Below are 57,671 nucleotides of genomic sequence, written 5' to 3'. Positions count from 1 at the left end.
TGAGTGAAATGAAGGATCGATGAGAGAGTCTTCACTTCCCCAAGAATGACATTTTATCCCCTACTTAGGGGTTTGATTAGTTGTGACCATAGGGATCTCGACAGCCTGTATAAGCGACTTGTAGTTCTTCTGCGGCATCTTCCGCTAAACCTTGCTGTCGTTGAAGAACTTGTTCTCTAAAGCGTCTAGCGCCAGCACGAGTGGTTGCACCTGTACTATCGAGTACCCAAGCTTGATCGCCGATTTTGTACTTGAAATAACAGACAATATCTTGTTCTGTGACTCGAATGGCTAGGGCGGGTAAACTCAGGTTTAATCCTACAAAAACCAGTGCAATACAACTGATTAACTTGTTCATGGTGTTCTCTCTCAAAGGATTAGCTGATCTTTAACCAATAAACTATTATTAATCTTAAGTTAACCTTAGCATAATCTAATATTTTTTTAAAATAGTTTTATATTGATTTCTTGAAAAGTTAAATTTTAGTCAACGATCTTTATTTTTTATATAAATTAAATTTGATATAAATTTATAGTAAAAACTTAGAGTTCAATTATTTTAAGTGTAATTGAATACCAAAAATACAAAATAAGCTTACCCAATTGAGTAAACTCATCTTTAAACACTCTAATTCAAAGAAAAAACTGTATAAAATCAATCAAAAACCATTTTTAATCAATTAATTTTGACCCCAAGGATCACGACACCCTAAATGAACAATTTCTAACTCTGATCCCGTTGACTCGGCTTGACTTTGGATACCCTCAATGATTTTGTTTCGTGTCTTTTTAGCATCCAAACGGGTTGTTCCACTAGCATCACCCATCATCCAATCTTCATTAGCGAACTTATAGTTAAATCGACAAAAACATCATTTTCTACCCCAGTTTGGGGATATTGAGCATTTGCAGGTTGGCTCGGAAACAGACTGATACCGATTGCAGCCAGTGCGACTAAACTAAATCGCTTTTTCATGGTTTTCTTGAGGATAAATATCTCTCTTGTACTGTTCAATTCTTACTTTAAGAGAAGATTATGAGAACAGATTAAACCTGAAGTGAACTGAGATTGAGGTAAAGATTAATTTTGACTGAATTTTACCAACGGTCCGTGCCGTCTCCGTCGTTTTACGGTGAACCAGTGCGGTAAGCGCGGTTACGCCTGCGTGGAGCAACTGGTGAACCCGAAGGGCGGAGTAATCTGTGACTGAGATTGTTTTCAGAATTTTGAATTGGTGTTAAAAAAAATTTAGAGAAGTATAGATCTATACGGACAATCAACCGACTCAACTGCTACCATATAACTAACCTAGCAATACCGAGCATAATATTACACTTAGCTCGCTCCTTGGGGTGGGCTTTTAATAATTTGGGTTATGACTCTAGAGCAACAAATCTGATAGAATAATTTTGGTAAAATTCGGATTCAAACATGAAATCAGACGCTCAAAGTACCCAAGGTGCAGATGCAGTAGATCGAGCGATCGCCCAGGGAATTGATTTAGATGGAACTCCTATTCCTCAAGACAAATTGAATCTCTACAATCAAGTCATGGGGTTAGAAGCTGGACGTCAGCGTAGTGGAGTATCGAATACAATGCGATCGCGGATTGTGCGGATCGGTGCGAAACACATCTCTCAAGAAGAACTCAATCAAATGCTAACTGAAGCGGGGTTTGAAGGGCTGAAACCCAAAGAAATAGCATTTTATTATGCAGCGAAGTCTTAATCTAAAATTCTCGAAATTTAGGGCGCAAACTGAACGCGCCCCTAGAAATTGTAGCCTATTCAAGCTGAATGAGTGGCTGTTTTACAGGGAGTTTCCGCGTGGGAACGAGGACAAGTTTCTAAGTCTTCTGAAATCGGAGTTGTGGAATTTAAACCAATCCAACTTTCGATCACATCGGGATCAAAGCCGACTCGATAAATTTCTTCCACTAAAATTAAAGGACGACGAATTAACAAAGGATCAGCGATCATTAAATTTAAGGCGGCTTCTTCATTGAGTTGACTGGGATCAACTTCGCCAGATTTAATCCGAGGTGCGCTGCTATTAAACCAGTCTGTTACAGGTAAATCACCGAAGAAAGGACGTAGTTTTTGGGGTGTCCAAGATTCAGTTAAGAGGTTACGAGCGTCTAAATTGTGGCCGGCTGATTGTAGTAAGGCTTTTTGCTTCGTGTTATTTTTACATCCGGGTTTTTCATAGAAAATAACATTAGCCATAATTCATACTCCTGGCATTTATCTATAATTTACAATTTGTTCTTTCCTCGCACTATCAAATTCGATACAGATTTAGCTTTATATTAACTTTGACGCTTAAATTAACTAACTTTAGATATTGACAAAATTGATATTTTGTGGATAAATCTGACTCCCAGAGGAATAAAAACAGCTTATTCAAGCAGGCTTATGAGTATATTTCAAAACTCGCTATGATTGCATCAACCAAAAGACTAACTTTATGTATTGGCGAGGGAGTCTTGAGCTTGCCATATTGGTATTGTGACTGGTTTTGTTGAGGTGAACTGGCTGATGTTGAAATATTCACGCTGCCAGTTCTATTTCTATATATCCTCCGCCTCTTGCTAACCCGACATCACTTACTGATTAGATTAATGGAACCGCTCAACTCATACATTCAGCTTTCTGCTGTGTTTGAGGTCTTCGTTAATCTTCTAAGTACCCAGACATAAATAAACAGCTTTGTATCAAGAAAGATTAAAAAGTGCTGAAATCCTTTACTGTTGCTTGTCTGTAGCAAGATTGCCTGACTTCACAGTTAACTTTAATTTTGTCCGACTACTTTATAAGTGCTTTATTTCTAGTGAGATGACTGAATAACCTTCCTAATAGAGTTTTCTAGAGAAATGTTACAGCAATGATTACCTAAAGAGTGAAAACTATTCTCAGACCTAAGACCCAAAAACTAAAATTAATATGAGATGCGGCTATACTGGATTGAGAGGCACATTATAGAGCTAGTAATTGGGAATGGGTGTTAAAAAACTTGTAGAGCTGACCGATACTTTAGTGAGTGGTCGGACAGGAAACCCTTTGAGCTATATCCATAAAATGATCCTGACCGAATCGTTGCAGGAGACCCGGAAGACCTATGATCAAATCGCCCTTGAAAATGGCTACTCTCCAAGCTACCTCAAAAATGGAGCCGCTCCGAAGTTATGGAATCTGTTGTCAGATCTCCTGGGTGAAAAAGTCACCAAAATCAACTGTCGTTTTCTACTCGAAAAAAAATTAATTCATTCAGTTGCTTTTAAGGATAAAAACTTCAATAAAATCTCAGATAGAGTCAGTCTAGAATTCCCAGAAGGACAAGTACCACTCGCCTCTGAATTTTATATTGAGCGATCGCCAATAGAGTCTATTTGTTATCAAGAAATTCAAAAACCTCGCTCTCTCATTCGCATCAAAGCACCGCGAAAAATGGGTAAAAGCTCGCTGATGGTGAGAATCCTGACTTTTGCAAAAAACCAGGGATTTAAAACGATAAAAATTAGCCTCAACCGTGCCGAAAGCAAAGTTTTCTCCTCAACCGAAAAATTTCTCCGCTGGTTGTGTGCCAATACCGCCCGACAACTCGGATTAGATCCCCAACTTGATGAATATTGGGATAAAGATCTGGGGGCTTTAGTCAGTTGTACTCTCTATTTTCAGGGATATTTACTCGAACAAGTTGACCGTCCGATTCTATTAGCTCTTGATGAAGTCAATCAGCTTTTTGAATATCCATTTTTGGTGCGAGATATCCTGGTACTGTTGCGATCTTGGCATGAAGAAACTAGAGATATTAGGGAGTGGGAAAAACTTCGCTTACTTTTGGTCAACTCAATAGAAGTGTATATTCCACTTGACCTTAACAAATTACCCTTAAATATTGGTTACTCGGTCGAGTTACCCCCTTTTACCTCGGAACAAGTTTTTGATTTAGCACAACGTCATGGACTGTATCTTTATACTGAGGAGTTATCACAATTAATGAACTTAGTCGGGGGATTTCCTTATCTGGTGAGATTAGCTCTCTATCAAAGTGTCTCTCAACAAATTGATCTAAAACAACTCCTTAAAACTGCAACCAGTGATAGCGGAATTTATAGCCTCCACCTCCACAATCAAGCTTGGTATCTCCAACAACATCCCGAGTTGACAATTTCCTTTCAAAAAATTCTGATGTCTCAAACGCCTATCTCCCTTGATCAAATCGAAGCCTTTAAACTCAAGAGTATCGGGCTAATTCATCTAGAGGGTGATCAAGCAAGAGTAAGCTGTGAACTCTATCGCCAATATTTTCAGTCGAGATGGGAACCTGCACTGGCAATGCACTCTAGAAGTTTTCACTGAGGAGATCTCAAGATTGCATAAGTTCGCTGGACTCAGAGATAGGTTGGGGTAGGTGTTCATCGGGGGTTTGAAACCCCTACCTCTATGTTTGAAACTCAAGTCGATTTTGCTCAAGTGCATCTCCTAGATCCAACAACTGGTGCTGAAATCCTCGATAGTACCCAATGGAGTGGATATTCTGAGCCTTTGGTTCCCTCAATTCTAGACTCATTTCTTCTAGAACCAACAATTATTACTGAGACTTCTGACTTTAGCCTAGACAACAACTCAAATCTGATCGCCACTGATCCCTTGACCGGAGACAGCCTCACCAATACCTTTTTGCTTCCAGTGGTGGATGATACTCTCACGACAGCTCAAGATTTAGGCACAATAGAAGGGACTCAAACGGTAAGTGATTCTGTCGGAATCGATGATTTAAACGACTATTATCGCATTCAGCTTAATAGTGCTAGCAATCTCAATCTCTCTCTCGATGGTTTAACAGCAGATGCAGATTTAGAATTAATCGCCGATTACAATAGTGATGGTTTTGCTGACTACAGTGAAGTGATTGATTCCTCCTATCGCGCAGGAACCTTTTCCGACAATATTTCAGCTCGTTTACCTGCGGGAACTTATTTTATTAACGTTGAACAATATAGCGGTTCTACGCCTTACACTCTGACTGTCTCTGCAACCCCTACAACTGTTGTTGAGTCTGTTTCTGATTTTGATTCGACTCAGGGGTACGGTTTAATTAATGCTTCTGATGCGGTTAGTCGTGCAATTGGTTCTCCGGTTTCTTTTGCAGATGTTCCTGATACTTATTATCCCAATTGGGGACTCAATACAATTAACGTCGCGCAAGTTTGGAGTCAGGGTTATACAGGCGAAGGCGTGGTTGTGGCGGTACTCGATACAGGAGTTGACTACACTCACCCCGATCTTGATGGTAGAATCTGGCAAAATATTGATGAAATTCCCAATAATGGGATTGATGATGATGGGAATGGTTATGCCGATGATGTCATCGGTTGGGATTTTATTTATAATGATGCTGATCCGATGGACTTTTTTAATCACGGAACTCATGTCGCCGGAATTGTCGCCGCAGAAGCGAATGAATTTGGGGTAACTGGAGTTGCTCCCAATGCTCAAATTATGCCTGTACAAGTCATGACTGACTATTTGGGTGGAGTTGAAAGCGTGGCTTCCGGGATTTACTACGCGGTTAATAACGGTGCGGATGTGATTAATATGAGTTTGGGTTTTGAGGATAGCTTCTACAATGACCTGACTCCGCTCCAAGAAGCTGTTCAATTTGCCGCCGAGAATGGAGTGGTCGTGGTATCATCGTCTGGAAACCAAGATTGGCCTTCTCCTTTATACCCGGCTCAATACGCCACAGACTGGGGAATTGCAGTAGGCGCTTCAAACTTTTACAATTCTGTAGCAGATTTCTCCAATGATGCTGGGTTTACGCCCTTAGATTATGTGGTTGCTCCCGGTGTTGGTATTTATTCTACGACACCGAACAACAATTATGAGTATTTCGATGGAACTTCGATGGCGGCGCCTCATGTAGCGGGTGTTGCGGCGTTGATGTTGAGTGCAAACCCCAATTTAACGGTTGCGGAAGTTGAGCAAATTTTGACAGAAACCGCCAATGACTCTGTTTTGATTGCGTGAATCTGAGCGACTTGTTAAACTCAGACGCAGAGTGCATAGGCTCAAAACTTCCAGAAATAAGTATTTGTGAAGGGGAAAACCACTCCGAGTTCAACCCAATCTCTCTTACGGTGAAATAATGAATTAAATCTTTCAGTCTGTTCTCATTCACTATCGCCAACTCAAACTTAAATCTCAATGGGTACTGCGTCAAAATACTGGAAATTGGTTAAACTCACAAGTTCAGGACAGCGGAAAATCTCTGAAATTCCGTCAGCTCAGGCATTTTTTCAGTCAGCACTAACCGAGGGGGCGACTCGTACAGAAGTCTCAGATGTAGCCATTCAGCAAAAATTGACTCAATGGTATCGAGAACCGAAAACGCTTCCTGATTCTCATTTAAGTTCAACTGATGCTCAACTGTGTCTTTTGTGTTTTATTTCTTGGGAAATTGAACAAACCTGCTTATATCTAGAAGCTAAATTTGGGACAGAACATGGGTTTAGTCGTCAAGATTTATTTCCTTTAGTTCTGGATGAATCGGGAGAAATAAACCCCAAAAATAGCTCTTATCAGTCTTTAGCTCGACAAATTCTAGAGAGTTTTGATCCCCAAAAAAGTAGTTTAGCAACCTGGACGAATCGCCGAGTTAAATACCATCCCGAACTGAACACATTTCTGCTCGAACGGGGAATTTATATGGTGAGTAATTGGGCAATATTGAACGATACTCGACCTAAACAACTAGAGCGAATTTTGAGCGAAGTTTATCAACTAACTCCCCTAGAAGTTCAACGCAGTAGCCAGATTTTATCCAGTTATCACAATGTCTATCGTCGTCAACGACTCCAACAACGGAGCAGTGGATTTAAAAGGCGATGTCAACCTCCAACTCCTGAACAATATGAACAAATGGCTAATGTTTTAAACGCTCAATATTATCTCTCAATTCCGACTAAAATGATTGCTCAAAACCTCCAAGAAATTGCGACTCAATTAAGAGATTATCGGATTTATAGTCGAGGCGGACAGTTTCCCACTCAATCTCTAGATAGTTCAAACTCCGAAGGGTTAGAACAATTGACGGCGACTGAACCAACAGAAGACAACGATAATACTCAAGCAGAGTTTTTAGAGCAGTACCGTCAGCAGTTTATGTCTTGTTTAGATCTGAGTTTATTAGAGGTTGTAGAGCAACGGTTGAGTAAATTAAAACGTCGCAACCCCGAAAAGTCAGAACAGTTTTTAAAAGCATTAAGTCTATTTCATTGTCGGGAAGAATCAATGGGAGAAATTGCTAAAAAACTCGGACTGAAAGCCCAATATCAAGTGACTCGTTTGTTAAACTTAAAAGAATTTAGAGCGGATGTCCGACAAAAACTATTGATTCAATTGCGTGACCGTATTCTTGATTTTGCTAAAAGTTATACCGATGTTCAACGCCTGCAAACTCTCGATCACCAACTCGATGAAGCTCTTAATGAAGAAATTGATAAGTTGATGAAAGAAGCGGAATCAGAATCTCACAACTCTCAAGAAAGTTCAACTAAAAGTTTATTTTCTCAACGACTTTGTGAGCAGATAGATTGTCAGTTTAACTGCTAAAAAAATTTATCTTTAATCTCTATGCTATCTAAATGTACTACAATAGAATCTTGCATCAAACCTGACTCATCCTTAACAAGAATAACTAGGAGAAACCATAATGAATAACTCATCTTTACTAACTGAAATTTCACTGGGCTTTGAATCTTTCTCAACTTCATCGATTGCTTTATCAGATGAACATATTAATCAAGCAATAGAACTCAGTCATCCCCTTCAGGATGAATCTCGAAAATGGTTTACTTATTTGAATGCTTTAGCTTTATTTGGTTTTGAAAGCTGGTTAGAAGAACGGGGCGATGATTTCACTGTAAATCGGGAAAATTGCTCTATTTTTCATCCAGAAGTAGCGAATACTATTGAAGCGGTTTGTAATTTATATGTTAATCAATTTAAAGTTTGTCTCGTTACCGTTGGAAGTTTATCTGATGAAATCGTTAGTATTCCTCAAGCGGTATTAGACTTACCCGAATATGCGGCTCAATTATATGTTTTAGTGGAAGTTCAAGAAGAACTTGAAACCGTTGTTGTCTCTCGTTTTATTTCCTATCCAGACCTGATCGCCGCCAAAAATAAGGCAAATTTAGAACCGGATTTAGATTGGACTTATCAAGTTCCCCTCCACTGGTTTGAACCCGAAATAGATCAGTTAATTCTATATTTTCGTTGTTTAGAAACCACAGCAATTTCTTTGCCCGAAACTCCCTCTCGTAAAACTTTACTCTCTACTCAACAAGCACAACTCAAGACTATTTTACCTCAACTTTCGACTCAAAACTCACAGTCAACTCCCCAATTGTGGAATCTATTAAACTGGGAACAAGGAATAGCAATATTCACAAATCCTGATTTGTTGCGATGGGTTTATCAGGTGCAAAATACAACTGATTTAGAACCTGAAATGAGCCAGTCAGAATTTATTCAAACTCAAAATAATTATCTTTCTGATCTGCTCACACTCTTAGGCAAACCCGCCATGAATTTAGGGCGTTGGTTACACGATGAACTTGATAATTTAGCAACAGAATTCTCCTGGGTTCTGATTCCAGAATTCTCGACAGCTACAGGGATGAGAAGTTTGAGATGGGCTTCCGAAGAATTTGAAGCCATTGTAGGAGAACTCAACAGAAAAGGAGAAGAAATTCCGACTCAAGCCAAAGCAGGTTCTCGCGATTTACAACTAGCAGAAACCACTTTACGCTTGTATGCTTTAACTTGGGAATTAGAGTCAGATACCGTTCGAGAATGGAAACTTTTACTGATTTTAGGAACACCTTCTCAGATGAGTTTACCCCATCAAGTTCGGTTAAGAGTAAGTGATGCGACTGGAATTTTAGTTGAAAAAGGATTAAATCCCGATGATGATTATTCTTATATTTTTACTGCGGTTATCGGAAGCTTAGACGAAAAATTTATCGTTACCGCGAGTCTTGGTTCTGAAATTCAAGAAACTTTACCTCCTTTTGGATTTAACCCCGAATCGTAAAATAACTATATCAACAGACAAGATTTAATTTGCATAGGAGGTTAACCTTCAGAGGTATATACGAGTAGAACACTCACCATCTGATCTTATTGAATTTTACCTCTAGATGTTGTTACATGAGAGATGAAATATTTTAGATCTTAAGACTAGGGTTTTTTAGATTATACTACAGGTGTGCATCATGAATATTTGTTTTTCTGAAACTAATCCTCCGCCTTCATTCAACCCAAAACAACAGAACTCAGAAGATCAAACGCTCAAACTTCTAGATCCTATTTCTCGACTTTTAAACACAAGAAATGGTAAAAATAGTCATCTTGTCAAAGCAAACTTACAGCAAGCGGAACTGACTGGAGTCAATTTAGCAGGGGCTGATTTAGAAGAAGCCAACCTCCAAGAAGCAAATCTTGTTAACGCGAATTTAAGAAATGCGAATTTAAAAAAAGCAAACCTCCAAAATGCTAACTTGAGTGGAAGTGATTTGCGGGGTGCTGATTTAAGTTTTGCGATACTCAAAGGTAGTAACTTAACTCGGGCGAACTTAGAAAATGCGGATCTAAAATCAGCCGATTTGGGGTGTTTTTATTCTCAACAAACTCTACTCAATCACGCTAATCTGAAAAATGCTAACTTTGCTCAAGCTAATTTACAAGGAATCTCTCTACAAGCGGCTAATCTCACGGGAGCAAATCTCAAAGAAGTGAATTTGAATCCATATTTATATGAAGACAATACTTCAAAAGTGACAATTGTGAGTGATTTAACAGCTGCAAATTTAAGTAACGCCAATCTCAGAAAAGCCCAACTTAACTCTGCGATTCTAGAGAGTACAAATTGTGAAAACGCCAACTTTAAACAAGCTCAACTTCAGCACACTATTTTCCGCAAAGCTAATTTAATGAATACTGACTTAAGTGAAGTGAATCTAAGTTTTGCTGATTTTACCCAGGCAAATCTTCGAGGTGCGAATTTGAGAATGAGTAATCTAGAAAGAGGCTGTTTAGTAGACGCAACCTTAATCAATGCTAAGTTAGAATTTGCTCGTTTAATTTATCTTGATATGAGTGGAGCGAACTTTAAAGGTGCTAGTTGGAGTCGTGCTGAATTGTCTCATAATATCATGGAAAATGTTACCTTACCCGACGGAACACAATATCATAAATTAACGGATAAAGAATAGAAGATGAACGAAAATCTAATCCTCTTAGTTTTAATCTTTTTGGCTAGATTTTCTTTAATCATATTTTCAACTCTGCTCATCTCAGAACAAAAGGGCGTAAGCTTTGCGCCCCTAAAGTTCACCCCCTCTGATTCAATAGAAATGGCTTAAAGTTTAGCCACAGATTCTCTTTCTATTACCCAAATTAAACGTATATCAATCTATCTTTAGGCTTATCTCGATAGCAAGATGTATTCAATTAAGCATTCATTTAAACTAGCTTTAATAACTATAGTTCAAGTTTAATTGATGGATAATAGTGGATTTTTAAGTAGCTACAGCGATGCAGTTATAACTTCTCTCAGCTTTTTCTGGAAGGCATTATGGGCATTTGTTTTAGGTTATATTATTAGTAGTGCTATCCAGGTGTTTGTTACCCGTGAACGCATGAAACAGACGATGGGAGAAGCGGGAAAAAAGAGTATTGCTCTCGGTACATTTTTTGGGTTTATTTCTAGTTCTTGTAGTTTTGCGGCACTTGCTACCACTAAATCTTTATTTAAAAAAGGAGCGGGTTTTGTGCCTTCTCTGGCTTTTTTGCTGGCTTCTACAAACTTAGTGATTGAACTGGGTTTTATTATTGCGATTTTCTTGGGTTGGCAGTTTGTAGTCGGGGAATATTTGGGCGGAATTATTTTGATTTTATTGATGTGGCAAATTGTTCGTTTAACTCGTCCAAAAAAGTTAATTAAAAAAGCTAGAAGAAGACTCAACGAACAAGAGGGACATGAAGACGAAAATCAAGAAGTTCCTGACTGGAAAGAAAAAATCCAAACTCAAAAAGCCTGGATACAGGTTGCCCATAAATATTTTATGGAATGGGGAATGGTTTGGAAAGATGTCACCTTTGGGTTTACAGTTGCGGGAATTATTTCGGCATTTGTTCCTCGTTCCTTTTTTCAGACTTTATTCATCGGTTCGGGTCAAAATACCTCTCCGGGTTTTTTCGCCATTTTAGAACATACGATTGTCGGCCCTGTGGCGGCTTTTTTCACGTTTATCGGTTCGATGGGAAATATTCCCCTTGCTTCGATTCTTTACAGTAATGGGGTGAGTTTTGCCGGGGTGATGGCGTTTATTTTTAGTGATTTGGTGGTGTTTCCAGTGATTCGGATTAATGCTAAATATTATGGTTGGAAACTCGCATCATATATTATCGCTGTCTTTTTGGCGGCTTTGGTGGGAACATCTCTGATGTTACATTATGGCTTTTCTTTGTTGAATTTACTCCCGGAAACAGGAGGTCAGAGTGCAGCCCAAAGTGAACGTTTTGCGATTGATTATACCTTTTGGCTGAATCTGGTTTTTCTGGGGCTTACAGGGGTTCTGGCTTGGTTAAATTATGGTAAAGATCAAGAAGATGAGGGTAAACATCACGGTCATAGTCACGGTAGCAAAAAAGGAATTATTGAAAATCTTTTATTTTATCTAGCAATTGCAAGTATTATTTGGCTTGTGGGGGGGTTAATCGTTTCGTTAATTGTTTGATTTTGGAGTTGAAAATTTGGATTAAATATTGTATAATATTTAAACTAAGATTAGTATCTTTTTTGGGCTAAACGCTAGCTTAAATTGAAAAAAATATCGAGTATAAAGTTGCACCCTGCCGGGTTTTCACATCAGATTGAGCAACTCTAATACCGAGTTGCTGGGAGAAAGTTGAGTGTAACAAACAGAAAATTGAGTATAATTTAATCCATTTTAGAACCATCTTCGATCACTTTTACCCGTCCTCGAGCCACAGAACGTAATAGTCTATCAATGGAACGTCTTTCTTCTTCGTTGAGAGACTCATCGAGTAAAGCCGCCATCAGTCCATAACGATCAGCTTGGGTTAGACAGTGGTGATCGGTGACAGAAGCGATGATTTCATTAATTGCGCCAGGGAGGAGATTGAGTTGATACATGAGAAATATAGACTCGACCCTATAATTGTCTCATTCCTTTGTAATTATAGGGGTGATACCCTTCAAGGAATTCTTGTGAACTCAACCCCAAAGGCTGGGTGATCTTGATCACTAAGTTGGATCAGTAAAGTTTTATTGAGAGGAAAGTGGCTTTTCATCGATCTTTGATAAGTTTTGTTCTAGGGCGATCGCTTCTGAGTATTCGAGAATTTCCGAGAGAGGTGCCAGAGTTTTTGCAACTTTAGTTTGTTGTTCTAACTGATCGGTATAGGCGAGAATATTCCCTAACCCATTGATAATTTCCCGTAAATTTTCACGAACTTTGGGATCACCAATAAGATCATCAACATCAGAAGTTAATTTTTCAACATTTTGGAGGGTTGTGCGAGCGGAGTCTAGGGTTTGTTGGAGTAAAATCAACGTTTCGGGATCATTAACCGCTTTAGATAAATCTAATAAATTTCCAGAAGCTTCTGCTGCATTCGCCGATAAGACTTCCAAGTTATTTAATAACTGTCCTTGTTGAATTTGATTGAGGATAGGGTTTAGACTGGCAACCGTAGAACTGAGTTCTCCTGTAATCGATTCGATATTATTGAGCGTTGTCGATAAACTCGAACGGTTACTCGCAATTAAAATCTGAACCTCATTACTAATGGTACTCACTTCATTGGCCGCACGTTGTACAGAATTTGCAGATTCAATCGCGGCGCGAGTGACTTCATTGGTTGAGTTTTGTAAGGTCGCCGAAATCGAACTTAATTCAGTTGAAAACGAGCCAATTCCCTGATCCACTGAATTACTAACACTTCCCAATTCCGTGCGAGCAATTTCAACTAACTCCGTCATTTTTGTACTAACTTTGGAGACTTCATCGGCGGCTAATGCGGTACGGGCTGCGGCTTGATTGAGATTTTGAAACAGTTCAGGATTGGTATAAAGTTCACTAAATTCGACCATCGAGGCCATTAATCGTTCTAAACTAACCCCACTTTCTCCAGAGAGGATGATCTCATCACAAATTACAGTTTCTGGACAGTCTGAACTGAGGGGATTAACCTCTTTCATTTCTTCCAATAGAGGAGATTTCGGAATAATATCAACAAAATTGTCACTCAATAATCCACTTTGGATAGAGCGAATCATCACATCCCGAGGAATGACTAAATCTGAGGAATCAATCTCTAATTGAACTTCAACTAAATTAGAAGTGGGCTTAATATTAGTGACTCGACCGACTTTTACGCCCCGATAGCGCACCGGAGTTCCGGGCTGCATTCCTGACGCATCAGGAAACTCGACCCGCAGTTGATAGCCTGTGTTATCAAGACGTAAACCTTGCACCCAAAAAGCAACTGCTCCAAACAAACTTAAGCCCAATAAAGTTAATAATCCAACTGAACCTTCTCGAACTGCTCGCGATCGCATGAGACTTTCCTTTTTAATATAATGGCTTTCAAACTGTCTTCAGACTAGAATTTGATCTCTATCCGTTCTTGAATTTTAGCGATTTTGGGAAAAACTTGGAGTCAAAAAACAATTCTCGTCGTTTTCCATCATTGTTTTAGGATGTTTTGACATGACAAGCCGTGCAAATTGTTACATAAATAGTGAATAAATCCTTAATTTAAAATTTTAATCGGTCCGTCTACGCTCCCACTAAAAAACTGTCGGACGATTGCATTGTCTGTACTGTAGGTTTGCTCAACATCACCCGACCATTTAATTTTACCTTGGTACAGAAAAATCACTTCATCTGCTGTCCGTCGAATCGTGCTATCTTGATGAGTTACCATCACATAAGTTTTGCATCCTCCTCCATTATTTTGGAGGTCACGAATTAAATCTTCAATCACTGTCGATGCAATCGGATCTAAACCGGCGGTGGGTTCGTCATAGAGGATAATTTCGGGATTATGAGCGGGATTTTCAGGGTTCGGTAAAATCGCCCTCGCAAAACTCACCCGTTTTCGCATTCCCCCGGAAAGTTCAGCCGGAAAGCGATCGCCAATTCCGGGTAATCCGACCATTTCCAACTTTTCATCAACTAATTTTTGAATGGTGCGAGCAGGCAATTTGCTATGTTGATAAAGTGAAAATCCGACATTTTCCCGAACCGTCAGGGAGTCAAATAAAGCGGCATTTTGAAACACCATCCCAATCCCAATCGGATCACGAATATCATCAACCCAGCCTTTGCGTTTTAGACCGTTAATATAAACCTCACCCGCATCGGGGATCAGGAGTCCGGCAAGAATTCGCAGGATTGTGGATTTACCCGTTCCCGAAGGGCCGATAATCGCCATGGCTTGTCCTTGATGAATATTCAAGTCAATGCCATCGAGAATGAGATTATTTCCAAAGGACTTGCTAATCCCTCGTAGCTCAATTAAAGTTTCAAAATCATGGGGCATAGAATATTCTGCACAAAAAACCACAGAATCACTTTGATGATCTATTGTACAGAGTGATCACAATACGCAATGCGTCTAGGACTACCAAACAGTGATGGGGTGCAGGGGGAGGTGGGGAGGTTGGGAGGTTGGGAGGAGAGGTTGCCTTTTGCCTTCTAATTGTTCTGTTGTCAGGGTCAAGGATAGTCGGAGTTGTATGAGAAGATAGATTCAGCATGGGGGTGCTAACATCACGCACGGGAGGGGACTGACACGGTTGAATAACTTCAGCCTTCCGTAATCTTGATTAAATCGGTTGTTCTAAGCTTGTTGATACCTCAGAGGTTTTCATCCATGTCAAATGGTTCATTGAAACATAACCTACGCAAGTTAGCAAAATCTCGACATTTTCTCAGTTGGTCGAATCGTTCTCCCCGTCGTGTACGACAGTGGTTTAAATGGTTAGCCCCCGGACTTTTGGTTAAACGCTGGTTACTCATCAGTGCGGCGGGAATGTTCCTCACCAGTTTGGGGTTAGCAGTGTGGACGGGAATGACACCCATTTTTTACCTGCTGCAACTGCTCAAAGATATTTTAGGGTTTATTACCACCGTTGTTCCCAATTTTATCTCCGGGCCTTTGGCGATTATTATCGGTCTATTGTTAATCTTTTGGGGTCAAACTCGCACCTTAAATTCGATTACTCAGGTGTTGATGCCTGAAGGCGATGAACAACTTGTGGATCGGTTGCTGGCCCATCGTCGTTTGCATCGTGGCCCGAAAATTGTCACCGTCGGCGGGGGAACGGGTTTATCGACGCTGTTACGGGGTTTAAAACAATACAGCGCTAATATTACAGCGATTGTCACCGTTGCTGATGATGGCGGGTCTTCTGGACGCTTACGCCGGGAAATTGGGGTGTTGCCTCCGGGAGATATTCGTAACTGTATCGCTGCTTTGGCTGATGAAGAACAGCTTTTAACAGAACTGTTTCAATACCGTTTTAAGGCGGGTGATGGCTTAAATGGTCACAGTTTTGGAAATTTGTTTTTAACGGTGATGAGCGACATTACAGGTGATTTAGAACGGGCAATTGCGGCGAGTTCTAAGGTTTTAGCGATTCGCGGTCAAGTGTTACCCGCAACGTTGAGTGATGTCCATTTGTGGGCAAAATTAGCGGATGGTCGGCGGATTTATGGCGAGTCGAGTATTACCGAAGCTAAAGGCAAAATTGTTAAAATTGGCTGCATTCCTGCCGATCCTCCGGCTTTACCGAAAGTGATTCAAGCGATCGTCGAATCAGATTTAATTATTATTGGGCCGGGAAGTTTGTATACGAGTGTGATTCCCAATTTGTTGGTGCCTGAAATTGCGACAGCGATCGCCAACGCCAATGTGCCTCGGATTTATGTTTGTAATGCCATGACCCAACCAGGAGAAACGGATAATTATACAGTAGCGGATCATATTTTAGCGATTGATAATGCTTGTGGTTGTCGTTTATTTGATGCGGTTTTAGTTCAGGGAAAAGTGCCGTTAGCGCAATCTTTAATTAAATATGCTCAAGAAGGGTCTTATCCGGTAGTTTTAGATCGGGATGTGGTGAAACAGTTAGGGCGAAGAATTGTATTAACCAATGTGATCGAAGTCGATGAAACAACGGGTTATATTCGTCATAATTCCGAACGGTTAGCTCAGGTATTGCTCCGTTGGTATTCTCGCACTTAAGCTTAAGATTGACAACAAATTACGCTTGATAATGTCTAGCAAGCTCACGATTTCTTTGGCTGATTCTCCAGCGACTTATCATTTAGGTCAGCGTTTAGGAGCATTACTTTCTCCCGGTTCTATCATTTTATTAGAAGGTGATTTGGGTGCCGGAAAAACAACGCTGGTTCAAGGTTTGGGCGCCGGATTAGAAATTCCTGAAAATATTGAAAGTCCTACTTTTACTTTAATTAATGAATATCATTCTGGGCGTATTCCCCTCTATCATCTGGATTTATATCGTTTAGAACCCTCGGAAGTTGAACAGTTAAATATTGAATTGTATTGGGAAGGAATAGAAGTTACACCTGGAATTACGGCGATAGAATGGGCGGAACGTTTGCCCTATCAACCCGATGATTTTATTAAAATTGGTTTAAAACATCAAGATGATGGGAGTCGTTTGGCGGAGATTATTTATCCCGAATCTTTACAATTAAAATTGTAAGGGGAAAATTCACCACAAAGACACGAAGATTCGCTCTTGTTGTTTTCTCTGTCGAGCGTGGTTTTTATTCATTCAATTTTTCTGTGAACTCCATAAAAACATTTATAGGAGTGTACCATTCGGCATGATTGTATTTGCAAAAATTGCTTCTTTCAAATGCTTTTCTGTAAGACCTAAAGCACCCGTTAAATTAGCACCCGTTAAATCAGCACCCGTTAGATTAGCACCCGTTAGATTAGCACCCGTTAGATTAGCACCCGTTAGATTAGCACCCCTTAAATTAGCATCGGTTAAATCAGCACCCGTTAGATTAGCATCTCTTAAATTAGCATCCGTTAAATTAGCATCTCTTAAATTAGCATCTCTTAAATTAGCACCCGTTAAATTAACTTTGCTGAAATTAAGATAAATAAGCTGACGATTTTGTAAATCAATACCACTAAGATCTAATCCGGGTTTTAGTATAATTGCTCCTAACTCCGAAGGATCAACTGTCTTAGGAAAGTATCGAAAAGAATCACTATCGAGAACAGCGCCCTCCCAACTCACTCCAGTCAAGTCACAGGAAAAAGAATCACTACCAAATGATACACCTGAAAGATTAGCGTTGCGAAAAGTTGACTGACTGAGATTACATTCATCAAAATACGCATCATAAAGATTGGCATTCGTGAAATTAACTTGGCGCAAATCAAGTAGAGGCTGACCGCTCCTATCTGGCCCCCACGAAACCTGAGAAAAACGAGCGTTACTAAAATTAGCTCCTGTAAAACAGCAATTCTCAAACCTAACTTCGTACCAATTTGTATCGCTCAAGTTTGCTTCACGTAAATCACAATCATCAAAATTAGCAGCCCAATTCCCTCCGGTATGACTGAGATTAGCTCTTTGAAAGTCTACCCCTTCAAAATCGAACTCTAATCTCGCATGGCTAAGATTTGCTCCTTGTAAACAAACATTTTTAAGGTTGCTTATCTCGCTGTAGCTGAGGTCGGCTCCTTCTAACAATACATTTTCTAGATACTCTATAAGGCTATGGCTGAGATCAACACCTGTGAGATCAATATCTTCGAGATCGCGAAATGTTCGTTGTCCAGCTTGATAAGCATCTATTACGTCTTGTCGGTTCATCGTCGTACTACATCATGTATTCTGATGATAGCACATTTAAAAGATCACAAGAGGTTTCAACTTGATGGGTTATGCTCACGCTAACCCATCCTGCTTTTTAATTAGTGTAAGAAATGACGCATTCCAGTTAATACCATAATCACGCCTAACTCGTTGGCGGCTTTAATAGAATCTTCATCTCTTACACTTCCCCCCGGTTGAACAATAGCGGTAATTCCGGCGTCTGCTGCGGTTCTCACTGAGTCATCAAACGGGAAAAATCCATCGCTGGCTAAATATCCCCCTTTGGCGTTTTCTCCGGCTTGTTCTAGGGCAATTTTAACCGAACCAACCCGGTTCATTTGTCCGGCGCCAACCCCCAACGTTGTCCGGTTTTTGGTGACAACAATGGCGTTAGATTTAACGTGTTTAACCACTTTCCAGGCTAACAACAATTCTGCCAATTGTTCAGGGGTGGGTTGTTTTTCTGTTACCACTTTCCAGTCTTGGGGATTTTCCACCGCATCGTCGGAAGTTTGCACCAAAAATCCCCCCGCAATTACTTTAACGGTTTCCGATGGCCCCCGGATTAAATCGGGTAAAATTAACACTCTCAGTTTGGACTTTTTCTGAAGAATTTCTTCGGCTTCGGGCGTACAACCGGGGGCGACAATACATTCTAAAAAGGTTGTTGTTAATGCGGTGGCGGTATCGGCATCGATAGGACGATTTAACGCGACAATTCCCCCAAAAGCGGAAACAGAATCGGCTGCAAAGGCTTTTTTATAGGCTTCTGAAAGACTATTTCCCATCGCCACGCCGCAGGGGTTTGTATGTTTTAAAACGGCTGCTGCGGGTTCGTCTGGAAACTCGGAAATAATCCGCCTAGCTGCTTCTAAATCAACTAAATTATTGTAACTTAACGGTTTACCTTGTAGGATTTTTCCGGCCGCCCATCCCGTCGCAACGGTTCCGGTTTGATACCAGGTTGCGGGTTGGTGGGGATTTTCACCGTAACGCAGGCTTTGTAATTCGGTACCGCTGAGGCTATAAAGTGCGGGGAGGGGCGTATCTTTCGGGGTTTCTTGTTGTTGTAAATAAGCGGAAATTGCCTGATCATAAGTGGCGGTATGACGAAAGGCTTTTAACGCACAATTTTGACGAAATTCTAAAGAGATATCGCCTTGATTTTGACGGAATTGTTCTAAATATTGGGGATATTGTTCGGGATTACATAATACCGTTAAATGGGCGTAATTTTTTGCCGATGCCCTCAACAAAGTCGGCCCGCCAATATCAATATTTTCAATCGCTTCTGCTAAAGTTACGCCTTCTTTTGCTATCGTTTGTTCAAAGGGATAAAGATTCACAACCACTAAATCAATCGGGCGAATTTCATGAGTTTCTAACTCTTTTAAATCTTCGGGAACATCTCGACGCGCTAAAATTCCCCCATGAATACGCGGATGTAAGGTTTTGACTCGTCCCCCCAAAATTTCCGGAAATCCTGTATAATCAGAGACTTTAGTAACCGATAAACCTGCTTCTTTCAAGACTTTTGCAGTGCCACCACTACTGATTAAATCAAACTCAAACTCTTTTACTAACGTTTGGGCAAATTCAATCAATCCCGTTTTATCGGATGTACTCAACAGAGCCAAACGTGCCATGATGCAAACTCCAAACTAGCAGACAACTTAACTATTTTGCCATTGATTCTGCTTTATACCTCATCTATTTCGCAAGTTAGATTCAAACGCCGCTAACATAGGAAATAATCGAAAGTTACCTGCTGCGGTTTTCGCACCTTCTGTTATGCCTGTATCTCGCTTTCTGCTTCTGATTTTCGGCTTCTGTCTGATTCTGGGGTTGATGATTTGGTTGGTGACTTCCATTTCTGGATTATACAGTCAAATCGCTTGGTCTGCTCATCCCATCTTCGCCAATTTGTTTTTGCTGTTGATTTTTGTGTTGTTGGGGCTGTTAATTTTTGCCTTCTTTTATTATACCGGATTATTCAAAAAAAATCGAAAATCTCGCAAAAGACGGGCTGCAAATTTGCGGGTTCCGGTTGATAAAACAGAAGCGGCTGAAGAATCTTTAAAAACCATTCGCCAACAGGTTCATCAAATTCAAGATGAAGTCGCCCGTCAAGCGATTATTAATCGAACAGATGAAATCGAAGAATTTCTATCTCGGGGTAATATTAAAGTTGTGATTTTTGGGACGGGTTCGGCCGGAAAAACCTCTATTGTAAATGCGTTAATGGGGCGGATGGTTGGTAAAGTGAATGCACCAATGGGAACAACAGAAGTAGGGGAAACGTATCATTTACAATTTAAAGGTTTAGAACGAGAGATTTTAATTACCGATACACCGGGAATTTTAGAAGCAGGGGAAGCCGGTTCTCATCGGGGAACATTAGCACGAACGTTAGCAACCGAAGCGGATTTATTATTATTTGTAGTCGATAACGATTTGCGACAATCGGAATATCAACCTCTTTATAGTTTAGCAGAAATTGGTAAGCGATCGCTATTAGTTTTTAATAAAATTGATCGGTATACTGAAGATGACCAAAATATTATTCTTTCTCGTTTAGAAGAACGGGTAAAAACGTTTATTTCATCAGAAGATATTGTTAGGGTGGCGGCTAATCCTCAAGCCGTTATTTTGGATACGGGAGAACCGTTTAAACCCGAACCCGATATCATGCCGTTAATCCGTCGAATGGCGAAAGTTTTACGGGCAGAAGGGGAAGATTTAATCGCGGATAATATCTTATTACAATCTCAACGTTTGGGTGAAGAAGCCCGGAATGTATTAGATACTCAACGCCGTCGCCAAGCCAATAAAGTTGTTGAACGGTTTCAATGGATAGGGGCCGGAGTGATTGCAGTAACGCCTTTACCTGTGGTTGACTTGTTAGCAACTGCGGCAGTTAACGCGCAAATGGTGGTAGAAATTGGCAAGATTTATGGCTGTGAATTAAATTTAGAAAGAGGACGAGAATTAGCACTTTCTTTAGCAAAAACCTTAGCGAGTTTGGGTGTGGTTCAAGGGGCGACTCAATTGGTGGCAACCGCCCTACAATTTCATTTTGGAACGATTGTGATTGGAAAGGGAATTCAAGCGGTAACGGCTGCTTATTTAACTCGAATTGCGGGAAGAAGTTTTATTGAATATTTCCGCCAAGATCAAGATTGGGGAGATGGGGGAATAGCGGAAGTCGTACAACGACAGTTTAAACTGACTCGAAAAGATGAGTTTGTTAAAAGTTTTATTCAAGATGCTATTGCCCGTGTGATTGAACCCTTAAACTTGAATTCATCACGAATAGAGGAAGATGATGATGATGATTATGAAGATGAATCGCAACCGGAATATCAACCCTCAGTTCAACTCAAAAAGGTTAATCCCTTTGAAAATGATTGGCATGATCGAGATTACAAGCGAGAGGATTGGTAAGTCTTGAATCATCTGCTTTTCTCGAATATAATTCATTTTCTATTTGAACTATGCTCCGAGCAAAGATAATACTATAACCGACTAAATTTAGTATTTATTGCATCATTTTTAAGCTCGCAGTAACATCATCTTGATCAAATATGTCCTTTTCTTTTTGTAAAGGACATTCAGTATTTTTTTGTGTTAAATTCGGTTAATAATCGTCTAGGTGAGTTAACGTTTTTTGATCTTTATGTTAAACTATCCTTAGACAGAACCTCTTGTTCAGCTTGTTCGTTCATGAGATGTTGTTGGGTTCTTACTGCTTTTTCGTGAGCAATTTCGCCTGTTAAATCATTTCGACGGGAATCAAGTTCTAATAAAGCCGTCTTACGACCATAAAGAATGAGCAAGTCAAAAGAACGAATATAAGTCGATCCATTCGGCGCACCCACATAGGTTTTATCCTCTCGTTCAATTCCGAGAACCATCACACCTTCTGATTTTAACCGCAGTTGATGAAGTTGTTTATTAGCCAGCCAATCGGAAGGATTAACTAGCAATTCCATAACCCGATATTCTCCTTTTAGATGCAGTAAATTTGCATAATCTCGCACATCTAAATTCGTCCAATTTCGCAATGCCCATCTCACCAGTCGATTAAGATATCGGTTAAATCCTCGATGTTGAATGACTAAAGAAAGCAAAGCTAATCCTAAGAATAATAGCATAAATCTTAAGAACCATTGATCAGAGCGAGCGGTGGTCACAAAAGTCAGAACAACAGAAGAAATAACGGTAATAATTCCCGCATTTCCTAAGAACATTAACCACATAATAATTCGTCGTCGTACCGGATGATTTACGACTCGTTCAGACTCCTGAGTTGTAAAACCGGAACCTGTAAACGCTGAACGAGCTTGAAATCGAGCAGACTGCCGAGACAAGCCTGTGAGGGTTAGTGCTTCGGAAGCAATTCGAGTTACCAATAAAGATAATGTCACTGCAACAAATAATGAAACAATTGCTGGCAATTTTCTTCTTCCTTCAGTTCTTCAACATAGAAGTATAAAGTAAAATCCCTGATATCTCAAACTCAACATGATCAAAGCTTGAAAGATTAATTGTCTATCTATTCAATTGACTTGAGATTCAGATATCGCACTCAAATTCAAACTCAAAGCAGAATCTCTCAAATGATAGATGTTAAACTATAGTATTTTTATTTAACCTAGTGAAACTAAAACTAGAGGTAAATATGAGCGAGAATAATCAAAGATTACCTAATCATCTAAAATCAGAAAATCTGACTAAATTATAAATGGCAACATTAATGGTGGCTCAGGGAATGTTAGCTAATCCAGCTTCTGACAAACGAGTAGACAAAGAAAAGTTTGCTGAAGATGCAACTGCTTTTGCTCTGTTACTTTTACAAGCTGCTCAAGCGGTATCTATAGAATTAGAGAATAATCAATAAATTTTTTTGAGGTCAGCAATCAAGCTAGATTTCCATAATATAAAAAAATATGATTAACCTATTTACCTTTTATCCAAATAATAGGTAAATTTTTTTATATAAGTTCGTAAAAAGTACAGCAGTAAAATTATAAGTTAAAATTGATCTAGTGTTAAGAATGCAATATTGATTTTAATCCTGATTTAATCCGTAATTCGATAATCTAAAATCAAAACATCTATATTACTTTCATTCTTTTCTGTTTGACTTTTATCCACAGATTCACTGCTCTTTGATTGGATTTTTAATCCCGGCAATCCTTCTAATTTTTGAGGCTGTTCTGAGGAAAACTTATCCGGAACAATTACAGCTAATTTACGAGGAATACACTCTAGTTCAATCGGTGTTTCTCCAATAATTTCTCCATCTAAAACCACTTTTTGAGGGGGATGTGTAGTGATTTTAATTCGTTGAGTTCGTAGATAACCAATATCATCCCGTTCGGCACCATCTTCGTGAATGGCAGACTGGAGTAAATGATAGGATGCAGCTACCGCACTACGGCGATTTGTTGGAGCAATAATTGTCACATCAAAAAGGCCGTCATCCATCACAATACCTGCTGGGCCTTGAGCTAAAATAGAAGAAGCAGGGGCTACATTTGCAACAGTAATTGCGGCTGCATCAACTTCAATAATCTGATCATCTGTTTCCAATGTAGCTTGAAAAATTTCAAATTTTTGCAACTGTTTAAAGGCAGAGAAAAAGTAAGCTAGCATTCCTAAACGATCTTTAGCTTCTCGGTCTGCATCCTCAACCAGTTCCGCTTCTACACCTACACCTGCGAGTAGTGTCATGGTTTTTCCGGCGCATTTTCCAAGATCAACAACTCGTCGTTTTCCTCCTAAGATTGTTTTGCAAGCATCTTCAATATTTTGGGGAATATTAAGAGCATTTGCAAAGGCATTAGCCGTTCCTCGGGCAATAATTCCTAAAGGAACATCGCTTTCCGCTAAAACTCCCGCCACCTGAGAAACAGTACCATCTCCTCCTGAAGCAATCAAACATTCTGCATTTCGTTCCAGGGCTTCACGAGCTAATTGTTGAGCCGATATTTCTTCGGTGGTAAATTGAATCTCTAAATTAAGATGAGGCTCTAAATGACGCTTAATTTCTGATAGATCCTGCTCGGAATCACTCTGACCTGCGACCGGATTAAAAATTAAACAAGCCGAAGAAAACATAAAAATTTACTCCTGTCTTTTAATAAAATTAAACAATATAATATCAGATCTTATTTTTCAAGTTTTAAGTTTGTGTCTAATCATAGCAAAAAAATGACACTCTGAAGAAGTAAAATCTAATTGATATCGTTAGAATAAACAATCTATCTCAGGAAATAGAAAGAAATTCAAGAAATTCAGCCAATGGGTAGAGGATAATTTGAAGATTACTAAGATAGGATGAGAGTTAGGATTTAATTGAGTTTAGTAATCTTTGGAGTAAATTATATGAGCTGGTTAGGTAGATTATTTGGTAGAGACGAAGAAGAAAAAGCCCGGAAGTCAAAAACGACAAAAACATCAGTTGCTCAAGCTCCTGCATCTACAGGTGGCGGATCAATTCCCTCCGAACGAGTGGGTTTGAATGGAGAATATGATGAAAGTGGTTTAGCCAAACGAGTTGCTTATGCGTTTGATCAAGACTCGGCAATTGATGATATTGAAACGCTTTGGGTTGCTCAGACAGGTAGCAAGGTGGTTCTGAAAGGAACAGTTCCCAGTCAAGATGTTTTAGATCAAGTGGTTTCTGTGGCTAAAAAAGTTGATGGTGCGGGTAGCGTTGACACTTCTCAAGTTACCGTTAGTTAACAAGATTTATCAAAAAACTAGGCACTGTCGTAGTAAGTTGGCTCGATAGTGCTATTCTATTTTTAAAAGTAGATAGGTTATATTGACGATTTTGTCTTGATTCTTCTATCATTCAAATTGGCTAATCTATAAGCTTTAAATACTCTAGAAAATTATCAATCCAAATGACCATGGCAGAATCCAAACAAACTTCATCTGATCGCTCTCAAAATGCAGCGTCTTCTCACTCCGATCTTGGAACTTGTATTTATGAAACGACATCAGATTTAAGGAAGGTAATTGATACCACGATAGAGACAGCAAATCAAGTCGCTAAAGCCGGGGCAGATCAGGCTCAAAACCTTCTTGAAATGGTTTTTCAAGGAACAGGAGATACGATGGCAGCGATCGCAGAAAATCCCCTCGTTAAATCGATTACAAAACTATTAGGGGCGGACTGGTTAAAAGTAATGTTGGGTCAAGTCAATATTGAAGAAGCCCAACGTAATGTGGAAAAATTGCGGCAAAAATACCCCAATGAAACTGCTGCTGAAATTGCTCACCGCATTATGGTAGAAAAGTCAGTACAAGGTGCAGGAATTGGATTAGCAACTAACTTTATTCCTCCTTTGGCTGCCGTACTTTTTGCGATCGATTTAGCCACAACAACTCGACTGCAAGCGGAAATGATTTATGAAATTGCCGCAGCTTATGGTCTTGATCTAAATGATGCCGAACGTCGGGGAGAAGTTTTAGGAATTTTTGGCTTATCTTTGGGCGGTTCAAGTGCTTTAAAAGTAGGATTTGGTGTGATTGAAGTTATTCCCGGTATTGGTGCATTTGTCGGGGCTTCTTCTAACGCCGTTATGCTGTATGGACTCGGTTATGCTGCTTGTCGGTTTTATGAAGCTAAACTTAAACCCGATGGCACAAAATTAACGCCTGCTGAGTTTTATCAAGAACAGGAAAACTATTTTCAAAAAGCATCAGAACAAGAAGCAATCATGGATCAAATTATGGTTCATGCGGTGTTGGCAAGTTCTCCTGAAAAATCTTGGTCTGATGTAATTTCAGAATTGTTACAGCAAGGAAATTTTAACTCTAAAACTGCCGAAACCATTGAAAATCACCTAAAAACTCCTCAGCCTTTAGATGATTTATTGCAGCAACTTCATCCTGATTTTGCACCTTCTACCTTAATGCAATGTTATCGAATTGCTCAAAGTGATGGTGTGATTACAGCACAAGAACGGGAAGTTTTAAAGGCAATTGCTGAGAAATTTGATTTAAGTCTGAATGAAATCGAGAAAAACTATCAAACTCAATTGAATTCAGCTTCACCATCATAACCATCTCTCTTAAGATAGGGTCAATGAATCTATCCTGCGGTAGAAGTAGGATAGATATAGACTCGATATACTGTGAACAGTTAGCAAAAGTCTTTGCTAAAGAAAGAATAGGAGATCTTTACTTATGAGTAACGAAAATAAAGTAGAAGCTACGATGAAAAATATGGAGGGTAAAGCCCAAGAAGCATTAGGAAATATTACAGGCGATCCTCAAGATCAAGCAGAAGGTAAAGAAAAGCAAGCAGAAGCCGCGGCACAACACACAGTAGAAAATGTAAAAGAAGCGGCAAAGCAAAAAATTGAGAATCGCTAAATTATAGAGTGGTTCTATTAAGTTAGTATTGCTCTGGTTGGTGGCTTGACCCCCGGTTTTCTGGGCTTTCACTGGAAATGTGAATTTAACTCAGAAGGTCGGGGGACTTATTAATTAAAATTACTTCCTGTTTTCTTCCAGATGCAAATGATGAATTCATATTCAAGGAGTCAATAATGGCAACTGAATCTTCCGATCAAAATCTTCCTCAATATCAAACTAAAGTGATTCCAGATACACCTGTAGCCGAGGCAATGGATGCAGTTCCTGAACGTCATGATACAGAAAGTCTAGCCGATGCAGTGGGAATTGATACACCCGATACTAAGCCGCTAGAAGTTAAATCAAAACTCGACCAACGAGATGAACAACGATGGCAACTTGATCCAGATTCGGCAGAAGATCATTAATTAATTCGCTCATTTTGTAACTCAATAAAATATCAGTATTGTCGGGGTACTGTCGTGAGTACCCCGATAATTTTATAGATTCTGAAATTAACAATAATAATATTACTATTTATTTTTGTAGAGAGTTTGGTATGATCAAAGTTTAGTTTTCAGTTTTTTCAGATTCTAGTAATCACTACCTATTCATAAAAGCATTTTTGAACTTATATCAAAAGGAAGATGAATCTCTCCTAGAGCTGCGTAATTATAAAAGATAGGTTTTACAGATCCAGTGTACGAGAGAGAAAACAATGCCTATCACATTAACTGATACCAAACGAGCGACAATTGCTCAAAAGCTAGCAGATATGCGAGCTATTCAAAATTTAATTTTGATGAGTGAACGTCAATTTATTCAAGAATGCAGCGACAATGATATTCGTAGTCGTTTGCAAGATATGATTGAAGATGACGAGAAAAATCTGGGCATTATTGAAACAACAATTACTCAGTACGGAAATCCGGCTGAACCCAAAGACAAAGTTCAAAAAATGGTGAACCAAGCACAGGAAATGATGCAAGGTTCCGACTTGAGTTTATATGAAAAAATGGCTCAACATGAGCTGCTTAAGCATGGTCAAGTTCTGTCGGGTTTAGTGGTTCACAAAGCGGCACAAGTTGTGGGTGCTGATGTTAAAGAAGCTCTCGCACCTTTAAATGCTGTTAACTTTGAAAATCGCGCTCATCAAGAGCAACTAAAAGGAATTTTAGAATATTTAGGTACTCGCGAACTCACAGGTCAAGAGCCTGATGATAGTATTTGGGGACAAATTCAAGACGCATTAGCAGCCATGACGGGTGTAATTGGAAGTGCTACTACTCAAGCTTCTGACGCTTCCGATATGGATATTTTGACCCTGATTTTCATGGATCATCAAAAGGCAAAAACCCTGATTCGTGAAATCGAAAAAACTCAAGATCCTAACAAAATTCGGGAGTATTTCGGACAACTTTATAAAGATTTAGTTGCTCACGCTAAAGCTGAAGAAGAAGTTGTTTATCCCCGTATTCGTTCCTTCTATGGCGATGGTGATACCCAAGAACTTTATGACGAGCAAGCCGAACTCGAAAAAGTTCTCAATGAAATGAAAGCAAGCGAACCCAATGCAGAGGCTTTTCAAGCGATGGTGAAGCGCGTTAAAGATATGGTTGGCGATCATACTCGTCAAGAAGAAAGCACCATGTTTGCAGCGATGCGGAAAAATATGAATGATAGTCAACGTGAGCAAATGGCAACTGAATTTAAAGAAGCGAAGAAACGCTTGCAAAATCAAATGCAGTAATTATCAATTTTAGAAAAGTCTGTTTTTTACGTTGTTAAAATTATTTAACAGTTCAGGTAAAAAACAGTACATCTCAACCCTAATTATTGCGATCTGAGTCAATAAGCTGGAAAGTTAATATCTCATCTTATATTAATTTTTCAGCTTTCTAAATATTCTCATTTTTTTTCTGCAACACAAAAAATCAAATAAACCCTCTGAAATTTTAGGAGTTATTTATGACAATTACACCCAATAAAATTCCCCCTCAATCTCAAGATAGACAACCTGCATTAGAGTCAGAAATGACTCCAAGACCTGAATATGATGATCCTAATTATAAAGGCAGTGGTAAACTGCAAGATAAAGTTGCTTTAATCACAGGTGGTGATAGTGGGATTGGTCGTTCGGTAGCGGTTTATTATGCCAAAGAAGGCGCCGATGTTGCCATTGTTTATTTAGATGAAACCAACGACGCTAAAGAAACTCAAAAAGCTGTTGAAGATTTAGGTCGCCGTTGCTTATTGATTGAAGGTGATATTCGCAACGAAAGCTTTTGTCACGAAGCCGTTCAAAAAACTATCGATGAATTTGGCAAGTTAGATATTCTTGTAAATAATGCTGCGGAACAATATTATGAACCGAGCATTGAAGATATTGATTCAGCTCGACTCGGTAGCATTTTTGCAACCAATATTTTCTCGATGTTTTACTTCACCAAAGCAGCTATGCCTCACTTAAAAGAGGGTAGCACAATCATCAACACTACTTCCATTAATGCTTACAAAGGCAATGCTTCCTTATTAAGCTATTCTACTACGAAAGGTGCTATTTTAGCCTTTACTCGCTCACTTTCTCAACCTTTAATTGAAAAAGGAATTCGCGTGAATGGGGTTGCTCCTGGCCCGATTTGGACTCCCTTTATTCCTGATGCTTTTGGGGGTGATGACGTGAGTAACTTTGGGAAGCAAGTCCCGATGCAACGTCCAGGTCAGCCGAAAGAAGTTGCTCCCTGTTTTGTCTTTTTAGCTTCAGAAGATTCCTCATATATGGCGGGACAAGTTCTGCATCCAAATGGCGGTGTTGTCGTCGGCGCATAAATAAATTCATTGAACTAGATTCGGGATTTGTTATCGAATCTTTTAGTCAGAAAGCGTATAATTATGAGTCATCATTTACCTAAAAAATCTCAATCCTTTTGGATCGATTCTACATCAGCATCTAACTACCCTTCCCTCACTCAAAATATCTCCGTAGATGTTGCAATTGTTGGGGGAGGTTTAGTGGGAATTTCAGCGGCAAAATTACTCAAACAAGCGGGAAAGACCGTCGCTGTTTTAGAAGCTGAACAAGTTGCTGCTGGCGTGTCCGGACATACAACTGCTAAAATTAGTTCATTACACCAGCTAATTTACGCAGATTTAATTAAACAGCATGGCGAAGAAAAAGCACGTTTGTATGGTGAATCTAATCAAGCTGCTCTTGAACAATATGCAAGTCTTATTCAAAGTGAGCAAATAGACTGTGATTTTGAACGGAAAGACATCTACACCTTTGCAGCTTCTCTAGATAATTTAGACAAAATAAAAGCCGAATATGAAGCCGCAGTTAAATTAGGATTACCCGCTTCTTTCGTTCAACAAACAGGCTTACCTTTTGAGATCGCCGGAGCCGTAAAATTTACAAATCAGGCCCAATTTCACCCCCGAAAATTCGTTTTACATCTAGCTAAAACCATTCAGGGCGAAGGGAGTTACATCTTTGAACAAACTCGAGTCAAAACCGTTGAAGGTGAACAACCTTGTAAAATCATTGCAGAAAATGGTTGTATTGTTACCGCTCAAGACGTCATTGTTGCCACAAACTTACCCATATTAGATCAAGGATTGTATTTTGCAAAAGCCTATCCTAAACGCTCTTATTTAATCGGAGCCTGGATCGATCCTGCTAAAGATCCACAAGGAATGTTTATTGGCTCGGGTCAAGATTATCACTCCATTCGTACCACTCCCCACGAAGGAAAAACATTACTTTTAATCGGGGGAAAAGGACATAAAGTGGGTGAAGTTGATGATACAGAAGTCTTATACAAACAACTGGCAGATTATGCTTATTCGACCTTTGAAGTTGAAGAAATTGCCTATCGATGGTCAACTCAGGATATGGTTTCTTTTGACCAACTTCCTTATATTGGTAAGCTAACTCCCATGAATAATCATACCTATGTCGCAACAGGTTTTAGTTTGTGGGGAATGAGTAAGTCAATGATGTCAGCGATGATATTATCTGACCTGATTTTAGGCAAAGAAAATCCTTGGGCTAATCTATATGATTCCACTCGTCCCACACCATTTGTGACTCAAGAATCAATTAAGAAAAATCTTGATGTTGGTATGCACTGGGTTGGTGATCGTTTAAAAGGTCTGTTAGATTCTCCTGAAAAAGTGGGCATCGATGAAGGTAAAGTTGTCACCGTAAATGGTGATAAAATAGGTGCTTATCGAGATGAGTCCGGCACTTTACATCAAGTGTCTGCTGTATGTAGCCATTTGGGATGTATTGTCTCTTGGAATCCGGCTGAAAAAAGTTGGGATTGTCCTTGTCACGGCGCTCGGTTTAACTGTGAAGGAGAAGTAATTCAAGCTCCTGCTGTTAGTGATTTGAAAAAATACTAATCATCTAAAACTACAGAGTTGGAGGTTGCTTAATTTGAGTAATCTCCAAGATAATTAAGGGTAAATAAAAGGGTTGATAAATGCGTCAGTTATGGGTTCAAGTACCAAACGGTCAGGGAAAACAAGTTCTGAGTATTGCTCAATCTCATCAGGGGGTTAACCTCGCTCGGTTTGCCGTAATTGATGACCAAGAGTCACAAGAATTAGTGTTAATTCATGTCTCCAATCAAAAAATTGAAAGTCTGCTCAACCAGTTAGAAAATATTCCTCATTTACACGTTACGTTGGTTCCTCATGGTATTATTGCACTCCGTCCTCCCGCTTCCGAAGCACCGGAACAAATCAAAGAAGTACAAGAACGTAGTCCTATAGAAATCTTCCTCGCAGGCATACAAAGTGTAGGCTCCTGGCGAGGATTTTTGGGTTATGCGGGACTCGCCGGAATTGTAGTTTGGATTGGTTTATTTACAAATACTAATTATTTGTTGGTTGCGGCGATGTTAATTGCTCCTTTTGCGGGGCCGGCAATGAATGTGGCGATCGCTACGGCGAGAGGAGATTTAACATTATTATGGCGGAGTTTATTGCGTTATTTTGTAGCAATTATTGTCACGATTTTTGTAGCAGCAATATTGAGTTTAATTCTCGGTCAAGAAATCCCTACTAGCTTGATGCTAACGAACAGTCAAATCTCCTCAGTTGCTGTGTTACTTCCGATTACAGCAGGAGCGGCAGGAGCGATTAATTTAATGCAGTCAGAACGCAGTAGTTTGGTATCAGGAGCCGCTACAGGAATGCTCGTGGCTGCCTCTCTCGCTCCTCCAGCAGGAACGGCAGGTATGGCGATGTCTCTCGGAAGAATGGATATTTTGATCGGGAGTCTTTTTTTAATTATATTGCAACTGGTCGGAATTAATTTATCAGCGGCAATTTTGTTTCGTTTTTATGGAGGTTTATCTTCAAAAGGAGCGCGTTATAATCGAGGCAAACAATGGGTATTTCCGATCACTTTAGGAGTCACCACTTTGGCTTTAGTTGGACTGTTGAATTGGCAATTTTTCAATACACCTGCTTTGGAACGTTCAAGTCGCGCTCAACGGGCTACCGCAGACATTCAACAAGTTGTTGAAGATAATCCCTTAGTCAAGCTTGTAGAAGCTAATATTCGCTTTACACGCTCAAATATTGAAGGACAAGATACATTACTATGTATTCTCTATGTACAGAGAGAACAAGATGTAACGATTTCCAAAGATAAAATTAGTGAACGTCTCGCCCGTGAAATTCAAAATTATGTGAATGAAGCTGGATATAATGTCACGCCTTTAGTTGAAGTTACTGTTCTCGCTCCGCCCACTTTATTTTAACCTATTTATTAGGAGTAATTATTTACCAAAAACTAAAGGTTTCTAGTTTTCTATGTGAGAAATTAGAAACCTCAAATAAATCTATTTTGAAACTTTCAAAACGGCACTAGAGTTAATTTTTAGTCATTCCTCTTTCGGTTATTTAATGATTACCGAACCTCAACGAGTTGAATGTCAAAAATTATGTCTTCATCTCCCAAAGAAGAATTCATAAGAGATAGGACTACATTTGATTCAGAAATCTCCATAATTATAGCGGGGATTGAAGCATGAACATTCGGCATACGAATATAAACCTTTTGACCCACTTCAATTGATGCGTCTGCTGGTAAATTTTGCCGCTCAACAACTACAGTTGATTCTCGATCAGGATAATCATAAGCTTGCTTTGCGGGAATGGTTATTATCTTTGATTCTCCCGGATTCATACCCATAATTGCCTGTTCTAAGTTGGAGAGAACCTCTCCTTCTCCTATGCAAAACTCTAAAGGCTCGTTATTCGCCGAAGAACTAAATACAGCACCATTTTCGAGTTTGCCAACGTAGTGGACTTTAACTTTACTACCCATTTCAGCCTGTGACATTTCTTTTTCCTCCAATTGTTTTAAATTGCTTTAATTTAATTTGATTAACAGTCTTGAAAAGCAGCCCGATTTTTTGGATGTTATAAACAAAATCATCAATCGAGAAACGGGGCAAGCGTTCCTCTTACTCATCACCTACTAACAGCCTGTGAATTTATGTTTTTAAATTGCTTATATCCATTCGGAAAAGTTCTGTACTTTCACACTCCTCAAAAAGCTTTTCCGTTACTCTATTGTCTAACATCTAGACAACTACTGCATCAATCTTGGGTTAGATCTTAGTATACCTGGCTCGATTATGAGATAATTTCCCAAAAACAATGATCCCTATGCTCGTTTAAAAGCGGCTAGTCGAATCGGTGCTATTATGAAGGCGATCAGTGAGATTGGTGATATCATTGAAAGTCAGTAGTCAAAGGCTAAAGTTTATAAAGTCATGAGCATTCCCTGGGGTTACAACTGATGCCCGTATTTAATTAGTTGTATGATATTTTGAGAACAATATCCTCTAGGCTTTAGAGATTTCTATTCTGCTGGCGACTACTCATGGATCATCATCAACTCATTAATAAACTCAAATGCTATCGTTTGATCACTGGTTGAGTATAATTCTGTTGATTGGGGCTTGTCTGACAATTGTAATCCTCATTGTTTTGTATATTCAAGGTGTATTTCGGCGAAGAATTCACTACAAAATTTTTAACTTTCCTTCCACAAATGCGCCTAATTTCGCCTTGACAATCGCGAGTTTATCTGATTCTTTTATCAGTAATGCTGAGGTTAAAAACTTTTGGGTGAAAGCAGATGAAATCCAACCTGCTCGTTTAGAGGCAATTCGTCGCGCCCAACATCGAATTCTGTTTGAAACCTATATTATGACTCCCGGTGAACGAGCCAATGCTTTTGCAACAGCACTGATTGAAAAAGCAAACGCTGGGGTAAAAATACAAGTCGTTGTTGATAGTTATGGGGCGAAATCTGTGACTGAACGATACTGGAAAAACTTAGAAATTCATGGGATAGAAGTACGTTTTTTCAATCCCTTTAGTTGGCGATCACCTTATGATTATCTCCAACGCAGTCACCGTAAATTACTCTTAATTGATGATCAAATTGCTCTGATTGGTGGTGCCGGAATGTCTGACTATTGGGATGGTATTCCCGAACAAGGAGATCGAGCGCCTTGGTTTGATTTTGAGGTTCAATTTGAAGGGCCCGTTGTTGAACGTCTTCATGGTCTTTTTATTCAACATTGGCTTGACTCCGGAAAAACGATTGATCTTAGTCAAAATCCTTTACCTCAAGAAACTTCAATTCAACAATTACAAACCTTTCAACCCACAGTATTAGTAACATCCGGTGAAGATCCGTCTTACCGAGATTCTTCTATTCGCGCTCTTTACCAAACGTTAGTAATGGCGGCTCAATCTCGAATTTGGATTGCTAGCCCTTATTTTTTGCCTTTTTCTAATATACAAAAACTGCTCATTGATGCAAAACATCGCGGTGTAGATGTACGCATTTTAACAATGGGATCGAAAACAGATAAACCCTTTGTTCACTATTCAGCACGGGAACTTTATAAAAACTTACTGCGTGAAGGAATAGAGATTTATGAATATCAACCCAGTATGATGCACGCTAAAACTCTGTTGATTGATGATTGTTGGGTTAGCTTGGGAAGCGCGAACTTCGATCCCCGTAGTTTTTGGAGTAATGATGAGTTAAATCTTTCCACTTCACAACCTTTTTTATGTGAAAAGATTGAAAACTTTCTTTTAAATGGTTTTCAGGAAAGTCAGCGTATTACTTATCAAGAGTGGAAGCGTCGTCCTTTAATGCAAAAAATTCGGGGGAAAGTCATGTTATTATTTTATTTGCTGTTATAATCTTGATCTTCGCTATCAATTATGTTAAATGGGTTTAAACAAATGCGAATCATTTATTCAGTTCTCACTCTTATTTTCAGCTTTTTATTTGCTTTCGTGATCCTCAAGCCTACTTTAACACTCCCCACTCCATCGCCGGAAATTCGCGGCGTTTGGATCACAAATATTGATAGCGAGGTTTTGTTTTCTCAACGGGGAGTTACAGACGCTATAAATCGCTTAAAAAACCTCAATTTTAACACGATCTATCCAACAGTTTGGCAGGGCGGTTATACCCTCTATCCGAGTGCAGTTGCTCAACAGTATTTCGGACATTCTATCGACCCCACACCCGGGTTAAAAGGACGAGATGTTTTACAAGAATTAGTCAAACAAGGACATCAAAAAGGTTTAACTGTTATCCCTTGGTTTGAGTTTGGATTTATGGCACCAGCTAGTTCAAATTTAGCCAAACAACATCCCGACTGGTTAACTCGTCGTTTGGATGGAACCTTGATTAAAAAAGAGGGAAATGACGAACGAGTTTGGTTGAATCCTTTTCATCCCGAAGTTCAACAATTTATCCTTGATTTAATTGTAGAAATTGTCACAAACTACAATATTGATGGGATTCAATTTGATGATCATTTTGGTTTACCCTCAGAATTTGGTTATGATCAATATACTGTGAGTCTTTATCAAGCCGAACATCAGGGAAAATTACCCTCGGAAGACTTTTATGAAACCTATTGGGTAAGATGGCGAGCCGATAAAATTAACCAATTTGTAAAACGGGTTTTTGAAACCGTTAAAGCTATCGATCAAGAGTGTATTATTTCTCTTTCTCCTAATCCGCTCCATTTTGCTTTACCTGCTTATTTACAAGATTGGTTTACTTGGGAAAGAAAGGGTTGGATCGAAGAAATTGTCTTACAGGTTTATCGTCCTGATTTAGAACGCTTTACCACCGAGTTAGAACGGACAGAAGTAGAACTTGCAAAAGATCATATTCCCTTTGCTATCGGGATTTTAAGCGGCTTAAAAAACCGTTCAACACCGATGAATATGATCGAAAAACAAGTCAAAGAAACCCGGAATAACGAACTAGCTGGAGTCTCCTTTTTCTTCTATGAAAGCTTGTGGAATTGGGCGGAAGAATCCCCAAGAGAACGTCAAAATAAACTACAAAGACTCTTTCCTAACTCAGCCTTACGTCCTTCGGTTTATGGAGCAAGTTAAACAGTGGAATCAAATACAAATAAAACGCATAGGGAAGACAGTGAAAATCACTCATCAATAGCGTCACCGGAACCAATCCCGCAATATTCCAAGGAATCAAAGGAGAAATCATAACAACGGTATTTTCCAGATCAACCGCTAACTGATTATTATTGAGTTGTAAGGTTTGATATCTTTTTTGTACCAATTGTTGGGTGAGTAAAATGGCAATTGTTTGCGTACAACCGTAGGCGGCTGAGAGAGTACCAATCAACATTGTACCTAAAAACAAATGCTGTTGAGATTTGGCTTGTTTTAAAAATTGTTCAATGAATTTTAAAATATGAGTTTCGGCGAATATTCCCGCTAAAGCGGTTGAGATCATCACAATTAAAACAACTTTTCCCATAGAAATAATTCCCCCTCCAATTAAAATAGATTGTAATGGCGAGGCTTCATGCAGATAAAATCCTCTGAAGATAAACTCTAATAGTTCTGAAACGCTATATTGTTGATAAAATACAGCAATTATACTCGCAATTCCGATGCTAATGATCATTGAAAGTTTGACTTCAATTTTAAAAAATGCTAAGATTAAAATAGCAAAAGCAGGTAATAAGAAAAGGGGCTGAGGATGGAAAGTTTTAATAATTTCCGAAAGCAGTATTTTATTGGTGATTTGAATCGGATTGAGTCTTGATAAAATCAAATAGATCAGACTCGTTAAAATCAAGGGAATGAATCCCGTTTTGAGCATATTTTTAATATTGGTATAAAGTTGAGTTTGAGTCACACTCGCAATTAAATTAGCACTTGATGACATCGGAGAACAGCGATCGCCAAAATAAGCCCCAGACAGAATCGCACCCGCCACTAAATTTGAATTCACTCCACTATCACTCGCCATAATCATTAAAGCAATTCCAATCGTTCCCACCGTTCCAAATGATGTTCCAATTAAGAGAGAAACCAAACTGGTTAAGAGGAATGCAAATAGGATAAAATAGTTAGGGTTAATGATTTGAATACCATAAAAAACCAGACTCGGTACTGTTCCGGCGCTCATCCAACTCGCAGTCACAGCACCAATTAGGAGTAAAATAATAAAAACTGGAAAAGACTTTTTCGCACCTGCGATCGCCATTTTGATCAAGTCTTTCAACAAAAACCCTCGCCTGACAAGAACCACAAACCAGAGTAACAGCGAAGCAAGTAAAGGATAAAAAATAAAGTACCCTTTGAGGGTACTAAAAATCAAAAAAACAAACGAAATAATCAGAGTAATGAGTAAATCCATGCAGTTGATCACAATAGAGAGGACTGCATACTGAGCCACATAAAATTATCAAATATAAACAGAAACTTCCTCCTTTTTCTGATGGAAATTGTTTCCTAAGCTGCTCAAAATAATTAGATATCTGAGGTGAGGATGTGTGATGCACCTGAACCCAAAAATTAGTTGAAGTTCTCAATTCTAATCGATTCTGAATCTTCACGGTTTTCTATTTCTGTTTCCGTTTCTAGATTCTCTAATCGCTGTTGTTGTTCATATTTTTCGAGCCAATCTTGCCCTAACTGAATCGTCACATCAGACTCTAAAAACCCGGTACTTTCAACCACCACTTTTCCAAATCCTAAAGCCCGTTGAATCGATTCTGCTCCCTCCGTATCACCGTCTTGAGCAACAATTCGAGTCACTTCTAAAGGTTGAGTCCAAGGCTTAGAAACCTTAACATTCCAGAACCCATCATCATTGAGTTCCATCACCAAACCATCAACCGCATCCCAATCATCTGTACTATCTTGAATTGCAATTCTCAAATCTCGGCTATCAACATTTTCAAAGCGCCAAGAATCATAGCCAAAGTCAAAATGTTTCGCTAAAATTGCATCTAAACGACTGTAGTCAGGTAGCCAATAACTCGCCTTATAATCTTTTGGATCGCTAAATTCTCCGGGAACCATTAACATCTCAATATTTTCTGGGTTCACATGAGTCGCAAAATTCACCAAAGCGACTAATTCCTCTAAACTTAAATTGGTGTCAATATGAGACTGAATAATCGAAACGAGCTTGGGAAGTCGAGAAATCGTCCCTACATTTAACGCCTGTTCCATAAAGGCTCGCATTAAAATTTGCTGTCGCTGAACCCGACCAATATCGCCTAAACTATCCTGACGAAAGCGCAAAAATTGCAACACTTGAGAGCCATTAAGATGATGTTGACCCTGTTCCAAATTAATGTACAAATGTTGACTATCATCGCTATATTTCATATCTTTGGGAACGTAAATATCTAAACCTCCCAAAGCATCAATCAGTTTTTCAACCCCTTGAACATTCACACGAACATAGCGATCAACTCCCACACCTCCTAACAGTTCACTCGTTGCTTTTGCACTTAAAGCCGGACCCCCATAATAGTTTGCATCATTAATTTTTGTCATACCCATTCCCTCAACATAAGTGCGAGTATCACGGGGAACAGACAAAACTTTTAACTTCTTTTCAGCCGGATCAAACCGAACCAAAAGCATGGTATCGGATAACCCTTTAAACGAATCAACGAGGGCGTGATATCCTAAATCTTCTTGAGATTCATCTTCCAAGTCCGAGGTGAGAACCTTAATCCCTAAAACCAGAATATTCACCGGGCGAGTTAACTGAGGAAAACGCAAATTTCCCCGAGCCATTTCGTTCTTAGAAAATACAGCAGCTTCCTCTGCGGTCAACTTTTGCTGCATTAACGGTGTCGTGGAAAGAGAGACGGCGAGTAATGCACCTGCGGTTGCAGAGATTGTCGCCACTCCCGTTAGCCCTAATGCTAACCCTAACCATCGTCCAGGGCCAGATTGGGAGAGTTTTTTGAGAACCGGTTGAGTTGTTTTCGGTTGACGCAATAGATGATGATGATTTCTACGAGCAGACACAGGCTTCCTCACACACAAAATAACGTTTTTTTATGAATCCCTGAAAACAGTGAAAAACTGTCTCCAGACTCAAGACAGATGCTTCTTCAGCACTTTTTCTGCCAGTTGACTCATTCCCGGCAACCAGATCGGCTGACGTTGCCAAAGACGAATCATTAGTCCAAAACAAACTATAAAATAACTTGTTGTCAATATGCTACTACTTAACAACAGAGGCATCTTTAAAAATTCCGTTGTACTAGAGCCTGCCTCTAATGCCAAATGTCCCAGAAGCCAACTTAGAGTCAAAATCACCGTCAAGCGACTGGTTGCTCTGTGTTGGGGTGTTCCCTGACGGCGATACAAAGTCCACAGCGCCGGGAAGACGCCGATGACTGGAACCAAATAAACAAACAGTCGAACGTGTTGGTCATCCGGATAGTCTAGCGGATCGATCTTACTCATAACATCTCCTGTCGTTCGTTAAGCCTTCTATCACATACGAGGGAGTTTGGGCTTCGGATTGGTGTTTCCTACAAAAAATCTTGATCCCTGATGGCTAGATCTATCAAACTCGTCAGTAGCCGTCCATACAGCAGAACAAATTCTGATACACTGAATACAACCCCAGATGTAGGAGAACATATTACACCATGACCCAGTCCAAAAAACAAACTGTTATCTCTCCATCTATATTATCCGCAGATTTTAGTCGCTTGGGAGACGAAGTTCGCGCAGTAGATGAAGCCGGCGCCGATTGGATTCACGTTGATGTGATGGACGGTCGTTTTGTTCCTAATATTACCATTGGTCCGTTAATCGTAGAAGCGCTCCGACCCGTCACTCGCAAACCGCTTGATGTTCACTTGATGATTGTTGAACCGGAAAAGTATGTTGAGGATTTTGCCAAGGCGGGCGCTGATATTATCTCCGTTCACGCCGAACACAACGCCTCTCCTCACTTACACCGCACTTTAGGTCAAATCAAAGAACTCGGTAAGCAAGCGGGTGTTGTGCTTAATCCAGGGACTCCTTTAGAGTTGATTGAATACTCTTTGGATCTCTGTGATTTAGTCCTGATTATGAGTGTTAACCCCGGTTTTGGCGGTCAAAGCTTCATTCCCGGTGTCGTTTCCAAAATTCAAAAGTTACGTCAAATGTGCGATGAACGCGGTTTAGACCCTTGGATTGAAGTCGATGGCGGTTTGAAAGTCAATAACACTTGGCAGGTTTTAGAAGCAGGTGCGAATGCAATTGTAGCGGGTTCTGCTGTATTTAAAGCCCCTGATTACGCCGAAGCCATTACAGGAATTCGTAACAGCAAGCGTCCGACTCCTGAGTTAGCAACTGTATAAAAAACCCCGTTAAAATTAAAGCTTAATCTGAAGCTTAAAATACACCATTTAGGAGTCAGGTTGATTCTGGCTCCTCTGTTTTTTTTCGATTAATATTCATAGATTTCTAAGGGTAAATTGTCGGGATCTTTGAAGAATGTAAACCGTTTCCCGGTGATTTCATCGGTTCTAATCGGTTCGGTTTCAACCCCTTTTGATTGCAGTTCGGTGACGGATTTATCCAAATTTTCGACCTCAAATGCTAAATGTCTTAAACCACAAGCTTCAGGACGGTTTGGACGTTGGGGCGGATTGTTAAAAGAAAATAATTCTATTTGATCTTGCTGACCTACTCTTAAATCCAGTTTATAGGAATTTCTCGCCGATCTAAAGGTTTCTTCAATAATCGTAAATCCTAAAATATTGACATAAAAATCTTTGGATTTCTCATAATCGGAACAAATAATTGCAACGTGATGAATTCGACTTGGTTTCATAGATCAAGAAAACACTGGTAAAAGTTCACTATTCACTGTAAAGACCCTTCATTTCATTCAGGGTGACATGAAACACTGGTCACTCGTAACAGATAACTGTTCCCTGTCCAGACTAACATCTGAAATTTTGGATTCTCTCACCTTTGCAAAAATAAACTTGATATGTTATGATTAAAGACTTAATTCTAAAATTACTCAATAAAAACCTACACTCCAAATCTTGTCAAAATTGGTTCAAAATTAACTAGACGAAATACTAGATATAGAGTTAAGATAAACAGACTATCCCGGCAAACACTATATGTAGAAGCTTTGGGACATTATAAAAACTCCAGAATCTAGGTGTAATCTATTATGTCTAATAACTTAATCACAGCGGGAATTATCGCTCCGGCTAAATGGCCATTAGCGCGAGTTTGGTTAGAAGTCTCAGCATGGCTCGGTGTTGCCCCCCGACAAATTGAACATCTAGAGTTATGGCCGCACCAAATTTGGGTTAAGATAGTAGGGTCAGGAGCAATCTTCGTGTCATATCGCTGCCTGCCACTTTGGATTGAACAGGGCCTAGAGGCAATTTCTCAATGTCGTGATCGTGACTGTCTCAAGCAACTCGGGGACATCTTCAACCAGGAAGTAAAACGTTATCGCCCCCAGTATAACCAAACGGCTGTTGAAAAATGGCGATCGGCTTGGGGTGAAAAAGCCAAGCAACTGAGAATAGATGAAGAACGGCTTAGACCCCTGCGAGAGCGTCAGCAAGCCTGTCAGCAATGGCAAGAGGGTTGGCGACAAGTCCTGCGTTACTGTAGCACTCTGGAGTCCTTAGAACGGCTAACACCGGAAATCAAAGTGCAAACCCAGCAGTTTGAAGACTTACCCGAAAGCCAAACTGTTATGCAACTCTGGCATCAACGAAAGCAGGAAATTACTCATGCAACAGCTTAGTTATTTGCAGTAATCTTCCGGACAGGACTGACATTTTGTAGGTAGAGACAAATAGAAAGTCTCTACTCTCTCCGTGTTATTACGCTGGTCAATTGTGGAGTGCAGGGCTACACTGTATATTAAATCAAATCGATACAAAACTTAAAGGAGGTGACCAGAAGTGTTGAAACAGCAGCAAAACAAATTCAAGACAGTTCAACTAACCGAAGGAGTATTGGTACTGACTTCCTTCGATGATGCAAGCATTCCCGCCTTACGTTCTGGATTTTCGGGATATCCTGTTAATCCTCGTTGGAATGCCGTTAAATTTCATGCTTGGAAAATCGGTCGTCAGTGGCGTGTGGCTCTCTCTAAAGGTGAAATGACCGTTCGTTCGACTGACTCAATGTTAGTCTCAAAAAGCGAAATCGAACAAACAACTGATTCCGAATCCTCTCGAAAGTCCAGTGAGAAAAGCTCACAACCTTTCTTTTATAATCATGCCGAGCGTTCAGGAGAATTAACTCTTGCTTGAACCACATAGGGTGTTGGGCGGTTAATAGCCGCCCTCTTAATTTGTTCTTTCTACTGCTCATTTCACCTGAATAGATTGGGGTTAAACATCTTCAACCCATAATAAACCCATAACAACTAACTGTTAATCAACTCTCGCTTCACATCAAGCTTTTATCATAACTTTACCCTTGAATAAACCCCCTCAATCGTCTAAAATAGCCTCAGTCTGGAATTCTAATCGGGTAAAACTTGAATTTATATGTCATCTTCACAACCTGCCAACCTTTCTATCGAAGCGGCTCAACAAACTCTAGAAGCCTTTACCTGTGCAGAAATTCAATCCGTTAATCCGATCAAAAATCCAGATCAGATTTGTGCGGCTCTCAAAGTTTTAGTACAGAATTCTGAATATCAAATGCTCGGAATTTGTGCAGATTCTTTAGATGCAGCCTGGAACGCTCTCGAACAATATTTGCAAAAACTGGGTTACAATATTACACTTGATCGCAACGCTGTAGAAGCAATAGAAGGCTCTGTTTACCTCAAGTTCAATGGTCGTAGTCAGTCTTACTATGTGAGTCCCTACACTGAAAAATATCGGGGTGTATTGGTGTCTTGTCAATCTACCGATGATACGGGAGTGAACGGCACCTATGGACATTTTCCCCTGGATTTATTTATCTAAACTTTTCTTTAAACTTACAATCAATTCTTTTTAATGACAACGCCAAACCATAATCACTCCATTATTACTCCCACTTGCTAAACATAATCCATCGGAACTAAAGTTCAGCGTATTTACACTATTAAAATGTCCGGTTAAGGTGCGAAGTAAATAACCCGTTTCAAGTGACCAAATCTTAATGGTTTGATCGGAACTTCCACTCGCAATAAACTTAGAATCAGGACTTACAGCCAAATCTAAAAGATCGTGATCATGTCCCGGTAGAGTTTGAATCAATTGTCCATCTTTGAGTGACCAAATCTCAATCGTATTATCCCAACTTCCACTAACCACAAATCGAGAATCTGAACTAATCACCACCGTTTTATAAGTTTGAAATGGCTCAAAAGTATGTTCAACTTTTCCCGTTGCCAGTGACCAAATATTGATGCTATTATCGACACTTCCACTATAAATTAGTTCAGAATCAGTATCAATAGTAATCGCATTGACAGAATTAGTATGTCCGGTGAGTGTTTTTTGTAATTCCCCGGTGGCGAGTGACCAAATTTTAATCGTATTATCCCAACTTCCACTGACAATAAACTGAGAATTTGGACTGACGGCTAACGCACTCACTGAGTATGAATGACCTATTAAAGTCTGCAATAATTGTCCGGTTTGTGCTGACCAAATTTTAATCGTACTATCAACACTTCCGCTAATAATTTGTTGACCATCCGGTGTCATTGCTAAAGCGGTAATTGAGTTAGAATGACCTTTTAAACTTCGGATGAGTTGTCCGCTTTGTACTGACCAAATCTTAATTTTATGATCCCAACCCCCACTGACAATAAACTGACCATCTGGACTGATTGCAATCACATTAACCACATCAGAATGTCCAGTTAAGGTGAGAAAAGCATTCCAATTTTGAGGGTTTTGTTTGGTTTTGATCTGTTGTTGTTCACTATCATTCTGAACAATAACTTGTAATTCTTGACGATAAATATCTCGACGTTGCTGTTGTAAATCTTTGAGAACTGAAACATAAGGTTTCACCCACATTCGCGGAAATTCTGAACTTAATTTATACAGATGGGGTTGATAGTGAGGATCAATACTGAGATAATACCAATCAATCAGAAAAGTTGCTAAAAGCTGATGAATTGTAACAATTAATTGCCGGACTTGACGAATTGCTAGATCCGGACTTAATCCTTTAGCAATCAATTCTTCTTGTGCTTTTTCCCAGTTCCAAGGTTGAATCGGAATTAGAGAAACATTTTGATTTTGTAGACCCCAAAATCCGACGTGAAAATGCACTTCATAATCATTAATATCACTGTATAATATAAATGTCGGCACAGGCGATAATACCATTTGCAATTTTCGCACTTCAATATCGCCTAGCGATCGCGTAAAATAGTCAGCATAAAACTCAACTGGACGCATCTTACTGTTTTGAGGATAATGTTGGTTGAGAAACCGTCTTAAACCATTACCAATATCTTTTTTAAGATGTCTTTGCATCCCTAGCGGACAATCCTCGCTAATATCAGGCGGTGCCATAAACATCAATAAGCGATGGTGTTCTTGTCCTTCTAATAAAATTCGTTCTGTTTCCTGACGACTCAGATTAGAAAACCATTTTTCTCGGTTCCAAATTGCATCGAGTTCATGCAGTTTAAGCTGGATTTCATTGGCTTGTAATTCCCGGAGAATTTCCCGTTGTAACCGACTAATTTCGCGGCGATCATTAATTTCTTGCTGACGAATTTGTAGGCGACGTTCTTCTTGAGTTATTTCTAAGGTATTAAACTCTTGAAGTCGAGTTTCTTTGCGTTGTGAATATTCAACTAAAGCCTCAACATAACGAGGATCTCCTTTCACTTGTTCAGGAATAGAAGGAAGATCTGATTCTGAAGAATGAGGCGAACGTTGACCATTCATGACTGACATTAACTGTCTACCCAATTGACGAGCAACAGGAATTAAAAGCGGAGCAGCTAGGGGATAAAGATAAGGAGGAATTGTCATCTAAATTTTACCTCTTTGCGGTGTTAAAATAATCCGCCTAAAGTCGATATTTAATTGAATAGATGCAAATTTTAAAGAATTAATCAAAATCAGTTTTGACTGATGTAATTGTTTGTTAATCACGAGACTAATCAGAGTTTAAAAAGGTTTAAAAAGAGCATTGATGAGCAAAATAAGCAGGTGTATTATCCCGATCAATCTATTCAAATTTGAAAAATACCATTCTCGAATCTCCGAGATTTTCCTCTATTTTGTGTACTTAATCCCATTTATTTCTAATGATTGTTGATAAATTCGCGCACCCGTTCGAGGTATGTTGGTGCATCTTCCAACATCGGAAAATGAGCCGTATTCTCTAAAATAGCCAATTCAATCTTATCATTCAATGCAGCCGCCTGTCGCCCCATTTCTGCGGGAATAATCTGATCATATTCTCCTGCAACTAATAAGGTCGGAACTGTAAATTGTGAAAATTGTTGAGGGAGCCATTCTGTCGCTTCTTTACTGACTGAGGTTAACACAGTACCATAAGCCGCGTCAAAATCCGCGAGCAAAAAGTCTTCTAAAAAAGCTTTACTAACAGATGTTGGTAAAGAACGATGTAAAAATCTTGCCATAAAAACTTTATCAGCTAAAGGGATTTTAGCTAACCATTTTGGTCGAAATAAAACCACATACCGACTAAACTTATGAAACGTCGTAAACGTCTTTTCATCATATTCAAAAATACCACTACAAGTGAACACCGCTCGTTCAACCCGTTCGGGATAAAGATTAAGAAATAAAGCCGCAATTGAACCGCCCATCGAGTGAGCATTCAGATAAACTTTCTCTAAATTTAGCGCATCCAATACTCCTTTAAGTTCGTGAGCATAATCAACTAATTCATAACTCAAAACCGGAAAAGAAGACTCCTCAATTGCCCGTGCTTTTGAACGACCAAACCCGCGTAAATCATAAATCAAACAATCAAATTGATCCGATAACGCTTGGGCTGTACTCGTCCAATAGCGACCCGAACCGCCCCAACCATGCAAAAACACCATCACAGGCTTTTTCTGGTCTTGACTAGGTGTTTTTATCCATTCATAATAATGTTGAACCCCGTTGACATTAATATATGAACTCTTTAAATCCAACTGCATTTGATCAATTCACCCCGATAATGGTTTAAGTTTTTGTTCTAAAGTATAATAGATATCTAAGATTTCCAGCAAATTTTTAAATGTGACTGAAAAACTGAGCCAGTTTATCCTGATCTAATTAACCGTTGGGTCTGACCCCATTACACACATTCAGCCTAAACGGGGCAACCGTTTCAACCGATGAAGCCACAGGATCACAATTCAACCCCCCAGCTAAAAATACAGGAATATTCACCAATTCCCGAATTTTCCGGCTAATTTGCCTCTCTAATTTGATTATTCATGGTGACGGGTTAACCAATCCGATAAAACCGTTTTTGCGGTAGCGGGAGAGGCGGTTTCAACCCCTGTTGAGGTTCGATGTAGCCACCAACCATAAGCCGTTTGCGGGGAACTCCACAAGTCTAGATGTTCGACAGGCGGATCAGCATAAAAGCTTTCAGTACCCCCTCCCAACAGCGCTGAACTCCAATAGGTAAAATGATCGTGACTGATACGGTAAATGGGAAAATTGCCCGCCAGAGGGACTCCCCAACCGTCTAAGGCGATCAACGCTTTGACTTGGCCCCCCGCCTGTTCCCACATCCAGGCCGCAGCGATCGCCCCGACAACACCCGCACTAAAACAAATGAAGACGATCGGTAATTTAACGTGATGCTGCCCAAAACTGCCGCTAGAAGGAGGGGAAAAGCTAGGAACTTGCGTTACACTACATAAATAGTTAAAAATGTCAATACCTGAATAAGCGGGATAATCCTGGGTGGGAAAGATCAACAAATTCCCCGACTGACAACGCGATCGCCAATCGCCGAAAAGCTGACTGACAAACGATTCTGTTAACTTCGGATCGTGAATACCCGGACAAATCACAACCGCCATAACCCAAATTCGGTTCAACTTCTTCTATACTGTAGATCAAGCTATCCCCCCCAGGGGGATGTTAAGCTATGGAGGGGAGTGAGTTTGATTATTTTAGTCCTAGATACTCCCAATTGTAAATAACAACTATTTTTGAGGATAACAACGTGGTTGCAACACCCGAAAAAACACAAGACAATATTTCTGTATCCGAGAGTCAACCTCAAGATCGAGTCGCTGTCCTGTTGATGGGATACGGTGAAGTCGAAAGTTATGAAGATTTTGCAAATTATAACGAACAAGCTTTGAACTTGTTAACGGCTAAATTTGCGCCTGTTCCCACATGGATTTATCCGCCGATGGCGAAACTCTTAGCAGCATTTGACTTGCATGAATGGAGTCATCAACACGGTAATTTTATTTCTCCTCATAACGCTATTTTTGAACAGCAACGGGCGGGAATCGAACACGAACTCAAGCACAAATGGGGCGATCAAGTTAAAGTTTTCAAAGCCTACAACTTCTGTAAGCCGTTCCTCCCCGAACAGGTATTAGAACAAATAAAAGCAGAAGGATTTGATAAGATTCTGATCTATCCGTTGTTAGTGGTTGATTCTATTTTCACCAGTGGAATCGCTGTCGAACAGGTGAATAAAGCCTTAGCCAACTTAGCAGATGGAAAAGAACATTGGGTCAAAGGTCAGCGTTATATTCCGTCATTTTATAACGAACCGGGCTATTTAGACTTGATGGCAAACATGGTCGAAGAAAAGATCAAAAAAGAATTAGCCGTCGCCCATTTACCCTCACAAACAGCGATTGTCTTAATGAATCATGGTTGTCCTCACAAAGCCAAAGGATTCACATCAGGAATTGATGAAAGCCAAGCGATGTATGAACTGATTCGTGAACGTTTAATTTATCGTTATCCGTTGATTTCGATTGGTTGGTTGAACCATGACACCCCGTTAATTGACTGGACACAACCTAACGTTAAATTAGCCGCCCAAAACTTAATCGAATTGGGTGCAACATCTGTTGTCTTTATGCCGATTGGATTTGCAACAGAAAACCATGAAACACTGTTAGATGTTGAACATATTATCGAAGGATTACGGCGCAAACATCCCGAGATTACCTATGTACAAATGCCTTGCGCTAACGATCATCGGGAGTTTATGAAAATGGCAGCAGAATGGGCAAATCCGCAGATTGAAGCGCTATTAAATGAAACAGCTTTGGCGGTAAATCCACAATTGGCGTCGGTTCAAGCCAAAGAAGTTCATAATCACGAACACAGCCAACATCACCATGATCACAGTCATGGTCATCACCACCACCACCATTAAACTTTAACTTTCAGGGGTTAAATAAAACCCCTAATTAACATTTATTCTCCCCTCGCCTCGTAGGAGAGGGGTTGGGAGAGAGGTTAAATTACCCCCCCTCAGTCCCCCCTAAAAGGAGGGAAGAATTATCCTTTTCCCTTTCCTCGTAGGAGAGGGGTTGGGGGAGAGGTGACAATCAAGGTTTACGTTTGGGGTGAATTTAAGAGAAAATAGAGATAAGATCCCCAACTATCTCACACCGTATGACGTGCTGTTTAAACCCCCATTGTCCCCAACCCAACAACCCCGACGTAAACCGTTATTGTCAAGCTTGCGGCGTCGAATTAATTCCTATTTTGAGAGGTCATTATCGAGTAATAAAACTGTTAGGGGAAGGGGGTTTTGGTCGAACCTATATCGCGGAAGATATTGATAAACTGAATGAATATTGTGTAGTTAAACAATTCACCGCAAACGTTCAGGGAACCGGGGCGTTAAACAAAGCCACACAACTGTTTGAACAGGAAGCCCGACAACTTCAGCAACTCGGCAAACATCCCCAAATACCCACATTATACGCCTATTTTGAGGAAGGGAAACAGTTATTTTTAGTTCAGGAATATATCGAAGGCGAGACGTTATCTCAATTAGTTGAAAAGCAGGGAGTTTGGACAGAATCGCAGGTTAAACAACTGTTAGAGGATTTGTTACCGGTTCTGAAGTTTGTTCACGAACAAAAGGTTATTCATCGGGATATCAAGCCGGATAATATTATTCAACGTCGGGGTGATGAATGTTTTGTGTTAATTGATTTTGGGGTTGCCAAACAGTTATCTACAACGGTTTTACAAACAACAGTTGGGACTCGTATTGGTTCGGATGGTTATGCTTCTATCGAACAAATGCAAGGCGGGGAAGCTTATCCGGCGAGTGATTTATTTAGTTTGGGGGTAACTTGTTTTTATCTGTTGACTCAAGTTCCTCCCTATAATTTGTTTTTAGAAGAAGGTTATGGTTGGACTCGCAACTGGGAACAACATCTTAAGCAATCTGTTAGTCAGGAATTAAAGGAAGTTCTCACAAAGTTACTGCAAAAAGACGTTCAGCAACGTTATCAGTCTGTTTCTGATATTTTAACAGCTTTGCGATCGCATTCTACAAAAAGTTATCAAACTCCTAAATCTTCTCCCGTTTATCAAAATCCAAAACCAACTTCTGTTTCCAAACCTTCTCAAACCTTAGCTTCACCTGTTTCTTGGAAAAATGCAACCTGTGTTGGAACTTTAACAGGACATTCACATTGGGTTGATTCTCTAGCATTCAGCCCCAATGGTCGCATTTTAGGCAGTTTGTCGTATTGTGGCAACACTATAATATTGTGGGATATCACAACTCAAACCCAAATTTCTACTTTTCCATCGAATTCATCTTATGTGTGGCAAATTGTTGGCTTACAAGATTGTCAGATTTCAGCTAAAAATAGAAACGAGCATATGGTATTTAAAAACCTAATAAAGCCCAGAAATTATGCAAGAAGTCACGAGGGTAACATCTCAGCGACGGGAAATGTTAGTAATACTATTCTATTGGACTATAATCGTATCCTTCCTCGATGGGAAAATCTCCAAACTCTAAGCATAATTCCTGCTGTGAACAATATCCGAACTCCAAGGAAGTTTCCTATCTTTTTAAAAGGTCATTCAGGTCGTGTCTATTCTGTAGCATTCAGCCCCGATGGTTGCACTTTAGCCAGTGGAAGTTATGACCAAACTATCAAATTATGGGATATGGAAACACATAGAGAAATTGCTACTTTAAAAGGACATTCAAATACAATTGATTCTGTAGCATTTAGCCCCGATGCTCAGATGTTAGCGAGTGGGAGTGATGACAAAACTGTTAAGCTGTGGGATGTGAAAACTCAAACTGAAATTACCACATTAAAAGGACATTCCGATCAGGTAAAGTATGTTGCATTTAGCCCCGATGGTAACACGTTAGCCAGTGGAAGTTATGACAAAACGATTAAATTGTGGCGACCTCGGTAGGTTGGGTATTTTGTCGCGTTTGGGGGTATTTTTATCAGGTTTTGGGCGCAAGCCTTGCGCCCCTACGGTTGGGTATTTTGTGAATAAAAAGGATTAATTTATCGTTGGGTCGAACGCTTTTTTAAATAGATTGCTAACAAAATGACCATCGAAAGAACACAGCTACTTTTCCACACAAACAACCACCAAGGACGCCACCAACCCCCGGTTTCTACTTCAACAATATCCGATAATCCAAATAGAAAAAAGGTGATCGCAGCGATCGCCCGATGAACTCGAACCCATCCCCTGTGTTTGAAAGCTGCAACTGCAAACCCCGCCGCAAATACACCCCAAATTCCCGCTTCGATATAATTTCCTTGCGTGTAAATTGCTTCTAAAATTCGGGCTTGTTCGTTGAGTTGTTCGACAGAAGAACCAGACATTAACTGTCTTGTCCATAAACCCAAACCCGCTAATATTAGAAATAATAAGGTTAAGCGAATAATTGCAGCTTTCGACATTTCACTAGAGGGAACTAAGAAACCCCAAATAAATTTAGTCTTAAAAAACCTCAGCCCCTTCAAACTGTTTCACATTCTGAACTTTAGCAGATTCTCCACAAGTTCGAGGCGTTGGAAATAGTTTTCCAGGATTCGCTAAACCCTTAGAATTAAACACCTCTCGCACCCATTTCATCGTGTCTAAATCGGTTTCATTAAACATTTCCGGCATATAACAACTTTTGTCCGAACCTATGCCATGTTCCCCGGAAAGACTTCCCCCAACTTTCACACAAATCTTGAGAATTTCGCCGCCAATTTCTTCAACAACTTCTAACGCCCCTTCAACAGAATTATCATACAAAATCAACGGATGTAAGTTACCATCTCCGGCGTGAAATACATTCGCTATCCGATACCCATATTTATCACTCAAAGCCTCAATTTCTTTCAAAACATAAGCCATTTGAGTTCGCGGAATGACCCCATCTTGGACATAATAATCGGGGCTAACATGACCCGCAGCAGCAAACGCCGCCTTTCGTCCTTTCCAGATTTTGAGTCGTTTTTCTGGTTCAGATTCGATGGTAATATTACGCGATCCGTTCGTTTTACAAATCTCCGCAATTCGTTGTTTGTTTTCCGCAACTTCCACTTCCAAACCGTCAACTTCAACTAACAAAATTGCCCCCGCATCTCGCGGATAAAGCCCCGTATTGACCACATCTTCCACCGCATTAATACTGAGGTTATCCATGATTTCCATTCCCCCTGGAATAATCCCCGCCCCGATAATATCAGAAACCGCAGCGCCAGCCGCTTCTATTGTGGGGAAATCCGCCAATAAAACGCAGATATGTTCCGGGGCTTTGAGAATCCTTAAGGTGATTTCTGTGGCAATTCCTAACGTTCCTTCCGAACCCACAAATAAACCTGTTAAATCATATCCTGGCATTTCGGGAACTTGTCCGCCAATCTCGACTATTTCACCTTCGGGGGTGACTATTTTTAAGCCTAAAACATGATTGGTTGTTACCCCATATTTCAAACAGTGAACCCCGCCGGAATTTTCCGCAACATTTCCGCCAATTGAACAAATAATTTGACTCGAAGGATCGGGTGCATAATAAAATCCCGCCCCGCTAACGGTTTGCGTTACCCAATTATTAATGACCCCCGGTTGTACGACAACTCGCTGATTTTCGAGGTCAACATTTAGGATTTTTCGCATCAACGCCGTCACAATTAAAACACAATCTTCGACGGGTAAAGCGCCCCCAGATAAGCCCGTTCCCGCCCCTCTCGCCACCCAAGGAAGGTTATGGCGATCGCATATTTTCACGGCTTCGGCGACTTCTTCAGTGCTTCGAGGTAAAACAACTAAAGCGGGTCGTTGACGGTAGCTGGTGAGTCCGTCGCATTCATAAACTAATAATTCTTCCTTGCGTTGAACCACGCCCCGTTTACCGACTATTGCTTCAAATAGTTTAATAATCGGTTTCCATTTCCGTTGTTGTGTTTTATCTTGGGTCAGCATTCAAATATATTTATACAAAATTTTAGTGATTTTATTATTTTAACAGGAATCCATCCCAAAACCCCATCCAATATAATTTCAAATTTTATTAGTATGTTTTGCAAATAAATAAAACTTGATTATTTGATTTATCTTGATAATAAAACTGCCGAAATGGGGTATAATATTAAACGAACGGGAAAGGGTTAATTTTCCGAAAATTCGGGCAAAATAGAAATAAATAATCACCCCTCAAAACCATGAGATGCTGCATCAACCCCCAATGTCCTAAACCCGACAACCCCGATAACGTAATTTACTGTCAGGCTTGCGGGGTGAAAATACCCGACCTGCTGCGGGGGCGGTTTCGCATCATTAAACTGTTGGGACAGGGGGGATTTGGTCGAACCTATTTGGCAGAAGATTATGATAAACTGAAAGAATCTTGTGTGGTTAAACAGTTTGTGCCGAGCGTGCAGGGAACCGCAGCATTACAAAAAGCGATAGAACTATTTGAACGGGAAGCCAGACAACTCCAACAACTGGGAAAACATGACCAAATTCCCACATTATCGGCCTATTTTGAAGACAACAACCAGCTTTATTTGGTTCAAGAATATATTGAAGGCGAGAACTTATCAGAACTTTTAAAACAGCAAGGCGTTTGGAGCGAACAGGAAGTTAAAGACCTATTACTCAGTTTATTACCCGTGATCGAGTTTATCCATCAAAAAAATGTAATTCACCGGGATATTAAACCCGAAAATATTATCCGGCGTCGGGAGGATGGTCAGTTTGTTCTGCTCGATTTTGGGGTTGCCAAAGAGTTATCAAAAACCGTGTTATCCACTCAAATCGGGACTCAAATTGGATCGCTCGGTTATGCACCTATCGAACAAATGTTAGGCGGCGAAGCTTATCCGGCGAGTGATTTATTTAGTTTGGGAGTCACCTGTTTTCACCTGTTAACCGATGTGAATCCCTACGAATTATCCCTGAGACAAGGTTACAGTTGGACGGGAAACTGGCGACAGTCTTTAAAGGGTTCGGTGAGTCAAGAATTGGGGGAAATTTTAGATAAGTTATTACAAGAAAAAATTGAAAATCGTTTTTCGTCGGTTGCAGAAGTTTTAGAAGCGTTAAAAATTCAATCTCCCGTTTCTCCTCAACCAAAAGTTGTTCAAACTTCCCCGATTTCTTGGCAAAATCCAACTTTAGTCACGACTTTGAAGGGACATTCAAATACTGTCTCGTCTGTAGCTTTCAGTCCCGATGGTCGAACCTTAGCCAGTGGAAGTTCTGACAAAACGATCAAATTGTGGGATGTGCGGAGTCAACGGGAAATTGCCACTCTCACCGGACATTCAGGTTTTTTCTACTGTTTAGGTTGGGTCAGGTCTGTCGCCTTCAGCCCCGATGGTCGAACCTTAGCCAGTGGGAGTTATGACACGATTAAATTGTGGGATGTGCAGACTAAACGGAAAATTGCCACTCTCACCGGACATTCAAGTTATGTCAGGTCTGTAGCTTTCAGTCCCGATAGTCGAACCTTAGCCAGTGGGAGTGATGACAAGACGATCAAATTGTGGGATGTGCAGACTCAACGGCAAATTACCACTCTCACCGGACATTCAAATAGGGTCATGTCTGTCGCTTTCAGCCCCGATGGTCGAACCTTAGCCAGTGGGAGTTCTGACGACACGATCAAATTGTGGAACGTGCGGACTAAACGGGAAATTGCCACGCTCACCGGACATTCATATTCTGTCGAGTCTGTCGCCTTCAGTCCCGATGGTCGAACCTTAGCCAGTGGGAGTTATGACTATACGATTAAATTGTGGAATGTGCAGACTCAACGGCAAATTACCACTCTCACCGGACATTCAAATAGGGTCATGTCTGTCGCTTTCAGCCCCGATGGTCGAACCTTAGCCAGTGGGAGTTCTGACGACACGATCAAATTGTGGGATGTGCAGACTCAACGGCAAATTACCACGCTCACCGGATATTCAAATTTTTTCTACTCTGTCGCCTTCAGTCCCGATGGTCGAACCTTAGCCAGTGGGAGTTATGACAAAACGATTAAATTGTGGCGGGGATGGTAAAACGTTTGTCGGGGCGGCTTTAACAATAAATTGACCTGAGACTGAAGTTCCAGGCTAATAGAGAAAGTCGGTGAAAACCGACTCAAATGCTGCTCATTTTTAGTCCGATAGCAATGTTAGCTGATTTGTAAAATTGTTTATGATTCTATTAATGAGGTGATATTACAATGAATAAACTAGAAAAATATCGTCAAATTGTTCAATCATTATTAATGAAGTATAGTCAGTTTAAAACGTCAGAAGAAAATATTGAAACTCAGTTAAAATTTGATACTGAACGAGACCATTATCAAATTTTAGAGTTGGGTTGGGAAGATTATGATCGGATTTACAATTGTATCATTCATCTTGATATTAAAGATGGGAAAATTTGGATTCAACGGAATACAACGGATATTCTTATTGCTGAAGAATTGGTAGAGATGGGTATGCCTAAAGAAGATATTATCTTAGGATTACAGCATCCCTATAAACGACCCTTCATAAAGTATAGTATAGTGTAGTAGCTTCGTGATCCTAGCAGACATTCTTGAGACAAGCCTACAAGCTTATCTGATTGTAATATATCTATTTTCATCGCTTCGGCGATCGCCATGCCTCAAAGTCCCTCGCCTTACCTCCCACCCCCATTTTTAAGGGAATCCCCCCGGCTTCGCCACCCCCCTTAATAAGGGGGGTTAGGGGGGATCAAGGGGGGATTTAGGGAGAGGTTCTAAATGCTAAATAACATGATGTCATTTCAATTCGATTATTTGCGGTGGCGGTTGTAGCCAAAGCGGGAATATTGCGGGGTAATGCTTGTAACACTCTGAAGAAATTTATCAAGCGGTTCTACCAATTCTATTAAAACATCTACAAGAACCGTTAGATGATAAATCTCTCGCCGAACGTTTAGATGTACAAATCGGACAAATGCGAGAATGGTTAAAAAAAGCGGTAGAAGAAGATAAAGTTAAAAAGCTTAAAAAGCCAGCAAAAACCTATGTTATTGCCGATAAAAATTTATTGGATTTTATCAATTAACCCATGTAGGGTGCATCAAATTCTCACAATTTTTGTGAATTTTCAAATAAATCGGTTTGACAGACCCTACCCGTTTTGGCTATTATAAAAATAGTGTTCTTGACCAAGTATCAAGAATTGAGATCATCCTCTTATCGCCTAATCCTTCAATACGCTCGATAATATCTCCTAGAGATTCAAACGGCTTTTTAGCTCGTTCACGTTCTATATTTTGAATAATTTTCTCAGCCGTTTTTCCGGTGATATTAGCAGTTTTCAAGCGAAAGGCGAGTTCAGATAAACTCAAAGTATTAAAAGCCTCAAGTGGTTGCGATTTTTTCGGGATTTGAGATTTGATCTCTTGTATCTCCCGATCAAATTTTTGATTAATGTTTTGGACAATTGAATTTTGTCGATCAAAGCCTTGATTTAGACGTGATTCTAGATTATTTTGGCGAGACTCCATATTCAATATTCGAGACTCAACGCCATCAAAATTCGTTGTACTGGCGTTATTCTCTCTTTTTTCTGGAACATTTAAAGATTGAGATTTCTTGAAAAAGTTGAGTTGTTGCTTGATAGATTGTTCTTGAGCGGGAGAAACAATAATTGCATTAATCATCTCTCCTTGACGCAAGTTTTTTTCCTTCGCTCTCACCGCAGCATAATATTCTAAATCTCCCTCAATCACTTTGTAGTGTTCTAAATCAACCTGTTGTAAGAATATCGGTTTTAACACTCCCTCACACTCTAGAATCAAATCGGCTAAAGTGTCAATTTCAGCTTCAGAAAATTCTGATCGCGGAACATCTGAGGTAATTGATTTAACATCCACATAGGAAAACTTAATCACTTTTAAACTCCCATTTTTCTTAAAACTTCTGTAGCGAGTGCTTCAAATTCCTCGATAGATTGACTAGCAGCATTACTTGCTGAGGAATTTTTTTCTGCGTATTTAAAAATAGACTGGGGTTCGGCAATTTCTGATTCTTCTGATAGAATTGTCTCATTTAGACATTGAGATAAAGCTGTTCTTTCAAAAATAACACTATCCATGAGTGGAAGTTCATATTTTTCAGGAATTACTTTTTTTTGTCGCGGAAATACATATTGTAAGTATCGAGCGTTAGTGGCTATTTTAGAAGGTAAAACACCCAAAAGATTAATGGGGGTTCGTCCGCTTGACTCCCGAAAATCGTTAACGTCTTTAATTAAAGTTTTAACATTAGATAATCCTTGATTCGCAAAAGGTTTGAGATCTGATGGTATAATTAAATAATCAGCAGCAATCAGAGGGAGTTGTGCATATAAATCACGAGAGGGAGGAGTATCTATAATCACGATATCATAGTCATTCTCTGCCCGTTTAAGTTTGCTGGGTAGTCTGAAAGGAGTGGCTTGAATATTCTTTAAAAAATCTTGATGTTGAATTAAGTCAATATGAGAAGGAATGACATCAATTTCTGGATCGTTAAACCCATTAGACTTTCTGGCAACATCAGAAACAAAGTCAAGTTCTCCAGATTTTAGGAAATGATAAACATAGCTATCTTTAATATTATCTTCTTCATCAAATTGAAACTTTACTAATCCCATTGCAAAGGTTGTATTAGCCTGACTGTCTAAGTCAATCACTAAAACTCGATAGCCTCTTTTACTGAAAGCTGCTGCTAAATTAACAACAGTGGTGGTTTTACCGACACCACCTTTATTATGATAAACGGCAATAATTTTCATGTTACTTGTCCTTTCCAGAATAGAACCTTGAGATACAACTGATGGAAATGGAGATAATTCTTGATTGGATTCTGTTTGTTCGTTTTCTGTTGAGATTGGAGTCTGTTCAAAAGTTTCTTCGGAAATCTGAGTCAGTTTTATGTCTTCATTTTCGACAATAACTGAACTCTTGTCATCTGATTCATCAGAAGATAATGAAGTAATTTCGGGTCTAGGTTTGAGCGATTCTCGACCAATTAAACCTCGAATTTCCTCTATTTTTGCTTCAATTTCCTCCCCACGACATTGAAAAACTAACTGAATATTATCAGAAACCCGTTGATAAATTCGGATTTCTTTCCCATTGGTAAGCAGTCCATATCTGACGCTCAAACTGGTTAAATAACGCCGCAGTTTTTGAACGTGACGATTCAAATTTTGATTGGGATGCTTCGCCTCCATCACAACACTTAATGGAGAATCAGCATCAACTCTAAATGGAATAACTTGTGCCGCAAAGGATAAAAAATCTAACCGAATATTGCCGAATGTTACCTCTTGATGCCAAGTGTTGGGGGTATATCCCAACTGCGGTAACAAATAACTAACAATCAGTTTACTCTCGACTTCCCTTTCATTTCGGCACAATGCAGGATTAAAACTCAAGGGTTAACTCCGTATCATGTTAATCTGATCGGATTGACTGGTAATTTTTTTATCCTACCATGAGACTTCCTTCTTGCTCATTTTTTTGAAGAATTAAATCGTATTTTAGAGAAAGCCTATCCACAAGCCATTAAC

Annotated in this window: 52 protein-coding genes; 29 read left to right on the top strand and 23 right to left on the bottom strand. The window is 39.7% G+C overall.

Annotated elements, in window-relative coordinates; all coding sequences use genetic code 11:
* Positions 1-76: 76 nt before the first annotated feature.
* The 3 genes from M595_RS00950 to M595_RS30935 all read right to left on the bottom strand — a co-directional run bounded on the left by M595_RS00950 (position 77) and on the right by M595_RS30935 (position 976).
* The gene (locus M595_RS00950; protein ID WP_023064036.1) at positions 77-358 is read right to left on the bottom strand and encodes a hypothetical protein; all 282 of its coding nucleotides are present in this window, start codon (positions 356-358) and stop codon (positions 77-79) included.
* A gap of 322 nt (positions 359-680) precedes the next feature.
* A complete protein-coding gene (locus M595_RS30940) occupies positions 681-830 on the bottom strand; it encodes a hypothetical protein (protein WP_161809797.1) in 150 nt (49 codons plus the stop codon).
* Positions 827-976, bottom strand: a complete 150-nt coding sequence (locus tag M595_RS30935; RefSeq protein ID WP_023064053.1) for a hypothetical protein — start codon at positions 974-976, stop codon at positions 827-829. Before M595_RS30935 ends, M595_RS30940 begins: the two co-directional genes overlap by 4 nt.
* 456 nt (positions 977-1,432) lie before the next feature.
* On the opposite strand from M595_RS30935, the gene M595_RS00945 reads away from it, so the two are divergent.
* Positions 1,433-1,729 carry a small RNA NsiR4-regulated ssr1528 family protein gene (locus M595_RS00945; RefSeq protein WP_023063936.1) on the top strand — a complete coding sequence of 99 codons (297 nt, stop codon included), beginning with the start codon at positions 1,433-1,435 and terminating at the stop codon, positions 1,727-1,729.
* A 59-nt stretch (positions 1,730-1,788) separates the two neighbouring features.
* Here the strand turns inward: M595_RS00945 and M595_RS00940 are convergent, their stop codons facing one another.
* Positions 1,789-2,226, bottom strand: coding sequence for an ArsC/Spx/MgsR family protein (locus M595_RS00940; protein ID WP_023063991.1), 438 nt, complete (start codon positions 2,224-2,226; stop codon positions 1,789-1,791).
* A 771-nt stretch (positions 2,227-2,997) separates the two neighbouring features.
* On the opposite strand from M595_RS00940, the gene M595_RS00935 reads away from it, so the two are divergent.
* The 6 genes from M595_RS00935 (at position 2,998) to M595_RS00910 (ending at position 11,810) form a co-directional block, all read left to right on the top strand.
* Positions 2,998-4,362, top strand: a complete 1,365-nt coding sequence (locus M595_RS00935) for an AAA-like domain-containing protein (protein ID WP_040483367.1) — start codon at positions 2,998-3,000, stop codon at positions 4,360-4,362.
* Positions 4,363-4,446: 84 nt separating this feature from the next.
* Positions 4,447-6,033 (top strand): S8 family serine peptidase, encoded by a 1,587-nt coding sequence (locus tag M595_RS00930; protein WP_023064040.1) that lies wholly within the window; start codon positions 4,447-4,449, stop codon positions 6,031-6,033.
* A 177-nt stretch (positions 6,034-6,210) separates the two neighbouring features.
* Positions 6,211-7,617, top strand: coding sequence for a ligand-binding sensor domain-containing protein (locus tag M595_RS00925; protein WP_023063928.1), 1,407 nt, complete (start codon positions 6,211-6,213; stop codon positions 7,615-7,617).
* A gap of 100 nt (positions 7,618-7,717) precedes the next feature.
* Positions 7,718-9,103 carry a DUF1822 family protein gene (locus tag M595_RS00920; protein ID WP_023063866.1) on the top strand — a complete coding sequence of 462 codons (1,386 nt, stop codon included), beginning with the start codon at positions 7,718-7,720 and terminating at the stop codon, positions 9,101-9,103.
* 181 nt (positions 9,104-9,284) lie between these two features.
* On the top strand, positions 9,285-10,283 hold the full coding sequence (locus M595_RS00915; RefSeq protein WP_023064000.1) for a pentapeptide repeat-containing protein: 999 nt from the start codon (positions 9,285-9,287) through the stop codon (positions 10,281-10,283).
* A 288-nt stretch (positions 10,284-10,571) separates the two neighbouring features.
* Complete coding sequence (locus M595_RS00910) at positions 10,572-11,810, top strand: permease (RefSeq protein ID WP_023063963.1); 1,239 nt, start codon at positions 10,572-10,574, stop codon at positions 11,808-11,810.
* Between the two features lie 203 nt (positions 11,811-12,013).
* On the opposite strand, the gene M595_RS00905 is transcribed toward M595_RS00910, so the two are convergent.
* The 3 genes from M595_RS00905 to M595_RS00895 all read right to left on the bottom strand — a co-directional run bounded on the left by M595_RS00905 (position 12,014) and on the right by M595_RS00895 (position 14,643).
* Positions 12,014-12,229 carry a hypothetical protein gene (locus tag M595_RS00905; RefSeq protein ID WP_023064052.1) on the bottom strand — a complete coding sequence of 72 codons (216 nt, stop codon included), beginning with the start codon at positions 12,227-12,229 and terminating at the stop codon, positions 12,014-12,016.
* Positions 12,230-12,361: 132 nt separating this feature from the next.
* Positions 12,362-13,657, bottom strand: a complete 1,296-nt coding sequence (locus M595_RS00900) for an MlaD family protein (RefSeq protein ID WP_023064062.1) — start codon at positions 13,655-13,657, stop codon at positions 12,362-12,364.
* Positions 13,658-13,851: 194 nt separating this feature from the next.
* Positions 13,852-14,643 (bottom strand): ABC transporter ATP-binding protein, encoded by a 792-nt coding sequence (locus M595_RS00895; protein WP_023063918.1) that lies wholly within the window; start codon positions 14,641-14,643, stop codon positions 13,852-13,854.
* Between the two features lie 333 nt (positions 14,644-14,976).
* On the opposite strand from M595_RS00895, the gene M595_RS00890 reads away from it, so the two are divergent.
* Entirely contained in the window at positions 14,977-16,350 is a 1,374-nt protein-coding gene (locus tag M595_RS00890) for a gluconeogenesis factor YvcK family protein (RefSeq protein WP_023063906.1), read from the top strand.
* Positions 16,351-16,381: 31 nt separating this feature from the next.
* Positions 16,382-16,837, top strand: a complete 456-nt coding sequence (tsaE, locus tag M595_RS00885) for a tRNA (adenosine(37)-N6)-threonylcarbamoyltransferase complex ATPase subunit type 1 TsaE (protein ID WP_040483366.1) — start codon at positions 16,382-16,384, stop codon at positions 16,835-16,837.
* Positions 16,838-16,939: 102 nt separating this feature from the next.
* Here tsaE and M595_RS00880 read toward each other — a convergent pair whose 3' ends face one another.
* Positions 16,940-17,968 carry a pentapeptide repeat-containing protein gene (locus M595_RS00880; RefSeq protein WP_023063942.1) on the bottom strand — a complete coding sequence of 343 codons (1,029 nt, stop codon included), beginning with the start codon at positions 17,966-17,968 and terminating at the stop codon, positions 16,940-16,942.
* 101 nt (positions 17,969-18,069) lie between these two features.
* The gene (purH, locus tag M595_RS00875; RefSeq protein ID WP_023063891.1) at positions 18,070-19,617 is read right to left on the bottom strand and encodes a bifunctional phosphoribosylaminoimidazolecarboxamide formyltransferase/IMP cyclohydrolase; all 1,548 of its coding nucleotides are present in this window, start codon (positions 19,615-19,617) and stop codon (positions 18,070-18,072) included.
* A gap of 145 nt (positions 19,618-19,762) precedes the next feature.
* Here purH and M595_RS00870 point away from each other — a divergent pair, with 145 nt between their 5' ends.
* Positions 19,763-21,415: a YcjF family protein gene (locus M595_RS00870; protein ID WP_040483365.1), complete on the top strand. Its 1,653-nt coding sequence runs from the start codon at positions 19,763-19,765 to the stop codon at positions 21,413-21,415.
* A 230-nt stretch (positions 21,416-21,645) separates the two neighbouring features.
* Here M595_RS00870 and M595_RS32040 read toward each other — a convergent pair whose 3' ends face one another.
* Complete coding sequence (locus tag M595_RS32040; protein ID WP_023063912.1) at positions 21,646-22,428, bottom strand: TrkA C-terminal domain-containing protein; 783 nt, start codon at positions 22,426-22,428, stop codon at positions 21,646-21,648.
* Between the two features lie 287 nt (positions 22,429-22,715).
* Here M595_RS32040 and M595_RS30930 point away from each other — a divergent pair, with 287 nt between their 5' ends.
* Positions 22,716-22,871: a hypothetical protein gene (locus M595_RS30930; protein WP_023063881.1), complete on the top strand. Its 156-nt coding sequence runs from the start codon at positions 22,716-22,718 to the stop codon at positions 22,869-22,871.
* A gap of 182 nt (positions 22,872-23,053) precedes the next feature.
* On the opposite strand, the gene M595_RS00860 is transcribed toward M595_RS30930, so the two are convergent.
* Complete coding sequence (locus M595_RS00860) at positions 23,054-24,094, bottom strand: YegS/Rv2252/BmrU family lipid kinase (protein WP_023064017.1); 1,041 nt, start codon at positions 24,092-24,094, stop codon at positions 23,054-23,056.
* Positions 24,095-24,361: 267 nt separating this feature from the next.
* Between M595_RS00860 and M595_RS00855 the strand changes: the two genes are divergently transcribed.
* From M595_RS00855 to M595_RS00820, 8 genes are all read left to right on the top strand, one after another.
* Entirely contained in the window at positions 24,362-24,721 is a 360-nt protein-coding gene (locus M595_RS00855; RefSeq protein WP_023063882.1) for a BON domain-containing protein, read from the top strand.
* Positions 24,722-24,891: 170 nt separating this feature from the next.
* Entirely contained in the window at positions 24,892-26,049 is a 1,158-nt protein-coding gene (locus M595_RS00850; RefSeq protein WP_023064028.1) for an ecsC family protein, read from the top strand.
* A 124-nt stretch (positions 26,050-26,173) separates the two neighbouring features.
* Positions 26,174-26,362, top strand: a complete 189-nt coding sequence (locus M595_RS00845; RefSeq protein ID WP_023063916.1) for a CsbD family protein — start codon at positions 26,174-26,176, stop codon at positions 26,360-26,362.
* Positions 26,363-26,538: 176 nt separating this feature from the next.
* Positions 26,539-26,772, top strand: a complete 234-nt coding sequence (locus M595_RS00840) for a DUF6335 family protein (RefSeq protein ID WP_023063844.1) — start codon at positions 26,539-26,541, stop codon at positions 26,770-26,772.
* Positions 26,773-27,062: 290 nt separating this feature from the next.
* Entirely contained in the window at positions 27,063-28,094 is a 1,032-nt protein-coding gene (locus tag M595_RS00835; protein ID WP_023064038.1) for a hemerythrin domain-containing protein, read from the top strand.
* A gap of 218 nt (positions 28,095-28,312) precedes the next feature.
* Positions 28,313-29,173 (top strand): SDR family oxidoreductase, encoded by an 861-nt coding sequence (locus tag M595_RS00830; RefSeq protein ID WP_023063907.1) that lies wholly within the window; start codon positions 28,313-28,315, stop codon positions 29,171-29,173.
* Positions 29,174-29,236: 63 nt separating this feature from the next.
* A complete protein-coding gene (locus tag M595_RS00825; protein ID WP_023063911.1) occupies positions 29,237-30,748 on the top strand; it encodes an FAD-dependent oxidoreductase in 1,512 nt (503 codons plus the stop codon).
* 80 nt (positions 30,749-30,828) lie between these two features.
* Entirely contained in the window at positions 30,829-32,115 is a 1,287-nt protein-coding gene (locus M595_RS00820) for a DUF389 domain-containing protein (RefSeq protein ID WP_023064034.1), read from the top strand.
* 149 nt (positions 32,116-32,264) lie between these two features.
* On the opposite strand, the gene M595_RS00815 is transcribed toward M595_RS00820, so the two are convergent.
* A complete protein-coding gene (locus M595_RS00815; protein WP_023063940.1) occupies positions 32,265-32,699 on the bottom strand; it encodes an FKBP-type peptidyl-prolyl cis-trans isomerase in 435 nt (144 codons plus the stop codon).
* A gap of 578 nt (positions 32,700-33,277) precedes the next feature.
* On the opposite strand from M595_RS00815, the gene M595_RS00810 reads away from it, so the two are divergent.
* A complete protein-coding gene (locus M595_RS00810; protein ID WP_083492752.1) occupies positions 33,278-34,588 on the top strand; it encodes a phospholipase D-like domain-containing protein in 1,311 nt (436 codons plus the stop codon).
* Between the two features lie 21 nt (positions 34,589-34,609).
* Positions 34,610-35,806 carry a glycoside hydrolase family 10-like protein gene (locus M595_RS00805; protein ID WP_023063970.1) on the top strand — a complete coding sequence of 399 codons (1,197 nt, stop codon included), beginning with the start codon at positions 34,610-34,612 and terminating at the stop codon, positions 35,804-35,806.
* Here the strand turns inward: M595_RS00805 and M595_RS00800 are convergent.
* The 3 genes from M595_RS00800 to M595_RS00790 form a co-directional block, all read right to left on the bottom strand.
* On the bottom strand, positions 35,766-37,121 hold the full coding sequence (locus M595_RS00800; protein ID WP_238986999.1) for a Na+/H+ antiporter NhaC family protein: 1,356 nt from the start codon (positions 37,119-37,121) through the stop codon (positions 35,766-35,768). The genes M595_RS00805 and M595_RS00800 overlap by 41 nt on opposite strands.
* 119 nt (positions 37,122-37,240) lie before the next feature.
* Positions 37,241-38,716: an LCP family protein gene (locus tag M595_RS00795; protein WP_023063956.1), complete on the bottom strand. Its 1,476-nt coding sequence runs from the start codon at positions 38,714-38,716 to the stop codon at positions 37,241-37,243.
* Between the two features lie 69 nt (positions 38,717-38,785).
* The gene (locus M595_RS00790) at positions 38,786-39,160 is read right to left on the bottom strand and encodes a hypothetical protein (RefSeq protein WP_023063993.1); all 375 of its coding nucleotides are present in this window, start codon (positions 39,158-39,160) and stop codon (positions 38,786-38,788) included.
* A gap of 188 nt (positions 39,161-39,348) precedes the next feature.
* On the opposite strand from M595_RS00790, the gene rpe reads away from it, so the two are divergent.
* Positions 39,349-40,050: a ribulose-phosphate 3-epimerase gene (gene rpe, locus M595_RS00785; RefSeq protein WP_023063873.1), complete on the top strand. Its 702-nt coding sequence runs from the start codon at positions 39,349-39,351 to the stop codon at positions 40,048-40,050.
* An 89-nt stretch (positions 40,051-40,139) separates the two neighbouring features.
* Here rpe and gloA2 read toward each other — a convergent pair whose 3' ends face one another.
* Entirely contained in the window at positions 40,140-40,526 is a 387-nt protein-coding gene (gene gloA2 / locus M595_RS00780) for an SMU1112c/YaeR family gloxylase I-like metalloprotein (protein WP_023064042.1), read from the bottom strand.
* A gap of 354 nt (positions 40,527-40,880) precedes the next feature.
* Here gloA2 and M595_RS00775 point away from each other — a divergent pair, with 354 nt between their 5' ends.
* From M595_RS00775 to M595_RS00765, 3 genes are all read left to right on the top strand, one after another.
* Positions 40,881-41,471: a hypothetical protein gene (locus M595_RS00775; protein ID WP_023063914.1), complete on the top strand. Its 591-nt coding sequence runs from the start codon at positions 40,881-40,883 to the stop codon at positions 41,469-41,471.
* A 160-nt stretch (positions 41,472-41,631) separates the two neighbouring features.
* Complete coding sequence (locus M595_RS00770; protein ID WP_023063951.1) at positions 41,632-41,985, top strand: hypothetical protein; 354 nt, start codon at positions 41,632-41,634, stop codon at positions 41,983-41,985.
* A 240-nt stretch (positions 41,986-42,225) separates the two neighbouring features.
* Positions 42,226-42,651 (top strand): DUF1824 family protein, encoded by a 426-nt coding sequence (locus M595_RS00765; RefSeq protein ID WP_023063847.1) that lies wholly within the window; start codon positions 42,226-42,228, stop codon positions 42,649-42,651.
* A 30-nt stretch (positions 42,652-42,681) separates the two neighbouring features.
* Here M595_RS00765 and M595_RS00760 read toward each other — a convergent pair whose 3' ends face one another.
* From M595_RS00760 to M595_RS00750, 3 genes are all read right to left on the bottom strand, one after another.
* Entirely contained in the window at positions 42,682-44,670 is a 1,989-nt protein-coding gene (locus M595_RS00760) for a WD40 repeat domain-containing protein (RefSeq protein ID WP_023064055.1), read from the bottom strand.
* 275 nt (positions 44,671-44,945) lie between these two features.
* Positions 44,946-45,815 (bottom strand): alpha/beta fold hydrolase, encoded by an 870-nt coding sequence (locus M595_RS00755; protein WP_023063839.1) that lies wholly within the window; start codon positions 45,813-45,815, stop codon positions 44,946-44,948.
* A 276-nt stretch (positions 45,816-46,091) separates the two neighbouring features.
* Positions 46,092-46,712: a hypothetical protein gene (locus M595_RS00750; RefSeq protein ID WP_338041550.1), complete on the bottom strand. Its 621-nt coding sequence runs from the start codon at positions 46,710-46,712 to the stop codon at positions 46,092-46,094.
* 128 nt (positions 46,713-46,840) lie between these two features.
* On the opposite strand from M595_RS00750, the gene M595_RS00745 reads away from it, so the two are divergent.
* Both M595_RS00745 and M595_RS00740 read left to right on the top strand, forming a co-directional pair.
* Positions 46,841-48,022 (top strand): ferrochelatase, encoded by a 1,182-nt coding sequence (locus M595_RS00745; protein WP_023063851.1) that lies wholly within the window; start codon positions 46,841-46,843, stop codon positions 48,020-48,022.
* Positions 48,023-48,264: 242 nt separating this feature from the next.
* On the top strand, positions 48,265-50,049 hold the full coding sequence (locus tag M595_RS00740; RefSeq protein ID WP_023063952.1) for a WD40 repeat domain-containing serine/threonine-protein kinase: 1,785 nt from the start codon (positions 48,265-48,267) through the stop codon (positions 50,047-50,049).
* A gap of 98 nt (positions 50,050-50,147) precedes the next feature.
* Here the strand turns inward: M595_RS00740 and M595_RS00735 are convergent, their stop codons facing one another.
* Complete coding sequence (locus M595_RS00735; protein ID WP_023063933.1) at positions 50,148-50,552, bottom strand: hypothetical protein; 405 nt, start codon at positions 50,550-50,552, stop codon at positions 50,148-50,150.
* A 40-nt stretch (positions 50,553-50,592) separates the two neighbouring features.
* Entirely contained in the window at positions 50,593-52,068 is a 1,476-nt protein-coding gene (gene glcD / locus M595_RS00730; RefSeq protein WP_023064051.1) for a glycolate oxidase subunit GlcD, read from the bottom strand.
* A gap of 239 nt (positions 52,069-52,307) precedes the next feature.
* Here glcD and M595_RS00725 point away from each other — a divergent pair, with 239 nt between their 5' ends.
* Both M595_RS00725 and M595_RS00720 read left to right on the top strand, forming a co-directional pair.
* Positions 52,308-54,152: a serine/threonine-protein kinase gene (locus M595_RS00725; RefSeq protein WP_040483364.1), complete on the top strand. Its 1,845-nt coding sequence runs from the start codon at positions 52,308-52,310 to the stop codon at positions 54,150-54,152.
* A 167-nt stretch (positions 54,153-54,319) separates the two neighbouring features.
* On the top strand, positions 54,320-54,655 hold the full coding sequence (locus tag M595_RS00720; protein ID WP_023063948.1) for a XisI protein: 336 nt from the start codon (positions 54,320-54,322) through the stop codon (positions 54,653-54,655).
* Between the two features lie 602 nt (positions 54,656-55,257).
* Here the strand turns inward: M595_RS00720 and M595_RS00715 are convergent.
* On the bottom strand, positions 55,258-56,007 hold the full coding sequence (locus tag M595_RS00715) for a DUF655 domain-containing protein (RefSeq protein ID WP_023064029.1): 750 nt from the start codon (positions 56,005-56,007) through the stop codon (positions 55,258-55,260).
* 2 nt (positions 56,008-56,009) lie between these two features.
* Positions 56,010-57,536 (bottom strand): AAA family ATPase, encoded by a 1,527-nt coding sequence (locus M595_RS00710; protein ID WP_023064008.1) that lies wholly within the window; start codon positions 57,534-57,536, stop codon positions 56,010-56,012.
* Positions 57,537-57,671: the final 135 nt, after the last annotated feature.

It is taken from the genome of Lyngbya aestuarii BL J, from assembly GCF_000478195.2.
Classification (GTDB): domain Bacteria; phylum Cyanobacteriota; class Cyanobacteriia; order Cyanobacteriales; family Microcoleaceae; genus Capilliphycus; species Capilliphycus aestuarii.
Note: the sequence above shows the minus strand (reverse complement) of the source record. Positions and strands in the feature narration are given on the sequence as shown.

What these genes read in the sequence shown, in the direction of transcription:
- M595_RS30935 (WP_023064053.1), bottom strand. Translation starts at nt 976, where the DNA reads ATGAAAAAGCGATTTAGTTTAGTCGCACTGGCTGCAATCGGTATCAGT.
- M595_RS00815 (WP_023063940.1), bottom strand. Translation starts at nt 32,699, where the DNA reads ATGTCACAGGCTGAAATGGGTAGTAAAGTTAAAGTCCACTACGTTGGC.
- M595_RS00905 (WP_023064052.1), bottom strand. Translation starts at nt 12,229, where the DNA reads ATGTATCAACTCAATCTCCTCCCTGGCGCAATTAATGAAATCATCGCT.
- M595_RS00945 (WP_023063936.1), top strand. Translation starts at nt 1,433, where the DNA reads ATGAAATCAGACGCTCAAAGTACCCAAGGTGCAGATGCAGTAGATCGA.
- M595_RS00740 (WP_023063952.1), top strand. Translation starts at nt 48,265, where the DNA reads ATGACGTGCTGTTTAAACCCCCATTGTCCCCAACCCAACAACCCCGAC.
- M595_RS00900 (WP_023064062.1), bottom strand. Translation starts at nt 13,657, where the DNA reads ATGCGATCGCGAGCAGTTCGAGAAGGTTCAGTTGGATTATTAACTTTA.
- M595_RS00880 (WP_023063942.1), bottom strand. Translation starts at nt 17,968, where the DNA reads ATGAACCGACAAGACGTAATAGATGCTTATCAAGCTGGACAACGAACA.
- M595_RS00760 (WP_023064055.1), bottom strand. Translation starts at nt 44,670, where the DNA reads ATGACAATTCCTCCTTATCTTTATCCCCTAGCTGCTCCGCTTTTAATT.
- M595_RS00825 (WP_023063911.1), top strand. Translation starts at nt 29,237, where the DNA reads ATGAGTCATCATTTACCTAAAAAATCTCAATCCTTTTGGATCGATTCT.
- M595_RS00765 (WP_023063847.1), top strand. Translation starts at nt 42,226, where the DNA reads ATGTCATCTTCACAACCTGCCAACCTTTCTATCGAAGCGGCTCAACAA.
- M595_RS00940 (WP_023063991.1), bottom strand. Translation starts at nt 2,226, where the DNA reads ATGGCTAATGTTATTTTCTATGAAAAACCCGGATGTAAAAATAACACG.
- M595_RS00820 (WP_023064034.1), top strand. Translation starts at nt 30,829, where the DNA reads ATGCGTCAGTTATGGGTTCAAGTACCAAACGGTCAGGGAAAACAAGTT.
- M595_RS00840 (WP_023063844.1), top strand. Translation starts at nt 26,539, where the DNA reads ATGGCAACTGAATCTTCCGATCAAAATCTTCCTCAATATCAAACTAAA.
- M595_RS00720 (WP_023063948.1), top strand. Translation starts at nt 54,320, where the DNA reads ATGAATAAACTAGAAAAATATCGTCAAATTGTTCAATCATTATTAATG.
- M595_RS00810 (WP_083492752.1), top strand. Translation starts at nt 33,278, where the DNA reads ATGCTATCGTTTGATCACTGGTTGAGTATAATTCTGTTGATTGGGGCT.
- M595_RS00775 (WP_023063914.1), top strand. Translation starts at nt 40,881, where the DNA reads ATGTCTAATAACTTAATCACAGCGGGAATTATCGCTCCGGCTAAATGG.
- M595_RS00910 (WP_023063963.1), top strand. Translation starts at nt 10,572, where the DNA reads ATGGATAATAGTGGATTTTTAAGTAGCTACAGCGATGCAGTTATAACT.
- M595_RS00830 (WP_023063907.1), top strand. Translation starts at nt 28,313, where the DNA reads ATGACAATTACACCCAATAAAATTCCCCCTCAATCTCAAGATAGACAA.
- M595_RS00860 (WP_023064017.1), bottom strand. Translation starts at nt 24,094, where the DNA reads ATGTTTTCTTCGGCTTGTTTAATTTTTAATCCGGTCGCAGGTCAGAGT.
- glcD (WP_023064051.1), bottom strand. Translation starts at nt 52,068, where the DNA reads ATGCTGACCCAAGATAAAACACAACAACGGAAATGGAAACCGATTATT.
- M595_RS00845 (WP_023063916.1), top strand. Translation starts at nt 26,174, where the DNA reads ATGAGTAACGAAAATAAAGTAGAAGCTACGATGAAAAATATGGAGGGT.
- M595_RS30930 (WP_023063881.1), top strand. Translation starts at nt 22,716, where the DNA reads ATGGCAACATTAATGGTGGCTCAGGGAATGTTAGCTAATCCAGCTTCT.
- M595_RS00735 (WP_023063933.1), bottom strand. Translation starts at nt 50,552, where the DNA reads ATGTCGAAAGCTGCAATTATTCGCTTAACCTTATTATTTCTAATATTA.
- M595_RS00790 (WP_023063993.1), bottom strand. Translation starts at nt 39,160, where the DNA reads ATGAGTAAGATCGATCCGCTAGACTATCCGGATGACCAACACGTTCGA.
- M595_RS00950 (WP_023064036.1), bottom strand. Translation starts at nt 358, where the DNA reads ATGAACAAGTTAATCAGTTGTATTGCACTGGTTTTTGTAGGATTAAAC.
- M595_RS00855 (WP_023063882.1), top strand. Translation starts at nt 24,362, where the DNA reads ATGAGCTGGTTAGGTAGATTATTTGGTAGAGACGAAGAAGAAAAAGCC.
- M595_RS30940 (WP_161809797.1), bottom strand. Translation starts at nt 830, where the DNA reads ATGATGGGTGATGCTAGTGGAACAACCCGTTTGGATGCTAAAAAGACA.
- M595_RS00930 (WP_023064040.1), top strand. Translation starts at nt 4,447, where the DNA reads ATGTTTGAAACTCAAGTCGATTTTGCTCAAGTGCATCTCCTAGATCCA.
- M595_RS00935 (WP_040483367.1), top strand. Translation starts at nt 2,998, where the DNA reads ATGGGTGTTAAAAAACTTGTAGAGCTGACCGATACTTTAGTGAGTGGT.
- M595_RS00890 (WP_023063906.1), top strand. Translation starts at nt 14,977, where the DNA reads ATGTCAAATGGTTCATTGAAACATAACCTACGCAAGTTAGCAAAATCT.
- M595_RS00925 (WP_023063928.1), top strand. Translation starts at nt 6,211, where the DNA reads ATGGGTACTGCGTCAAAATACTGGAAATTGGTTAAACTCACAAGTTCA.
- M595_RS00755 (WP_023063839.1), bottom strand. Translation starts at nt 45,815, where the DNA reads ATGCAGTTGGATTTAAAGAGTTCATATATTAATGTCAACGGGGTTCAA.
- tsaE (WP_040483366.1), top strand. Translation starts at nt 16,382, where the DNA reads ATGTCTAGCAAGCTCACGATTTCTTTGGCTGATTCTCCAGCGACTTAT.
- M595_RS00915 (WP_023064000.1), top strand. Translation starts at nt 9,285, where the DNA reads ATGAATATTTGTTTTTCTGAAACTAATCCTCCGCCTTCATTCAACCCA.
- M595_RS00835 (WP_023064038.1), top strand. Translation starts at nt 27,063, where the DNA reads ATGCCTATCACATTAACTGATACCAAACGAGCGACAATTGCTCAAAAG.
- M595_RS00805 (WP_023063970.1), top strand. Translation starts at nt 34,610, where the DNA reads ATGTTAAATGGGTTTAAACAAATGCGAATCATTTATTCAGTTCTCACT.
- M595_RS00870 (WP_040483365.1), top strand. Translation starts at nt 19,763, where the DNA reads ATGCCTGTATCTCGCTTTCTGCTTCTGATTTTCGGCTTCTGTCTGATT.
- M595_RS00895 (WP_023063918.1), bottom strand. Translation starts at nt 14,643, where the DNA reads ATGCCCCATGATTTTGAAACTTTAATTGAGCTACGAGGGATTAGCAAG.
- M595_RS00920 (WP_023063866.1), top strand. Translation starts at nt 7,718, where the DNA reads ATGAATAACTCATCTTTACTAACTGAAATTTCACTGGGCTTTGAATCT.
- rpe (WP_023063873.1), top strand. Translation starts at nt 39,349, where the DNA reads ATGACCCAGTCCAAAAAACAAACTGTTATCTCTCCATCTATATTATCC.
- M595_RS00725 (WP_040483364.1), top strand. Translation starts at nt 52,308, where the DNA reads ATGAGATGCTGCATCAACCCCCAATGTCCTAAACCCGACAACCCCGAT.
- M595_RS00850 (WP_023064028.1), top strand. Translation starts at nt 24,892, where the DNA reads ATGGCAGAATCCAAACAAACTTCATCTGATCGCTCTCAAAATGCAGCG.
- purH (WP_023063891.1), bottom strand. Translation starts at nt 19,617, where the DNA reads ATGGCACGTTTGGCTCTGTTGAGTACATCCGATAAAACGGGATTGATT.
- gloA2 (WP_023064042.1), bottom strand. Translation starts at nt 40,526, where the DNA reads ATGAAACCAAGTCGAATTCATCACGTTGCAATTATTTGTTCCGATTAT.